The organism is Pseudomonadota bacterium (assembly GCA_026388315.1).
Lineage (GTDB): Bacteria > Desulfobacterota > Syntrophorhabdia > Syntrophorhabdales > Syntrophorhabdaceae > MWEV01.
Genome location: JAPLKA010000092.1, coordinates 1 through 40,674 on the forward strand (window position 1 = coordinate 1; position 40,674 = coordinate 40,674).

A 40,674-nucleotide genomic window follows, 5' to 3' on the forward strand; every position below is an offset into this window, starting at 1 on the left:
CCCTACTATTTTAAAGAAAATCGGTTTTTCATTAATAAATATTTAGTGTAATCATCCCATAGACACGGATTAGTGAGTGTCACTTTGTTTATTTGAGCGCCGTATTTCCTGAATTCCTTCTTTTTTGTATTTTTAAAATAGTCTGAAGCCCAGCGGATCGTCACTGCAAATGTAGAGACCTCTTCCCCTGTTTGGAACATAAGCGTCGCAACATCTCCTACTTCCATAGCATCTCTACCTTTAGGAAGCTCGTACAAAAGACCGGCTTTACTGATATTTAATATTTTAACTTTTTCCTTGAAATCTGAATTCTTGATAAAAAACCGACTATACTTTTCTTTTTGAACGTCACAACGTGTGCCGATCCTATTTTCCTTCATATTCTGGTCTCCTTTTTAGAAGTTATGTTGGTTATTCACCGGCTGCATACTTTTGTATCGCATTTATAAATTTTATCGCACAATGGATGAAAATATTAACAACAAACATTATGCGGTAAGGGTTGATGCCTTGGGGGATGTTGTCTGCCGTTATCTATATAACCATAATCCTGCTTGATATATCTTTTCAGTTTTCACCATCATCTTGAAATATGTGATTTGTTATAATACCAGGTCTTTTTTGTTAATACATTCTCTGAAATAGTCGATAATAATAAAATGAGAATTATAAAAACCCTGTCAGTTTCTCTTATAATCTGTCAGTTTCTCTTTGCATGTTTTGCCCTCTCTTGCAGCAAGAAAGAACCTGATCCGCCGAAGCCTCCTCAGGGGAAGGTTGAACTGCCGCCTCCGAAACCGCCTGAGCCACCCAAACAATATGCACAAGAAGTTAAAGAAGCACCGAAACTGAAGGAAACTGAAAAACCTATTCCAGAAAAACATGGAAAAAAGATACTCAAGAAGAAAATACACACCCAAAAGCCGAAAACACCTGTGGTACCTCCTGCCCACCCGCAGATAGTCAATCTTGACAGGCTCAACCGTGAGTTTAAAACATACCATCTGAACGTATGGGCCTCAGAATGGAGCAGCAAGGAAATCCTTTTGAATGGTTATGTAAAAAACGAAAGAGAGAGGGAGGATGCCCTGTCCCTCGCGCGGCGATACAACCCGAACATCACCGACATGATCGACATCGTTACGGTCTACGATACCAGTATACCTGCAGCCAGCCGCCGACATCAACCCTACCCTTATTCCAATTCCAAATAGCGGAAGCCATAGGGCCGACCATTAGAGGGAAAGGGAATGAAGGGGGTCACCCATTGATATCACTGCAAGAGATGCTTATGTCGCAGGACAAAAGCTGTTCAACGACAAGCTGTTTTCCATACAGGTGGTTGTTGAGACTCCCGTGGATTTAGGATACTTCTCTCATGCCGTCGCTTAGCGGGCGGTTTAATCCAGTTGCTTTTCTATTTCACCGCGGCGTGTCTGTCTGTGCGATGCACGCAGACAGGCGGCAAAGAATCATTTTTTTGTAAACGGATGGATTGCAACGTTGTGATAAATTTCTCTTGACAAAATCCTTATATGATTATAACTTTGGTATGTTTTGTCATCAATCCAGCGGTAAAATGGGGTAATAGGTGCTTAAGTCTTTAAAACTCAGGGCGATTCTCATACTTATATTCCTGGTAATGTCAGTTATTTACTGTTTGCCGAATGTAATTGAACTGAAGGGGACATGGAAAAAATACCTCCCATCCGACAAGATTTATCTCGGACTTGACTTAAAGGGTGGCATGCAGCTTTTGCTTGAGATGGATACGGCGAAATTGTTACAGAACATGGTGGACAGGAAATTTAACGCCTTTAAAGATGCCATGATACGTGACGGGGTGAGGTTTTTAGAACTCGATAAGAAAGAAAATGCACTCTCTGTGACGATCAGGTCAGAACAGAAAGAAAAACTTTACAATATTGCCGGGAAGGATTTCCCTGACCTTAAGGCGGGAAGCACAAAGGCAGAGGGCGAAAACCTCATTGTTGAGTTCCTCCTTTCAGAAAAAGAATTGACGAACATAAAAGACAATGCGGTCCATCAGGCGCTTGAAACGATACGGAACAGGATAGATCAGTTCGGTGTGTCTGAACCCGTCATCGTGCAACAGGGGGATAACCAGATTCTGGTCCAGTTGCCGGGTGTAAAAGACCCTCAAAGGGCTTTAGAATTAATCGGAAAGACTGCCCAGCTTGAGTTTAAACTTGTTGATGAGGAAGGTTCCGTGCGATACACCGGTGGTACAGTCCCTGAAGGCGATGAGGTTCTATCGTTAAAGGCGCGAAACAGGGATACGGGTATCACCACTACCACACCTATCCTATTGAAGAAGCAGACCTTACTGTCAGGAGAATTATTGACCGATGCGAGGGTTAAGATCGGTGGTGAATTTGGGAATGAACCATATGTAGCTATTGAGTTTAATAGCGAAGGCGCCAGAATCTTTGATAAGATGACTGCCGAAAACGTAGGAAAAAGGATTGCCATCATCCTCGATAGTACCGTTTATTCTGCTCCCGTAGTGAGGGAGAGGATATCAGGCGGCAAAGCATCAATAACCGGCGGATTTAAAATGGATGAGGCGAAAGACCTGGCTATTGTGCTCAGGGCAGGTGCACTCCCTGCACCCGTAAAGGTTGTACAGAATATCACAATTGGCCCTACCCTTGGTCAGGATTCAATCAGGAAAGGGATACAGGCGGCACTTCTGGGGGCGATCTTTGTTATTGTCTTTATGGTTTATTATTATAAACACTCCGGTATTGTTGCTGATATTGCCCTTTTCTTAAACCTCATCTACCTCTTGGGTGTTTTTAGTGCCCTGAAGGCAACCATGACCCTTCCGGGTATTGCCGGAATTATTCTGACAATGGGAATAGGTGTTGATACTAATGTTATTATTTTTGAGCGTATCAGGGAAGAACTGAAACTTGGAAAAACCGTGAGAGCAGCAATAGACGCGGGTTATTCAAAGGCGTGGTTGACGATCTTTGATGCCCATGTGACGACGCTTATAACAACATTTGTGCTTTTTATTTTTGGAACCGGTCCGATAAAGGGCTTTGCGGTTACCTTAAGCGTTGGTATTATTATCAACCTCTTTACTGCTGTATTCGGTTCAAAAGTAATCTTTGACTGGATTATAGCAAAATATAAACCAAGGAGCCTGAGTATCTGATGAAGTTCAGGGAAATAGTTCATTCCACAAATTTAGACTTTATGGGTATGCGAAACCGGGCATTTACCTTCTCGGCGCTACTCGTGCTGCTTGGTTTTTTTGCTTTCATAATGGTAGCCTTTGGGAAGGCCAATCTCAGCGTGGATTTTACCGGTGGAACAAATCTTCACGTCAAATTTCTTGACAAGGTTACAATCGGCGATTTGCGAAATGTCCTCATGGATAATGGCATTCACGACGTTCAGATACAGGAAGTGAGTGGAACAAAAGAGTTTTTTATAAAAACAAAAATAGTGGATACAGAAAAAGAAAAGGTGCAGGACAAAATCAAACAGATTCTCGCCGGTCGTATGGAAGGTAAAAAATTCGAGATCCTCGGAAGCAATATGGTGGGTTCCACCGTGGGGCAAACGCTTAAAAAGAACGCAATCATTGCAATTGCCGTCTCTCTTGTCGGCATCATCATTTACATTGCATGGAGATTTACATTTGTTTTTGGCATTGCTGCAGCAATTGCCACATTTCATGACGTTCTTGCCATGCTCGGAATCTTCTGGGCGCTAAACAGGGAAATGAATATACTTTTTATTACAGCACTCCTGACGATAGCAGGGTATTCACTTACCGATACAGTCGTCGTATTCGACAGGATTCGTGAAAATATGACCAAGATGAAATCAAAGGCAGAGCTTGGTAATGTTATAAGCAGGAGTATCAATGAAGTGCTGAGCAGGACCATCATTACATCATTAACTGTAGCGCTGGTGATAGCGGCGTTACTGGTGCTTGGAGGCAAGGTACTTTTCGATTTTTCGTTAGCTCTTTTCATTGGTGTATTTATCGGAACGTATTCATCAATTTTTGTGGCAAGTCCTCTTATATTTTTATGGTGGAAAAAGGTTCGCTGATATTACAACATTTAATATAATATTGGGGACTGTGGGGCTTTCAAATGCAATTAAGGCTCGAGGATGTATTAAAAAATAAAGAGGGAGAATTAAAGCTCCATCAAAAATTTCTTGATCTGAAAAACTTCTGCGAAGAACAGTTCTTCAGTTTAATTGATCTTCCGCTAAAACAACACGTTGAGTCCCTGAAAGAATTAATTGAAAAGATAATCCCTGACCCGAAAGACAGAACCGAAGAGATGTTTTCAGGGGAAATCTTTACCCTTCTCGGAACGATATACCTCCACGACATTGGTCTTGTTAAAGACTATCATTGGGATACCAACGGAGAAATATTCAAGACCCTTGATGGGAATGATAAGAAGATATTATTGAATTACGGGATAGGAGAAAAATTAGATATCCCCGGGATGGCTATAGAGATCATAAATCACCTCACCTTCTCAAATGTGCTGAAAAAAATCCCCATAGAGTGGACAATTACAGAGGACAGCAGAAAGGCGATCATTCGAAACACGAAGGTTATAAGCCATGTTTTCAATTTTTCCCATCTTCTTTTAGATATATTCTACTCAGACTTGAGGTATCCCAAATTACGAAGGTATCCGGACCGGCATTTTGTTTTAAGGCCCGGCGATGTAACGATTGATATCGATAGCAGGGAAGGCGCCATCCATATAAAATACAACGCCAAATTTCCCTACGAATTGCATGTTCTCAATAATGTAAGAAGTTATGTTGAAGGTATGTTCAGCGTTTTTAAAAACAATGTGAACGGTAAATATGGTTTCCATTATAAAGATATTATGTGGGACATAACAAGTGATTTTACCTACGAAAGAGATATCTTTGAGGTACCGAAATTCTCCCCTTATAATGAATATCAAGGTCCACCATTTGAAAGATGGGAGAAGGCTTCTCTCATACTCGATAAGCTGTTCAGTTATGGTTATGCCATCGCTACAGGGGATGCGGCAACAGGGAAGACCACGGTATTGAGATCCTTTATTATGCCCCAGATTCTTTCAATAAGTCCGAATGTTTTTTACTGTGAAATGTGGGAAAAACCCGTGAGTGAAATAAAAGACGTCATATACGACCGACTTATGCTCACCGGCGGTCCTGAGTTCGATATTGTTTCTCTCTGTAAAAAACAGCTCAACAATGGCCCATGTTTTTTTATCATCGATAGCTGTGAGCGGTATATATATGTGGATACACAGGAGCGCGAAAAATTCGAGCGGTTTATTTCTTTTTGCATCGGGCATGACAATGTCTACCTTATCGTTTCCGGTGAAAAAGAGACGTTTTTTGAATGGTATGAGCCTTTCAGCAATATGTATCTCTCTGCCCTTTGCGAGATCAAGCCTTTGGAGAGCTCGAAGGCTGTCGATATATATGGAGAAGAAAAGATTGTACGGGATTTGAACGAACGATACAAACCGATAGAGTTTGAACTTTTTCTGGCCGATCTGAGCGTTGAGAAGGTTCTGGAAGATGTGCTCAAAGGGGTGAAAGAAGAGAGGGATTTCAGAAAAATTATCGCCTCTTTTACTGACAGGAGCGTAAAACACCTCAAAAGGTATACTATAGAAAATATTTTTTTCGAAACACGCATTCCTCATAAAAAAATCATCGGATATTTAAATTTATTAAAGGAAAAGGATATTGTGAGGGAATCCGAATCAATGGGGCAGGTTTACTATTACCTGTCGAACAGGTACCTTAAAGAACCCCTCTGTGCTGTTTTGAAGCTCGATGAATTTGAAGAAGGCAAAAAGATAAGGAATATTCTTCAGAATTCCCTCGTTAATGATGTGGTCCTCAATGTGGAGACATTGCAAATATTAGAAAGATGGAAGGATGACCTTGTTTTTTCAAAGGAAGAGATGGGTTTAATTCTCGCAAGCCTTATCCTTCAATCGAAGGGATATATACACTTTTTTGAAAAGGCAAAGAATGATGAAAAGGGTATAGATATTCAGCCTATCCTGAAACTACTTTATACTGATGATGCGGGAAAAAGAGGTGAGGCCATAAAGCTTCTTATTGAGATACAGGACAAAGACATGATCAATCCCCTCCTTTCACACTTAAAAAAGGAGCACGTGATTGAGATTAAAGACCTCCTGATTAAAGGGATAAGCCTTACCGGCAAGAAGAAGGCGATCCTCGCAATAATGAATGCATTAAAAGAAATAAACGACAGGCAACTGAGATTAAGGGCAATAGATTTTTTTTATGCCCTCTTAGACGGTAATCTGAAAGATATCCTTACTGATATCAGAGAAAAAGAAGAAGACCCCGTCATATTAATGAAGATTGACAGTATACTCTCAAAGATCATGGAAACTGAGTAAGCCCATGCATATATGGTCTTAATACATCAGGGACGACGATCCTGCCATCCTGGGTCTGGTAATTTTCCATAACGGCCATGACAGTCCTGCCGATGGCTAGGCCTGAACCGTTCAGGGTATGGACAAAATCTATCTTCCCCCCCGCCTTCCTGAACCTTATTTTTGCACGTCTTGCCTGAAAATTCTCAAAATTACTGCAGGAAGAGATTTCCCTGTAAACATTCTGGCCTGGCAACCATACCTCGATGTCATAGGTTTTGGAGGCTGAAAACCCGAGGTCGCCCGTACATAACGCTGAAACCCGGTAGTGAATGTTAAGTTTTTTTAAAACATCCTCTGCGTCCAGCAGAAGCCCTTCAAGCTCATGATAGGAATTTTCGGGATGGGCAAATTTTACAAGCTCAACCTTGTTAAACTGGTGCTGCCTTGTAAGCCCCCGCGTATCCTTTCCATGGGCGCCGGCTTCCTTCCTGAAGCAGGGCGTATAGGCGACGAATTTTACAGGGAGCTCATCCTCCTTCAGAATTTCATTGCTATAAATATTCGTAACGGGAACCTCGGCTGTCGGAATGAGAAAGTAATCGAGCCCGTCTATTTTAAATAGCTCTTCTTCAAATTTTGGTAACTGGCCGGTACCTGTCATGGATTCGCGGTTTACCATGAAAGGCGGCAGTACCTCGGTGTACCCGTGCTCCCTTGTGTGGAGGTCAAGCATGAAATTTATAAGCGACCTTTCGAGGAGGGCGCCGTATGATTTATATAAGGTGAATCGTGACCCTGTTATCTTTGCTGCCCTTTTAAAGTCGAGTATATCAAGTTTTTCCCCTATATCCCAGTGCGGTTGAGGCTGGAAATCAAATACAGGTTTTTCTCCCCAGACCCTTACCACCCGGTTATCTTTATCCCCTTGGCCTACAGGCACCGTGCCGTGAGGGATGTTCGGCATGATAAGGACAAGATCGTTCCATTCGCTTTCAGCCATCCTGAGTTCCTGCTCCAGGCCTTCTATCTGTTTTCCAATGTTCCTCAAATGTTCTATCTTATCCTGAGGGGGTGACCCTGCCTTTTTCAGTCGTGCTATCTCGTTGGAGAGTTCATTTCTCTCATTCTTCATGCTTTCCGATTCCTGTATAAGTTTCCTCCTTTTTTCGTCAACCTTCAGAAGTTTTTCCATGTTGAAGGAGAAGCCCCGCCTTTCGAGGCTTTCATATATTATTTCAGTTTTTTCCCTGATAATTTTTGGATCAAGCATTTAGTCCTCCATTACATATTTATTGAATTCGATTGGTTTATAGGTATACACGGTACCATTAATGGTGTAGACAGGTTGTCCTTCCACGAGAAGTTGAACCTTCTTTGCATCCTTGAAGCTCAGGAGGAAGGAATTGATGATTGAATAAACCTTTATTATCTCCTTTGCCGGATCGACCTTTTCTCCAAGAATATCTTTTGACAGATTAAGATATATCGTACCATCCCCGTCAGATGCAAACTCGTAAAGTGAAGTATTTTCGGGGATGCTCTTTTCTTTCTTCAATTCTCTTATGATGATATGCGCTCTTTCCTTCTCGGGCACGCCTTTCTTCACTTCTAATAATTTTTTTTCAAGTTTCTCCGTATTTTTTGAATAACAGATGAAGATATCGCTTTTTTCAAAGGGGATGATATCAATTATAGATTCTCTTTGCCATAACTGTATGTGTTTGTTTAATATGATGATTATAGCAAAGACCGCAATGAGAACAAAGAGAATGATGAGACGCTTATGACTTTTAGGTTTAAGCAGTTTTCTGTCATTTAATCGATTATTCATAGCTAACCATATCAGAGGTCAAGGGTTACCGATTTCTTCGAGAAAATCTTTTGTTGTCATTACCCTGAATATGGGATAAATGGCTGAATTTCTATAGGCATTCAGGATGTTTTCGTGAATCTCTCTCTTGAAAGCAGCGCTCAAATCCTCAAGAATTATTGTATAAAAATCATGACAAATGGCGTCGAAAGCTGTGGCGAGAACACAGAAATGGGTATTGATCCCACCAATCAGGACGGTATCAACATTCATTGTTCTTAAAGTCTGATCCAGGTCTGTCTTGAAAAAGGCGCTGAAACGTCTTTTTTCAAGGATAATATCAATGCCCTGAGGTCCAAGGTCTGAGAGGGGCTGTGTCCCGGTTGTTCCCCTCAATGCATGGGGTTTCATTCTTCCTCTGAATATGAAATCGTTTTTTAAAAAGCTGTCGCAGGCAAATATGACAGGTATAGCGAGGCTTCTGCATGTACTGAGAAAATCTCTCACGTACGGGATGATTTTTTCTTCCTCTTTATTGCCTGTTCTTTCTTTGCTGTAGTTACCTTCAAGCATATCAACAATAATAACCGCCGATTTCAATGTCTGTCTCCTTTAACGCCACGGAACAGTCTCATAAAATTCTCAAGCAAAAGGGATGAAATCTCTTCCACTCTTTTATTCTTTATTTGTGCAATTTTTTCAATGGTGTACTTCACATAATGTGGCTCGTTCCTTTTGCCCCTGTGGGGATGCGGGGTTAAAAACGGGGCATCAGTCTCTGCAAGAATCCTGTCCATGGGAAGATATTGGACGACTTCTACCAGTTTTTGTGCGTTGGTATATGTGATTGTTCCCGGAATCGATATGTAAAAACCCATATCGAGCAGTTTCCTTGCTGCATCAAGGTCGTAGGAATAGCAGTGTATAACCCCTCCTGCATCATTGCCTTTTGTTTCTCTGAGGATTTGCAGGGTTTCGTCTTTGGCATTTCTTGAATGGACAATGATCGGGAGCTTTGCCTGTCCTGCCAGCTTTAACTGTTTTTTAAATGCATCTACCTGTATATCCTTCGGGGAATAGTTCTTAAAAAAATCGAGCCCGATCTCACCGTACGCCACAATCTTGTTATGAGTGAGTGTCTTATTAATTTTCGGTATGAGGGCATCGTTTAAATCTCCGCTGTTGTGGGGGTGGATGCCTATTGCACCATAAACAGAGGGGTTTTCATCTATGAGTTGTATGACTTTTTCAAAGTACTTTTCCTCGGTACCGACTGTGAGTATGTAAGCTAATCCTTCTTTAATGCAGGTATCGATAACCTTCTTCCTGTCTTTTTCAAAAAGCTCCATTTCAAGGTGGCAGTGAGAATCGACAAGCATGTGTGATATATACCATAATTGGCTAATGCTAATCATCAAATAACCAGATATAAAAGCAATCACCAAACACCAATATACAAATTACAAGCCAATATCGCCCTTTTGTTCATTGGAAACTGGTCATTGGTGATTATTTTTATGCTATGATATACAGTCTGTATATGTTGCGCCATGTCGAATAAAGGGTTGATGCGGGATGGGACTTAAAAATATTAAAGACAACAGCGTTAAACTGATTATGGTTGGAGGAAAGGGCGGTGTAGGTAAGACCACCTGCGCCTCAGCCATTGCTGTAAAGATTGCCTCAGATGGTAAAAAGGTTCTCCTGATCTCAAGCGATCCCACACCCTCATTGTCCGATATCTTTGAGGTTGATATCGGGAGTAGGGAGGCCAGGATTGATGATGCATTAGAATTATATGGTCTCGAGATATCGTCGGATGTTGTGTTGATGAGATGGAAGGAGAGGTTCGGGAGAGAGATTTACGAGGTAATATCGTCTTTTGCCAGCGTAGATTATGATTTTATTGACTATATTGGCACAGCCCCGGGTATCGAAGAAGAGTATATGTTGAGCTTCATCATAGAACTCGTGGAGAGCGGCAAATATGATGTGGTGGTCTGGGATACTGCACCTGCAGGGCATACCCTCCGGTTGCTTCAATTGCCGCATTTATTTCTTAAACATCTTGAGGCTGCCACAAAGTTTTATATGAATATGTATAGTTACCTTGAAAAGCTGAAAGATATATCGGGTCTCAAGGGCTCAAAAAGGGCCCTCCTTGAAATTATAGGAAGCTGGGAGGCATTATCAGAGAGGATTGTTGATTTTATCAGGGATGGACAGCTTACAAAATATGTCATCATAACGATTCCTGAGGCGCTTGGCGTTAAGTTAACGGAAAGGGTGATCAGAGAATTAGAAGAGAATCAATTAAAAGTGGAAAACATTGTCATTAACCATGTGGTGAAAGAGGCGGATTGTGCGTTTCACACGTCACGCAAAAAGATGCAGAACCACTATATTGACCTCATAAAAAATACATACAGGGATATAAATGTAGTTATACTCTATCTGTCAGCGGAAGAGGTCAAGGGGATGGAGAGAATAGCGGATGTGGGCAAGGCCTTGTTTGAGTATGCATAGCAGAAAGCTGAGGGCCATTATAAGAGGTTTTAACTCTACGCTCCCCGCTAAAAGGTTGACATGATCAGAATTAAAATCACAGGTGGCAATTTAAAGGGCAGAGCCATTACTGTCCCGGAGAACGATGTGGCCCGTTATACCTCTTCAAAGGTGAGAGAAGCAATATTTGCCATGACAGGGGATGTCACAGGCCTGAGGACGCTTGATCTGTTTGCCGGTTCAGGTTCTTTTACCATCGAGGCGCTCAGCAGGGGTGCCGCCGCCGCCTGCGTAGAAAAAGATAAGCAGATGGTGAATACACTCAAGACGAATCTTTCCACGCTCTCCTTAGAAAAAAATTGTCTTGTATTGAACATGGATGTAAGATATGCAATACCATTTCTTTATAAAAGGGCATTAAACTATGATATAATCTTTATGGACCCTCCCTATGAACAGGACTTTATTCCAGAGACCATGGCGCTTTTTCAGAAATATGTTATTTACCATAAGGATACGGTGTTCATATTAGAATACTCAAAAAGGGAATCACCCCTTGTTTCACTAACAGATGGCTGGAACGAACGAGCAACCAGGAGATATGGGGATACTGTTATTAGTATTTTAGACATGCCTGACAGGGATGAAGCGTATGAAATTATGATTTAAGAATTAAGAATGAAGAATTATGAATAATGAATTAAGGAGTTTATCATGAAGCAAAGGGTAGCGGTTTATCCGGGTTCTTTTGATCCAATTACTTATGGACATATGGATATTTTAATGAGGAGTCTTGAGCTTTTCGATAAGGTTATTATGGCAGTGGCATATAATATCGAAAAAAAAGGTCTTTTTACCGTGGAAGAGCGAAAGGATTTAATCAGGAAGGCTGTAAACGGAAATGAGCATGTCATCGTAGACAGCTTCGCAGGATTACTTGTGGATTATGTTAAGAAGGTCAACTCCCGGTTTGTTGTAAGGGGATTGCGGGCAATGAGTGACTTTGAGTATGAATTCCAGATGGCTTCCATGAACAGGAATCTCAATAAGGATATGGATACAATATTCATGATGACGAGCAAGGATTATTTCTTCATAAGCTCCCGAACGATTAAAGAGGTGGCAAGCTTTGGCGGTTGTGTTGATGGACTCGTGCCGGCAGTTGTCGGGAAGAGTCTGAAGGAGAGATTTTCAATAAAATGAGAAGAAATTCTGAATTTAAATTTTGTGCTTTTAGTTTGCTTTTCGCTATTACCGTTTTTTTGACTGCATCTTATGTCCATGCCGGTGATGTCCATGTAATAAAAGTCCAGAGCGCCATTCAACCTCCGGTTGCAGGTTTCATAGCAGAATCCATTACAAAGGCTGAACAGAATGGCGGGGAGGCTCTCGTAATCCTCCTCGATACACCGGGAGGCCTTGACTCATCCATGAGGGATATTATCAAGAGCATTATGGAAGCGAATATCCCCGTCATCGTCTATGTACACCCTTCGGGTGCGCGGGCGGCATCCGCAGGGAGTATTATTCTTCTCGCATCACATATCGCCGCGATGACCCCGGGAACAAACGTTGGCGCTGCCCATCCTGTCACAATAGGAAAAGACAAAGTTGACAAGGAAATGATGGACAAAGTTGTTAAGGATGCCGAGGCATATGTGAGGAGCATTGCAGCTAAAAGGGGGAGAAATATCGAATGGGCTGCAAAGTCCGTGAAGGAAAGCGCATCCATACCCGCAAAAGATGCCCTTGATAAAAATGTTGTAGACATTGTGGCGGAGAGCATGGATGAACTTCTGCTAAAGGCCGATGGAAGGACTGTTGAAACAAAAAAGGGCAAAGTGATATTGAAATTGAAAGGGAAGAATAGGGTCGAAATAGACATGCCCTTTAAATATAAATTCCTTTCTTACCTCAGTGACCCGAATGTTGCTTATATACTCATGATGATAGGGCTTTACGGGATACTTTTCGAGATATACAGCCCTGGTTCTATATTCCCCGGTGTCGTTGGAGGAATTTCTATCATACTGGCACTTTATGCATTTCAAACTATTCCTATAACCTTTGCAGGCGTTTTTCTCATCCTTCTTGGTATAGTATTTTTTATACTCGAGCTTAAGATAATAAGTCATGGGGTGCTGGGTGTTGCCGGGATCATCTCGATTGTCATAGGTTCTGTAATGCTCATCGATCTTCCCCGCAGTATTTTTGCCATATCATGGGAAAGCATCATTGCTGTGGCGGTACTCTCTGGTATATTTTTCTTCGGTGTGCTATCGTATGCAATTAAAGCCCAACTTTTAACGGTCAAGACCGGTAAGGAGGGTCTTATCGGTGAGACAGGTGTAACCCTGACAGATGTTTTTAAGGACGGTAAAATTGTTGTGCATGGAGAGATATGGAATGCGAGAAGCGACGAGCAGATTAACAAGGGGGACAGGGCAGTTGTAGTGAGTATAGAGGGGCTTATGCTCCTCATAAAAAAGGGAGGATAGTTATGATACCGATTTATCTTTTTGTCATTATCATCATAGTGTTTTTTCTTGCCAGTGCTATCAAGATACTCAATGAGTACGAAAGAGGTGTTATATTCAGGCTTGGAAGGGTGCTTGGCAGCCCGAAAGGGCCGGGGCTTATTATCCTGATCCCTATCGTAGACAGGATGGTAAAGGTGAGCTTGAGGACCGTCGTTCTGGATATACCCCCACAGGATGTCATTACACGGGACAATGTTACGATAAAGGTGAATGCCGTTGTCTATTTCAGGGTTATCGATGCATTAAAGGCAATAATAGACGTGGAGAATTACCTCTATGCAACGAGCCAGCTTTCGCAAACCACGCTCCGCAGTGTATTGGGTCAGGCGGAACTTGATGACCTTTTGGCACATAGGGAGAAAATAAACGAGAGGTTGCAGGAAATCCTGGATACTCATACAGAATCGTGGGGCATTAAAGTCTCCAATGTGGAGGTTAAGAACGTAGACCTGCCACAGGAGATGCAGCGGGCAATCGCTCGACAGGCTGAGGCGGAGCGTGAGAGAAGGGCAAAGATTATCGGCGCCGAGGGTGAATTTCAAGCTTCCACGAAACTCGCCGAAGCCTCTGATATACTCTCAAGGAACCCGATGGCATTACAACTGCGCTACATGCAAACATTGATCGAAATTTCTCAGGAGAAGAACTCGACAATCATATTCCCACTCCCCATTGATCTTATAAAGATGTTTATGGAGAAGGGAAAGTAATGAAAAGATGGTTTGTTGTCCTATTAGTGTTGTTGTTCTGGACAACGCTGGCAGATGCAAGGCCTGCACAAAAAAAGAAGATGCCTGTGGAAAAAAATGTGTCAACGGCAAAGGTGCAGGCCGAGAAGGAAGGCCCTTACAAGGCGTATATCGTTGTTGAAGGCAGCACAGGCAAGGTGATTGAAGGTGAAAATGTCCATGTTAAGCGCCCACCGGCCAGTGTCACGAAACTCATGCTTGCCTCTGTTGTGCTGGATAAGATTGCAAAAGGAGAAATTAACTTAACAGACAAAATAACTGCTTCAAAAGAGGCATCAAAGATCGGCGGAAGCCAGGTATATCTCAAAGAGGGTGAAGCATTTACTTTAGAAGAAATGATGAAGGCAACCCTTGTTGCGTCAGCTAATGATGCGGCATATGCCATTGCGGAACACGTTGGCGGCAGCAAGGAAGAATTCGTCAGATTGATGAACGAAAAGGCTAAAGCCCTTGGTATGGCCGATTCGGAATTTCATTCGCCCCATGGCCTCCCCCCTTCAAAGGGTCAGCAGGAAGACATTTCATCCTGTAACGATCTTGTAATCTTGGCAAGAGAACTTTTAAAATATCCTAAACTTCTCGAATGGACCTCAATCAAGACAGAAGGTTTCAGAGACGACAAGTTCACCATGAATAACCATAACAAGCTTCTCGTGAGGATGCCGGGACTCGTTGACGGAATGAAAACTGGTTATTACAGGGAAACAGGTTTCAATGTTGTGGCCACTGCAAAGAAGGGCGATCTCCGGTTCATCATTGTTGTCATGGGGAGTCCCAATGCCAAAATAAGAGATAATGTGGCAATGGAGAAGTTCAAAAAAGCCTTTTCCCAGTATAAGATCCTGAATGTGGTGAAGAAAGGCGAGGTGATTGACAAAGACATTATACTTGAAGATGGTAAATACAGGAAAATAAAAGGTGTCGCTAATGCAAATTTTCTGTACCCCATGCCAAGCGATAAAAAGGGGACCGTAAAGAAAGAGATTGTTGTGCCTGAGAAAATAAAGGGCGAGGTAAAGGAAGGGCAGAAGCTTGGAGAGCTTGTGATAAAGCTTGAAAATGAACAGATCGGGAAGGTGGATATTGTTTCTCCTGTTTATGTGCCCAAGGCAAACCTGTTTACCAGACTCATAAGGAAGATGGGTTTTAATCTATAAACACAAGGACAGTTATATATGGATAAGCATTTTACAATGTTAAAAGGCAAAGAGATTATAGTCGGGATTACAGGCGGGATTGCAGCCTATAAAACAGCCGAACTGGTGAGGGAACTCACGAAAAAGGGAGCCAGCGCCCATGTGGTTATGACGAAAAATGCAATGGAATTCGTAACTCCCCTCACGTTCCAGACGATTTCCGGTAATCCTGTCATCCATGAGATGTTTGAACTTTTTATGGGTTCAAAAATAGGACACATTGCCCTTTCAGATATTGCAGACCAGATGGTGATAGTCCCAGCTACGGCTAATATTATTGGGAAAATAGCTAACGGCGTGGCTGATGATTTTTTAACTACGATGGTAATGGCTATTACAGTGCCCATCCTTTTTGTCCCTTCTATGAACACCAAGATGTGGGAAAGCAAGATGGTGCAGATGAACATAGAAAAGCTGAAGGAAGCCGGATATGACTTTTTGGAACCGGGCGTAGGTGATCTTGCCTGTGGAACTGTTGGTAAGGGGAGGCTCCCTACCATCGATGATATCCTTGAGAAAATGGAAGATATATTTACTGTAAAAGATCTTGTGAATGAAAGAATCCTCGTAACTGCCGGTCCGACGGCAGAATTTGTCGACCCCGTGAGGTGTATAACAAACAGGTCGTCAGGCAAGATGGGGTATGCCATCGCAAAAATTGCCAGGAGAAGGGGGGCCGAGGTAATACTCATTACAGGACAGACCCACCTTCCCCCGCCGAGGAACGACATAGACGTTGTTGAAGTTACCACTGCATGTGAGATGCGGGATGCCGTTATGGAGCATTACAGGCATTGTACTATTATTATTAAGGCTGCAGCGGTAGCAGATTTTAAGTGTTCCACAGAAAATTGCAACAAGATAAAAAAGAAAGGTGATGATACTGTAATGATCCTGGAACTTACAAAGAATCCCGATATTATCGGAGAACTGGGAATGATAAAAGAACACAGGATCCTCGTTGGTTTTGCAGCTGAAACAGAAAACATCCTCGAAAACGCCTCGGAGAAATTAAAAAAGAAAAATCTGGATTTAATTATTGCAAATGATGTTGGCAAGAGTGGCATCGGTTTTGGTTCTGACAATAATGAAGTAACAATCGTTGAGACTTCCGGTCGGGCTAAACACGTTCCAATCATGGCCAAAGAAGAAATTGCGAATATCATCCTCGATTCTGTTAAAAAGATAATGAAAAAGAGGAAAAGAATCAAAGAGGATTGGTACTGATAATACAGCGGATAGTTATCAGTGAATAGTGAATAGTGAATAGTGAATAGCGTGAAGACGGAAGACAGAAAGCAGGGGTCAAGGGTTCAAGGGCAAAAAAGCAGGGTTCAAGTTCAAGGGGTCAAGGGATCTGCCGGAACTATAACTCAAAACTCAAAACTCAAAACTCAAAACTTATTTATTGCACTCATTGTGCTGCTCATTCTTTCATTCCTGCCCCCATTCCCTGTGTATGCCAAAGAGGACAGGATTGTAGAAGTTGTGGAGATGGCGAGCAAAGCCATAGTCAATATAAAGACTGAAGAACTTACCAGGAATTCAGGTGAAGAGAAAAAGACCTCACTCATCAAGAAATTTATTACCGGAGAGGAAGAGGAAGAAGAGTCTTTTGAGAATATTGGTTCCGGAGTAGTCCTGGATGCGAATGGGATTATCGTAACCAACGAACACCTCATTGCTAAGGCTATCAATATCAGGGTGAAGTTTATTAACGGGAAGGAGTATGATGCATTTGTCCTCGGGAGCGACCCTGAGTTTGATATTGCCCTGCTGAAGGTTGCCGATAAGGATGACTTCCCCTTTTTAAAAGTGACCAAAAACAAGAAGGTGAAGGTTGGTGAAAGGGCCATAGTAATCGGCAATCCATACGGACTTGCGAGTTCTGTAACTGTAGGAGTGGTAAGCGCAACCGGGAGAAATTTGAGAATCGATAACAGGGTTTACGTGAACCTCATACAAACAGATGCTTCAATAAACCCCGGTAACAGCGGGGGTGCACTACTGGATGTTGAAGGTAATCCCATCGGCATAGTTACGGCAATATACGGAGAGGGCAAGGGTATTGGATTTGCCATACCAATAGAAGATGTCATGGGCATGGTATCCGAGTTTTTAAAAACCGGTACAAAAAGACCTGTTTTTGGTTTGTTTGTAGAGAAGAAGAAGGATGAAAAAAGCACCTACCTTTATGTGAGCAAGGTAATTCCGAGAAGCCCTGCTGAAAAATATGGCATCAAAATCGGCGACAGGATTGTGGAGATTAATAAGAAAAAAATAAAGGAAGGGGTAAAGCTCCATAACATTTTCAGAGGTGCTAACGAAAGTGACGTCCTGCAACTTAAGGTATTGAAAGGCCCAAAGGCGTATTTCATAAATATTGATGGAAAAGATGTCGAATCTTTTCGATTCTCACCCGTTGATGAACTGTTATGTAATATGAGAATCTCCGACATAAAAGGCTACCCGAAAATGAAATTCAAGCTGAAGGAAAAGAACGGGGTTGTTGTAACGAAGGTCTACAAAGGGGGCATAGGAGAAAAATGCGGGTTACGTAACGGAGATGTCATTATAAAGATTAATAACTATACTGTAGCCAACAAAGACGATTTTGATTCCTATATGGTAGAAGGATTGAAAAGGAACTATATTCTTTACCAGGTAAAAAGAAATTCAAATATTTTTTATTTGCCTGTAAAACTCGATACCTTGCTGTAGGGACAGCAGCTGCAATCTACAATCACTTTAGGGGGTTTATATGGAAGATCAATTAACATTTTCAACCTTTATTCTGTCATTATCAACATCTGTCCTTGTTAACCTGGGGGAATTACCTGATCCGTTGAAAAACGAAAAAGACATCAATCTTCCCCTTGCCAAACAGACAATAGGCATTATCGAAATGCTCATGGAGAAAACAAAGGGGAATCTTACAGAGGATGAGGACCGGCTGATTGATAGTATGCTCTATGATTTACGGATGAAGTATGTAGAGGCAGCGAAAAAGCAGTGAATAGTATATAGTGAACAGTAAAGGGCAATAAAAAAATTTTCTGTTTGTGGATAGACCAAATTTTTTGGCTATTCACTATCGACTATTCACTGATTAAACACCCTCCCGAAGATCGTATCCACATATCTGAAATAATGTTCGTTGCTCATAGTGCCTTCAATTTCTGCTTCGCTCAGATAACTCCTGATTTCGTCATCTTTTTTGACTTCTGTTTTGAAATCGAGGTTGTTTGCATAGCACTTCATAGCAACCCTCTGGGTGATTTTATATGCCTCCTGTCGTGTGAGACCCTTCTTTATGAGGCTTAGCAGGACAGTCTCCGAGTGGTAGAGACCTTTTGATATATCCATGTTTTTCTGCATTTTGTCAGGGTAAATAATCAGGTTTTTGTACATGTTTTTTATCCGTTCAAGCATGTAGTCAAGAAGGATAGTGGCGTCCGGGGCGATAACCCTCTCCACAGAGGAGTGGCTGATGTCCCTTTCGTGCCAGAGGGGGATATTCTCAAGGGCAGCTACAGCATATCCCCGGAGCAGTCGCGCAAGTCCGCAAAGGTTCTCCGATGCTATGGGGTTTCTCTTGTGCGGCATAGCGGACGACCCGGTCTGACCTTTCTGGAAGAACTCCTCTGCCTCACCAACCTCTGTGCGCTGAAGGTTTCGTATCTCCAGAGACATTTTTTCAATGGACGAGCCTATTATCGCCAGTGTGGTAAAAAATTCAGCGTAATAGTCTCTTGGAATGATCTGTGTCGAGACTGGCACAGGTTTTAACCCCATTTTTTTACACACATATTCTTCAATGGAGGGCTGGGCGTGTGCAAACGTCCCTACCGCTCCGGAAATTGCTCCACAGCTTACCCGTTCTTTGGCTGCCTTGAGGCGCTCCAGGTTTCTTCGCATCTCGTCATAGAAATGTGCCATTTTAAGGCCGAAGGTAATCGGTTCCGCATGGATACCGTGGGTTCTCCCGATCATGGGCGTATCCTTATATGTGTAAGCATTCTCTTTTAAGACACCCATAAACGCAATGGTGTCCTGAATAAGGATATCTGAGGCTTCATTCAGCAAACACGAGAACGATGTATCGAGGATATCCGACGAAGTGATGCCCATGTGTATATACCTTGAGGAGGGTCCCACACATTCTGAAACTGATTCAATAAAAGCCACCACGTCATGTTTCGTACGCTTTTCGATCTCGTTGATCCTGCTTATATCGAAGCTGGCCTTTTCCTGAATAACTGCAAGGTCTTCCTGCGGAATGAGCGAGAGTTCTGCGTAGGCTTCGCATATGGCTACCTCAATCTCAAGCCATTTCTGGAACTTGTTTTGCTCTTCCCATATCTTTGCCATCCTTTGTAATGTGTATCGCTCTATCATGTTTTACCTCGTGTTTTTTAATGTAACTGTGAAATTAAAAGGCTGCCCGGAGGCAGCCTTTTATCTTTCCGGTTTTACCCGTTACACGTTACAGATCACGCGTTACGGTATTAAGCCTTTGTAATCTCAAACGACATCTGGCCATCATCATATTTCAAAGGCCTGATGGAAACATCCATCCCGACTTTTACGTCCTCAGGCTTGATGTCCCCGGCGAGGCGTGCGAACAGTTTCAGGTTATCGCTGAAATCAGCTACACCCATGGTGTAGGGGCAATCCTTCTCGAAACCAAAGGGTGCATAATAAGCAATTGTAAAGGTTTCAAGTGTGCCTTTTTTCGGCATCTCGAACCACTCCATATCTTTTGATAAACAGGCGGCACAGTCGGATCTTGGTGGAAAATATTTGGCGCCACACTGTTTACATACTGTCCCTTCGATTTTTCCTTCTGCCAATAAATCAACAAACTTTGCAGTCTTTGTCACTCCAGTAAAGCTTTTTCTTCCGAATTTATCAAAACCCATTTCTCACCTCCCGAATATAGTAACGCTGCCATAAAGTCCTACACCGCCGACATTGTGCACGAGGCCAATGTCCGGGTCGCCTGGCACCTGCATCGGGCCGGCTTCCCCACGGAGTTGAAGGACGATTGTACGCATCTGTGATCCGCCTGTTGCGCCAATAGGGTGACCCTTGGAGAGAAGACCTCCATCGACGTTGACCGGAATCCGACCTTCCTTATATGTAGCCTTTTCCCGGATAAGCTGCTTGCCGTCGCCCATCGGTGCAAACCCCAGACCTTCGTATGCCATAATCTCTGCAATGGTAAAGCAGTCATGCACCTCGGCTACCTTTACATCCTTCGCTGTTATCCCAGCCATATTGTAAGCCTGTTTTGCTGCGCCGTATCCGACACTCAAACCTTTTGCGAAATCAGGTCTCGCTGCCATATTGACCGCCTCTGAAGCAGCGCCTATACCGGTAATCCATACAGGCTTCTTTGAAAAGGCCTTTGCTTTTTCTGCATTTGCCAGAATTATACAAGAACTGCCGTCCGCATTAGCACAGGCATCACCAACCCTTAGCGGCCATGCAACCGCAGCTGCCATCCTTGCATCAGGATTATTCGGGTCAAAATCCGACGGCTTGACACCCTTCCGGAAGACAGCCCTCTCATTGGTCTGGCCGTAGGTGCCTGATTTCACTCTTACATTCATAAGGTCGTCGTGTGTCAGTCCATTCTTTGCCATGTAGGCCTGAGCGTATAGTGCATAATAGGCCGGCATCATGGTGCCGAAGGGGGCTTCCCACTGAATATCTGCACCCCTGCCCATCCTCTCCTGGGATTCAGCAGATGTAATTTCCGACATCTTCTGAAAACCGAGGACAACCACTACATCGTGGAGCCCTGCCTTAATCATGCTGTAGCCTACTTTCACACCGGAGCTGCTTGATGAGCAGACAGTCTCAATATAAAAAGTCGGCTGGGGGATTAATCCCAGATACTCGGCCAGAACACCTGCCGGTGACCTTTGCTTGTCGTATTCAGGCGCCGAGCAAAAAATAGAGGCATCAACGTCTTTCTTCGCGATGCCTGCATCCTGCATGGCTTCCCTGAATGCCTCAAAGGCCAATTCTCTGATGGAGCCTTCATAGCCTCTCACAAAAGAGCTCTGGCCCACACCAATTACTGCTACTTCTTTTGCCATAAATTCCTCCTTCACTCACGGTTTTTTTGAGTTTTTTGATCTTTGATACATTGCCACAAAATTGCTATGTGTTTTCATGTCTTTCGAAAACACATGGGTGCCATCATTTCTTGAAACGAAATAGAGATAATCCACGGGTGCAGGGTAAAGCGCTGCCATAATGGAACCTTTATCAGGGTTACAAATAGGCCCCCTGGGCAACCCCTTAAACCTATATGTATTGTAAGGGGTGTAGGTAATAAGGTCGGATTTCGTGATCGGGCTTAGAAATGCCCCTGTTCCGTATATAATTGTCGGGTCGCAATCGAGCGACATCTCTTTTTTTAACCTGTTATGAAAAACGGCTGCGATTAATGGTTTTTCGTCCCTGAGTTTTGCCTCTTTTTCAATCATGGATGCCAAGGTTAATGTTTTATACATATCAAATCCTATACCATTCATTCTACTCTTTATATCTTCTTTTTCAAACAATTTAAAGGTTCTTTGCACAATTTTTTCGATAAATTTTTCAATATCTGTTTCTTTACTATAATAATAAGTATCAGGGGCCAGATAACCCTCCAGAGAATCTCCTTTGATGCCAAGCTTTCTGAGGTATGCCTCATTTTTGGCAAGACGTATGAACTCGTCCCTTTCCATAATCCCGGCATGTTCCATCATGTCTGCTATATTATATATATTGTAACCCTCAACAACCTTTAACATATATATATTGCGCTCACCACGTTCCATTTTCTCTATAATGTCTATGGTGGACATACTCTTTCGTAAATCATATTCCCCAGCCTTTAATTTGCCGCCTGTGAGAAGAGTGAAAAGCATAAAAAGACGGGACGAATAGATGATACCATCTTCTTTTAGCGTATTGGCAATTTGATACGTGCTTGTTCCGTTTTTCACTACTACCTTTATGGTCTCGCTGTCTGTGTCTTTCGGTATGCTCGCAAATATAAACGTTTGCATCACAAGGAACAGGATAAACGCGATTACAATGATACGTTTACTTTGTTTTTTGAGCATCCAGGTACCCCTGAAGTATAATCTGCGCCGCCATCATGTCGATAAAAGGCTTCCTCTTCTTATGACTTACCTGCGCCATTTCGAAAATCCTGTGTGCTTCATTTGAACTGAACCTTTCGTCCCACAGTACAACCGGGATATTGATGTGCCTCTTTATTGCATCGGCAAAGTCCATAACCCCTTGCGCCCTCTTGCCGATACCCCCGCTCAAATCTTTCGGCAGGCCTATAACGATCTCTTTTACATCGTTGTTGTCTACAATATGTCTTAATTCATCAAAGTCTTTTTTTATAGAATTACGCTTGTGAAGCTTGAGCGCCAGGGCAATGCTCCGGGTTGGGTCTGACAGGGCAACCCCAATATTCTTATCCCCCACATCAAGGCAAAGTATCCTCATTTCCAAGTATTATAACAGTTTTTCCTTGAGATTCAAGAGTAAATATGACGGCAGACATGTCAGCAAAGCCCCTTTGCATACTATATAAAGGGGCTCACGTCGCCCCCTCCCCGGGCAAAGCCCGCGGAGCCTCCCGCACCCGCAAGCGGGTACCCGGCTCGTAAAACTCGCTAAATGATTGCTTCAACAGGGGTCCTCGCCGGCCTGTGGGAGTTTATAATACTTGTGAATTGTTATCACAATTATTCCCTTCAAATAATACATGATATTTTAGATTCACGGGAGGTGTACTTTTTTAATTTGCTTTAATAATACTATAATAACAGGTATTTGCAATGTATTTGTGAAATAGTGAAATATGTGATTGTATACAATTGCATAATTATTGATTAGATTGTGAAAAATTTCATTAAATAAAATTGTTCGATTTGACAACTTTTTATCAATTTGTTATAAACTGCACAATCTCGTTTTTAATCACGCTTAAGGAGGTATAAGGATGATAACAGCAGGTATAGATAGTGGTGCAAAAAACGTGAAAGCCGTCATCATGAAAGACGGTAAGGTTGTTGGAATGTCAATGGTTCCTGCAGGTTTGGATGCGAAAGCGGCCGCTGACCAGGCGTATGATGAGGCATTAAAGGCAGCCGGATTGAAGAGAAGCGATATCCAGAAAGTGCTTGTCACAGGCGCAGGAAAGAAAAATTGCTATTTTGCTCAGGGCGAAATTACAGAAGTCGGCGCTGCTGCGAAAGGCATCTCATATATTATGCCCAATGTACGGACAGTTATCGCTGTTGGTGCGGAAGAAGGAAAAGCTGTAAAAGTGAACGAAAAAGGTAACGTTGTTGACTTTGCAATCAACGAGAAGTGTGCAGCAGGCGCAGGGACATTCGTTGACGCTATGGCAAGGGCACTTGAGACACAGGTCGAAAAGATGGCAGAACTCTATGACCAGTCCACGAAAGAAATAGGCATGAACGCACAGTGCGCAGTTTTTGCGGAATCAGAGCTCGTTTCTCTTGTTCACTCACAGACTGCAAAACCGGATATCGCACGGGCAGTTTTGAATGCAATCGCAGATAGGATTGTATCTATGATGAGAAGGGTTGGTATTGAGAATGACGTAGCAGCAATCGGCGGTGTTGCGCTCAATAAAGGGTTTATCAAGGCAGTTGAGAAAGAACTCAACATTAAAATCACTGTGCCCGCAGATCCGCAGTTTGTCAGCGCAATTGGCGTTGCAATCGCTGCTGCAGAGTAAAAATTGGAGGTATAATCCTATGGCAGAAGAAAAGAAAGAATTTTGGAGATGGCCGGAATCAAGATGGACAAACCCTGAAATCGACTGGAAGAAGGGTAAATATATAACAGCAGGTATTGACGTAGGTTCCGTCAGCACCCAGGGCGTTATCATGGTAGATGGCGAGCTTTATTGCTACGGCAACATGAGAACAGGTTCAAACAGTCCGCACAGCGCAATCAACGTTTTCAACAAGGCAGTTGAAGACACAGACCTTACATTGAAAGACCTTCACTTCACCGTCGGCACAGGTTATGGCCGTGTAAACGTTCCTTTCGGGAACAGGGCAATAACAGAGATTGCTTGCCACGCGAGGGGCGCAAACTGGATGTATGGTCCTGCAGTAAAGACCATTCTCGATATGGGCGGCCAGGACTGTAAGGCCATTAAGGTTGACGAAAAAGGTAAAGTCAACGCCTTCTTGATGAACGATAAGTGCGCAGCAGGTACAGGCCGTGGCATGGAAGTTTTTGCAGACCTCCTCGGTGTACCGATTCAGGATGTTGGCGATATGTCCTTTAAGGTTGCAGAGGAACCATCCCCTGTCAGTTCAACCTGCGTTGTTTTTGCAAAATCAGAAGCAGCAAGCTTGCTCCGTGCAGGCTGGCCGAAAGAGAAAGTGCTCGCAGCATATTGTTCTGCAATGGCACACAGGGTGTTCTCACTCCTCGAAAAGGTCAATGTTGAGAAAGAATTTGCAATTACCGGCGGTATCGCAAAGAACCAGGGCATTGTAAAGAGAATCACGAAAGAGCTCGGTATCGAAGCATGCGACACCAAATGGTATAACAAGGCGTATGCAGAGAAGGGATTCCCCTTTGATACCCAGATTGCCGGTGCAATCGGTGCAGCACTGATTGGAAAGGCCCTTGTCGAAAAGGGAAGCAAATAAATGAAGGCAAACTATGGGTATAAAGATGGCTCAGGCGATTTCTTTATCACCATAGATACGGATTTATGCAACGGTTGCGGGGCATGCATAACAGCTTGCCCTACAACCGTTTTTGCGGTCGGTGAAGACGAGAATGATCCGCTTAATGAAAATCCTGTTGCTGCTGTATCGAAGGAACAGAGAAAGAAAATTAAATATGTTTGCGGACTATGTAAGCCAATACAGAACAGACCGGCAAAACTTCCGTGTCAAGTAGCATGTGAGCCGGGTGCTATAGTGCATCTCTGGTAATATAAAGCAAGTTCATAGTTGTTAGTTCAGAGAACCCCGCTCATGAAGGGCGGGGTTTTTTTGTTTAAGGATCCTTTAAGTTTTAAAACATGAATATAAAGATTAAATATTATTAATATCAGCCACTTGGCGTGTTCCGACCCCATCGAATTCACATTGAAATATTTTTCTTGACAGGTTACGAGAAGAGTGCTACAATTTTTGCATAGTGGAATCTATTTTCACTATGCAAAAATATGGTCTTGGAGATCGGACAGGATGAAAGACAACGATAATCAGCAAAAGCAGAGTTATCTCATTGCTTCCCTGGAGAAGGGTCTTCTGATTCTTGAAATGCTCTCCCGGCACAAAGAGCCTCTCAGTCTCGGAGAATTGGCATCGCTGGCAGGCATGGGGCCGTCCACGGCAACGCGATATGCGGCAACGCTCATGCACTTAGGGTACGTCAGGAGGGACCCCGGTACAAAGCAGTTCAGGCTTACCCCTAAGGTGCTCTCGCTGGGATTTGCGTTGCTCCGTGACATGGACCTGAGAACCCGTGTAGCCTCTCACCTGCTCGATGCGGCCCAACAGTTGAATGTGGGCGCCCAGTGCGCGATTCTGGACGGGACGGAAATTGTCTACATAGAAAGGATTCGCATGAACACTCTTATAGACCTGGACATTCCCGTCGGCTCGCGGCTGCCCGCCTATTGTACCGCCCTTGGAAAGGCGGTACTTGCGTTTATGGATCAGGCTTCGGTTGAGAAGATCATTAATGAGACCAATATGATTGCATACACGCCATACACGGAAACCAACAAGGCTGGTTTTCTGCGGACATTGGATGATACGCGCCGACGTGGATTTGCGATCAACAGGCAAGAGTTGATTCTGGGGAGGGATGCCGTGGCAGCACCGATATTCCGTAACGGAAAAGTGGAAGGTTCGATCGGTTTCTCCTTTCCTTTTGATGAAAACCACAAGGACACCTTTGAGGCAAAACTGGCCCAGGTCTTGATCGATATTTCTAAGAAGGTGTCTTTGGATTGAATATGAATAATGAGAGGCTGGATGTCCGTTAACGTGCCTGCGCAACGTAAAGGTTGCAGGATAGAGAAAGACGTGGGAGGCGTCACACCTTCAACGTAAATACTGTCAAGGAGGTAACAAACAATGAAAAAGAGTTATCTGCTTTTAATCGGTATCGTTATTCTTCTCGCGGCAGTTGGAACAGTTCCCTGCATAGCTGCCCCGGATTTTCCCACCAAACCCATAACCCTCTACGTGGGGTTTCCCCCTGGAGGTGTTGCGGGGAACTCGGCCCGGGCCATAGCACCGGGAGCGCAGGAGGTTTTAAAACAGTCCGTGGTGGTGGAGCATAAACCGGGGGCAGGCGGAACCGTTGCGGCTGATTTTGTAGTCCACTCCAACCCGGACGGATATACCCTCATAAATGCAGGGACGTCCACTCTTGCCTACTCGATGTTTACCGAGGGGGTAAAGTGGGGGCCGAAGGATTTCAGTGTTATTCTTGGATTTACGGCCTTCAACTATGCTTTGGTGGTTCCTGCCAATGCACCATATAAAACCTTCGACGAATGGGTTAAGTATGTGAAGGAGCATCCCGGCTACAAATACGGCACATATGGTCCTCTCAGCACGATGCATGTGCTCATGGAATGGATTGCCAAAGAGATGAATCTCAAGATCATCCCTGTTCACTTCAAGGGTGATGCGCCTGGTATCGCAGCGGTCCTGGGTGGGCACATCCAGGCTTATGCAGCGGCAGGAACCCATGTTGCTCAGGTCAAGGCGGGCAAACTCCGGACAATCCTTCAGGTGTCAGGAGAATCGAAGGATGCAGACCCGAAATCGGTAACCCGTTTTAAGGAAAGATTCCCGAAGGCGCCGCACGAGGTTTTTGTGCTTCCTATAGGCATCTTCGGCCCCAAAGGCATCCCGGGACCTGTTAAGGCCAAGCTGACGGAGGCCTTCAAAAAGGCAGCTAAAACAGAGACCTGTGCGCGGGCGCTCTCCCAGATGGCCATGACCGTCGAGATTGTGGAACCGGATCAATTGGAGAAAGATCTTGTATCGGCCCAGGAGAATCTGGCTAAAATAGTCCGCGATCTGGGGCTAAAAAGGTAGTAGATGAGGCGGAGGTAGCCATGAGAGCAGAATACTTTAGTACGCTGTTTCTTGTTGTCATCTCACTTCTTGTATGTGTGGGTGCCCGAAGGCTCAATATCGGGAGCTTCGGGAGCCCCGGACCCGGCTTCTTCCCGTTTGTGCTGGGCCTTGCGACAGGGGCGCTCTCCCTTGTAATCCTGTTCAAACAGTTGTTTCAAAAGAGGGAGGCTGCTTCGGGCCAGCAGTGCAATCTCTGGACTGTAGGCGGAAGAAGGGTCATATGCGTTCTTGTGGCCCTGGTCGGTTACGGATTACTTCTCCAGAGGATCGGCTATGTGTTCACAACTTGTCTCGTATTTGGTTTTCTGTTGAGAGCGGTTGAACCGCAGAAGTGGACCACAGTGGTGATCGGATCGATCATCGTGGCGGGGGTAAGCTACATTCTTTTCGCCCTGCTTTTGGGCATCTCATTGCCGCAGAGCCGGTTTGGAATATAGGGGAGGGCATCATGGATGTCTTCTCCCATATCGTTTTCGGTCTTCAGGTTGCCTTTAGTCCCATAAATATGGTGGCCTGTTTTGCAGGCGTTGTGCTGGGGACCTTGGTTGGGGTTTTGCCGGGCCTTGGTCCGGTAGCAACCATGTCCATGCTTCTGCCTATTACGTTGAAGATGTCGCCGGTGGCGGCCATTATCATGCTTTCAGGCATCTATTACGGGGCGCAGTATGGGGGTTCAATCACATCTATTCTGGTCAATATTCCGGGAGAGGCCACAACAGTAGTTACCTGCCTTGATGGATACAAGATGGCTCAGAAAGGACGTGCCGGCCCGGCCTTGGGTATCTCGGCTATAGGCTCTTTCATAGGTGGAACTCTCAGCCTCATCGGCGTTATGTTCCTCGCTGTACCCCTGGCCTCTTTTGCCCTCAAATTCGGTCCCCCAGAGTTTTTTGCCGTCGGCTTTTTGGCTCTTACGGTGGTAACCGGCCTTGCATCAAAATCAACGCTGAACGGGCTCGTGATGGCGATGTTGGGCATGCTTATAGGCACCATCGGCATGGATCTGGGTACAGGCGTTTCGAGATTTACCTTCGGGATTCAGACTCTTGCGGACGGCATCGGATTGGTCCCCGTCATTATGGGTCTTTTCGGCATAGGAGAGATTCTGCTTAACGTCGAGAGGCTTGTCAGTATAGATGTGAAGGACACAAAAGTAGGGAATATCTGGCCTACCGTCAAAGACTGGGTCCAAAGCCGATGGCCGATCCTTCGGGGCACGGTCGTCGGCTTTATCCTGGGTCTCGTTCCCGGGGGTGGGGCCATTATCTCGCCCTTCGTTTCATATGCGTTAGAGAAGAAGTTGTCGAAACACCCGGAGCGGTTCGGGACAGGCACTATTGAGGGTGTGGCCGGGCCCGAAACGGCCAACAATGCGTCTGCTCAGGCTTCGTTTATCCCGCTACTCTCTCTTGGAATTCCTTCGAACGTTGTTACAGCGGTTCTTTTGGGTGCCTTGATGATATATGGTGTGGAGCCGGGTCCGCTTCTCATATCGAATCACCCGGAAATGTTCTGGGGCGTCATCACAAGTATGTATCTGGGGAACGTGATGCTCCTGGTCCTGAACATGCCGCTTATCGGTCTCTGGGTGCAGATTCTGAAGGTGCCTTACAGGTTTCTTTTCCCCTTGATCCTGCTCTTTTGTCTCATCGGGGTTTACAGTGTGAGTGGCAGTGTTGTGGAGATCTGGATCATGGCTTTTTTTGGTCTCGTCGGTTATCTAATGAATAAATTCGGCTATGAACCGGCGCCCTTCGTAATGGGGCTGGTGCTTTCTCCACTTATGGAGGACTCCTTCAGACAGAGTCTCGTGCTTTCCGAAGGCAGTTTTGCAATATTCTTTACGAGACCTTTATCAGGCGTCCTGATGTTCCTCGGGATCGCCATCCTTATGAGTTACTGTGTCCCGTTCCTTAAGGGGCAGATCGGGCGTATGAAGGAAAACGTGGGAGAGTGAATTTAAAACAATGGGAGGAAACATGATTACGTTGATTAGAAATGTACAGGTCTTTGCCCCGGAGGATCGCGGCGCTCAAGATGTTGTTATTCTTGGGGACCGAATCGTAGCAATTGGCGGAGATTTGACGAAGTGGACGGAGGTTTCGGAGTCTCAGGTTATCGAAGGAAAGGGGCGTTACCTTGTTCCCGGATTCATCGATCAACATGTGCATCTTCTCGGCGGCGGCGGCGCTGCGGGCTTCGGGAGCCGGGGGCCTGAGACCGCCTTCAGCGAAGCGGTGCTGGCAGGAACCACCACTGTCGTTGGGTGTGTAGGGGTGGATCAGGAGGGTCGGGACTTAAAAGAACTTTATGCAAAGACAAAAAGCCTCGAAGTACGCGGTCTTACCGCTCGTATGTATACAGGCGGGTTCGACATGCGGATCACACTGACCGGCAGTTTGAAGTCCGACCTTTTTCTCATTGATAACGTCATAGGGTCAAAGGTTGCCGTGTCGGACAGGAGATCGGTCCAGCCTACCCATGACGAACTGAAAAGGGTCTTTGCGGAAACGATAGTGGGGGGTCTCTCCGCCAACAAGGCGGGAGTGGTCCATATACACATGGGGGACCAGAAAACAGGTCTTACGCCGGTTATGCGGGCGTGGCAGGAAGTCGAAATGCCGATCAGAAAGATTGTTCCCACCCACCTGAACAGGAATGCCATTCTCATGGAGCAGGGGCTTGACTGGGCCATGTCAGGCGGTCTCGTCGATTTCACGCCTTCCATTACACCGGGCGATTTCAAAGAGGCGAAGAGGGCGAGCGAGGCTGTAGGAATCTATTTATCAAAAGGGGTTCCCATCGATCAGATCACATTGAGTACCGATGCGAATGGCGTATTTACAATTCACGGCTTCGATAAGATGTTCAGGGTGCCTATGACCCTGCTTCAACAGGAATTCCAGGACCTGGTTCTTGTCAGGAAGCTGAGCATGACGGATGCACTGAGGTGCGTATCCACGAATGTGGCGGACATCCTCAGACTCAGTCAGAAGGGTCGGATCGCGGAAGGGGCTGATGCGGACATGCTTTTGCTCGATCCGGAGACCCTGGACGTGGATGTCGTCATGGCCCGGGGTATTGTGGTCGTGGACGAGAAAAAGTTTATATCGAGGCAGAAGCTGGATGTATGAACCGGCAGGCCAGGTAAAAGCGGCTGCAAATGAAGGCAGCAAATAATTAGTCAGGAGGACATTATGCAAGAGTTTAAGGGTATTTTTACAATTCTTCCGCTTCCATTTACGGAAGACTATAAGATCAACGAAGAGGAGCTCTATCGTGCGGTAGATTGGGCGGTCAAAGCGGGAAGCCAGGGGATAATCGCCACCGGGTCGGCAGCGGAGTTTTCACATCTGACCCGTGATGAGAGAAGGTGGCTCATGGAGAGCACCTTGAAGCAGATCAGGAAGCACGACGGTATAAAGGCAATGGCCATGACTGCTGCTGCTGCCACCTTTGAAACCATCGAGTACACCGCATATGCAAAGGATCTTGGGTACGATGCAGCCCTGATTGTGCCCCCGTACTATTGGAAGGTCAATGAGTCGGAGGTTTTCCGGCATTACAAGATGATCTCCGAAGCGGTAGATATACCGGTTGTCATCTACCACAACGTTACGACCTCGAAATTCAGCATTTCCGTCGATTTCGCGGAGCGTCTCTCTACAATCCCCAATATCGCGGGAATCAAAGAGATGAGCACAGACCTCACATTTCTGCAATCCCTGTATGAGAGGCTTGGTGCAAAACTGAACATTCTCCAGACCTTTCGGGCCTATTTGTACGCCCTGTTGCTCGGGGCCTCGGGAGGGGCGATCACGGCCTTTGCCCTGCCGGCTTGCGTCCGTATCACGGAACTCTTGAAGGAGGGAAACATACCTCAAGCCGTGAAGGTCCAGCAGATTCTCAACGGACTCTTCAAAGGCTCAGGGGAAAGCTCAGGGGTACTGGGCAAACTGAAGGTGGCTACCGGAATAGCGAGCGGCCTTAACTTCGGTCCCCCGCGACCGCCCTACAACGCGCCATCAGCCCAGGATGTTGAAACCCTGCGGGCGACGTATGACAGGCTTAACGAGGCTATGAAATAGTTGAGCGCTGAGGTGAGAAGACAGGGGTGAGAACCCCTGAAAGGTGAACGTATGTCTAAGCAAAAGGAACGAGGGAAAGTGTGTGTTGATTTTTCCGACCTGGATTGGCGGGGGGCACATGCATTATTGACGAGTCTTGTGGTCCCGCGCCCGATTGCACTTGTCTCGACCGTGGGCAAAACCGGAGGGTTTAACGTGGCGCCCTTCAGCTTCTATGGCGCGATGGGCTGCAAGCCCGCCTTGGTTTACATCGGAATTGGGGCGAGGAGAAGAAAGCGGGAGCGGAAGGATACTATTCGAAACATCAAATCTACGAGGGAGTTCGTCATCAGTGCGGTTGATGATAGCCTCACAGACAAGATGAACCAATGCGGTGCAGACTATCCCTACGGCGTTTCCGAGTTCGAGGAAGTGGGGCTGACTCCCGTAAAGGCCGACCTGGTGGCAGCCCCCATGGTTCTGGAATCACCAATCAACATGGAATGCAAGGTACTCAGGATAATGACCTTTGGAAAGTTTCCCGACTCCGTCGACGTGGTGATCGGGGAACTGCTCCGGGTCCACATAGAGCGTGACCTATTAAAAGACGGTGTTGTGGACAGTCGCAAACTGAAGACAATTGCCCGTCTCGGGGAGGGATTTTATTGCACCACAGAGCACGTTTTTGAGCTTAAGGAACCCGACGGAACCCTGGGTTGACCATGAGAAGTGTGACGAAGCATGATAAATGAGAGGAGGAGTAATGGCCTTGTTGGAAGAAGTAAACAAACATTACGGTAAGTTGAAATTATTCATAGACGGTAGATGGGTGGAGCCGGAGACCGGCAAATATTTCGAAACCACCAACCCCGCAACCGGAGAGGTAATAGCGGAAGCCCCCGTGGCATCCCCAGGTGAGGTCGATAAGACCATCGCTTCAGCCCAGGAGGCTTTTAAGAAGTGGAGAAACGTACCTTTCAGGGACAGGGTGAAGCTCGTCTTCAACCTCAGGGACACCTTCGGCAGACACCACGAAGAACTCGCCAGGATCCTCGTCCAGGACCACGGATGTGCCATAGACGAGGGCAGGGGGACCATATCACGGTGCATGGAGAATATTGAAGCCGCAGGGAGCGCCATGTACAGCCTCTTCAAGGGCGAACACGTGGATCAGCTCGCCAACGGCATCGACTGCTACCTGATACGGGAGCCGATGGGCGTATTCATGATCATTACACCGGGAAACATCCCCATGCACGCATGGTCGTCCTTCGTCCCTTACGCCCTGGCCTGCGGGTGCACGGTTATCGTAAAACCGAGCCGCCAGTGTCCCGTATCGGCAGATGCCATGTTCAAGATGCTCGATGAGACGGGTTTTCCTCCTGGTGTCGCTAACCTGCTCCACATGGGACCGGAGAGAGAGCTCAATAAGCGTATCATATCTGATCCGAGGGTCAAAGGTGTGGGCCTCATCGGATCGACCAGGGTAAGTAAGGAACTTTTTGAATTGTGCGGAAAATATGGCAAGAGGTCCTCTCTTAACGGCAACGGCAAGAACTACATCGTGATCATGCCTGACAGCAGTCTGGATAATGCAGTGCAGTATATACTCCGCGGGTGCTTCGGCATGACCGGTCAGCGTTGCCTCGGATCGGACAACGTGGCGGTCATAGGGGACAACGCTCGATACGAAGAACTGAAAGAGAAACTGATCATAGCTTCAAAGGCAATGAAGATGGGCTATGGTCTCGATGAGACCGTTGAGCTTGGCCCCCTGACCACCGACAACGGGAAAAGGCAGGTGCTTGATTTTATTGAGTCCGGCCTTAAGGCTGGTGCGAAACTCCTCCTTGACGGACGGGAGGCAAAGGTTCCCGGATATGAGAAGGGCTATTTCGTTGGTCCCACAGTCTTCGAAGGGGTAACCCCTGACATGTATATTGCCCGGGAAGAGGCCTTTGGTCCCATGTGCAACCTTATAAGGGCTACGGACCTTGATCAGGCGATAGGATGGATCAACGGGACGAACTACGGCCACTCTGCCTGCATTGTGACAGAGAGCGGAAAAGCTGCCCGTAAGTTCATCAGGGAGTGTGAAGTGGGCAACATAGGGGTAAATGCCGGTATCCCGCAGCCCTATGCCTTCTTCGGCCTTGGCTCAAAAAAGGATTCCTTCTTCGGCAACTCGAAATCGAGGATGGATTCGGTGAAGCTGTTCCTCGATGAGAAGACAGTGACGGTGAGGTGGGTGTGAGCGCCCATTTCGCATCCCTTCGGTCTTGGCAGCCCGTTTCATAAATACGACGACGCGCGGGTAGTTGTCCCGAAAATCCCTCCCGAGGACCCTTGGAAGGGGTGGTGTCTTCATTACATTCTCAAGTTATTTTGTGTGGGCTCCCTGTAGTCGCTGTTCTTGCCATATTTTCTTACTTTTATAGCGTGGGAGTCGTTAACCATGACACCGGCTACGTTAGCTTCCCGAAACAACCGCAGACAGCCTTTTAAATTTCATGGCAGCTTTCAAACGGTAATGAATGACCAGAAATAGGGAATTTTTCTTAACCTCATAAGGACATTATGCGATAACGATAATGAAGCACACATATGCTGTATCGACCCTGCATCTAATTGGCGGAGACAACAATGCTGCACATAGATATCTATATTGACACCCCAACATATCTATTATAACATTCTTAACGTTCTGATATCTCGGCACTATTTATCACTATAAGGAGACCAGATGAAAGATCTATCCAGGACAAATCAGGAATTAATCGAAGAGATATCCTTATTAAAACAGAGAATCCAGGAACTCGAACAATCGGAACCAGAACGCAAGCGCGCCGAGGAGGCTTTGCGGGAGAGCGAAGACAAGTTTCGAAGCCTTGTTGAGCGATCTAATGTGAGTGTTTACCTTATACAGGATGGAGTGTTCAGGTATTCCAATGCATGCTTTGCCGAAATGCTGGGATATACCGTCGAAGAGATGATCGACAAGATAACCCCGGAGGATATAGTCTTCCCCGAGGACTATCGAAGTTTCTCGGCGGAGAATATACGGAAGAGACTGGCCGGGGAGGTTGAATCCATCCGTTACGAGGTAAGGCTCGTAACAAAGAATGGTGAAATCAGATACGTTGAGGCCCATGGTTCCCGTACCGCCTATCAAGGGCGACCTGCTGTGATTGGGACCATAGTGGACATCACAGATCGCAAACATGCCGAGGAGACGCTCTATGAAAGCGAGCAACAGTACAAGACGGTATTTAAAAACACCGGTGCAGCCACCGTTATTATCGAGGCAGACACCATAATCAGCCTTTGTAACGCTGAGTTTGAACGTCTTTCCGGATATACCAGAAATGAAATCGAGGGTAAGAAAAGCTGGACCGAATTCGTGGTCAGGGAAGACCTGGAGCGTATGGTTACCCAGCACCGCATGCGAAGGGAGAACCATGACCAGGCCCTGCAGAGGTATGAATTCCGGTTTGTTCCACGGACCGGAGAGATACGCAACATCTATCTTGTTATCGACACCATTTATGGCACAGAGAAGAGTGTGGCCTCCTTAATAGATATCACCGACCGCAAGCAGGCCGAGGAGGAACTGCGGGAGAGCGAGGATAAATACCGTACATTGATTGAAACAACCGACACAGGCTTTGTTATTATTGATAAGGATGGCTTAGTGCTTGATGCAAATCTCGAATATGTGCGTCTTACCGGACACCATGATTTGAGCGAAATAGTCGGCAGAAGCGTCATAGAATGGACTGCCGATTATGAAAAAGGAAAAAATGCAGCGGCAATCAAAACCGCCTTTGAGAAAGGATACATAAGAAACCTGGAAGTTGACTACGTGGATTCAAAAGGCAACATTACCCCCATTGAGATCAATGCAACATCCATGGAAATAGAGGGAAAAATACAAACTATAACGATATGTCGCGACATCACCGACCGTAAGCGGGTAGATGAAGCTCTCCGGGAAAGCGAATCAAAGTTTCGCGCTCTTGCCGAAAACAGCCCCGCGGTGATTTTTGTTATTCAAGGAGAAAAGTACATTTACACAAACCCTGCTTTCACTGCAATAACAGGATATACCCCAGAGGATCTCTCTTCAATGAATTTCTGGGATTTGATCTCCCCTGACATGCGTGAATTGGTAATGACAAGGGGTATTGCACGTCAAAAAATGGAAGATATTCCTCCACGATATGATTTGAAGTTTATCACGAAATCCGGCGAGGAAAGGTACGGTAACTTCAGTGCGGCGTTCATTGAATTTCAACATAGGCCGGCAATATTAGGATCCGTGTTGGATATAACGGAGCGTAAAAGAATGGAGGAAGCATTAAAAGATAGTGAGGAAAAGTACCGGAATATCTTTGAAAATGCTGTAGAAGGAATATACCAGTCAACCCCCGGGGGTCGATTTATCAGTGTCAATCCGGCAATGGCAAGAATGTGTGGTTATACATCACCAGAAGACATGATCACAAAAATTACCGACATAGCACAACAACACTATGTCAATCCACAAGAACGGGAAATATTCAAGGAAATCATGACAAGACATGGAACCTCAGATAATTTTGAGCACCAAATATATTGCAAGGATGGTATTCTTATTTGGGTCTCAACGAATTCGAGGGTTGTTCGGGACACAGAGGGCGCTATACTCTATTATGAAGGTACCTATGAGAACATTACCGAGAGAAGGCTGGCAGACAAGCAACTACGAAGCGAAAGAGAGACCTTTTTCTCAATTCTCCATAATGCGCCGTACGGGATATTTGTGAACGATCCCAATGGAGGGCTTCTCCTCGTTAACTCTGAGGCAAGCAATATTACGGGTTACGCGAAAGAAGACATACCAACGGGGAAAGTTTTGTTCAACAAAATGTATCCTGATCCTGAGTATAGAAAAAACATCATACGGACATGGATAAAAGACGTTTCAACCAAGAGCATTGACAGGACGTTCAGCGTTCATTGCAAGGATGGAGCCGTAAAGGATTTAGAGTTCAGGACCTTTCGACTGCCTGATGGCAAAGCGGTCACCATGTTTTCTGATATCACCGACCGAAAAAGGGCTGAAGAAGAAAAAAGAAATCTCCAGTCCCAGCTTATCCAGTCTCAGAAGATGGAGGCTGTTGGAACGCTGGCAGGCGGTATCGCCCATGACTTCAATAATATCCTCACTGCCCTGATGGGGTATGCCACCCTCATGCAGATGAAGATGGATAAGGAAAACCCCTTGCGGCCATATGTGGATCAGATACTCTCCGCTTCCCAGAAGGCAGCCGATCTGACCCAGAGCCTTTTGGCTTTCAGCAGGCAGCAACCCGTCACGCTTGTCCCTCTGGATATAAACAATACAATTAAAGTGACAAAGAAATTACTTAAGAGGGTCCTCACCGAGGATATTGAGCTACGCACATCCCTTACGCATGACGATACGATCGTCATGGCCGATAAGTCGCAGATGGATCAGATCCTCTTCAACCTTGTCGCCAACGCAAGAGATGCCATGCCGAAAGGAGGGAAGCTTACCATAGAGACCTCTATTGCCACTGTAGATAATACGTTTATAGTGATGCATGGGTTCGGAGAACCGGGAAGGTATGTACTGATAAACGTCTCCGATACGGGCATGGGTATGGATGAGGCAACAAAGGAGAAGATATTTGACCCCTTCTTTACCACCAAAGAAGTAGGGAAAGGGACAGGGCTCGGCCTTGCTACTGTCTATGGTATCGTAAAGCAGCACAACGGATATATCACCGTAGACAGCACACCCAACCAGGGTAGCACCTTTCGCATCTATCTCCCTGCAGTAAAGATGATGGTTGATGAGACACAAGACATGACAACCCCCGTCACAAAGGGGAAAGAGATAATCCTTATCGCCGAAGACAATGAAGAGGTAAGGCGCTTTATGCGGGAAGCACTCCAACAATATGGCTATACAATAATTGAAGCCTCAGATGGTGAAGATGCGGTAGATAAATTCAAACAGCACCGGGACATAGACCTCATCGTCGTTGACTCCGTGATGCCGAAAAAGAACGGACGGGAGGTCTACGAGGAGATACGCGGGATAAACCCTCATATCAAGGTGCTCTTTATGAGCGGGTATACGAAGGACGTCGTCCTCAATAAAGGGATTGAGGATAAGGAGTTCGACTTTATTGCCAAACCATTGTCACTCAACAGGCTTCTCCAGAAGGTCCGTGAGGTGCTGGACAGGTAGGTATCATATACATAAATCCATCGGAACCCTGTATCGGTACAATATTCACCAGCAATACCCCTATGAATGTCTCTATCCTTATTAACTGAAGCCGAGCATTGTCATTATTTCCAACATACGGCATTTCATTGGCTATCTCCACAAAGGCAGAATAAATTCCATAGCCAACGGCACGAAAAATTCCATAGCAGGAATGCAATAAATGAGATGGTGCCCGTAATCGTCTGCGATAAAGCGCTGTTTGGGCAACGAGCCGTCGATGGCTTACCCCTGCCTTACCGCCATCTTATCGCTTGCAATTTTCAAATCCAGTGTTGTATCATTCGAATAATGGCAGCGTTCATTATTATCTCATTTGCACTTACCCAAAGCCTATGTTTCAGATGCCAGAAAATAGGGATAAAAAGTGAGTAAGAAACCCGAAAAAGAAAAATCCCCGATACAAGAGGTCGCGAAACCGCACAAGCTTGCGGTGGAGGCGCTGCAGAAAAGCGAGGAGAAATACCGGACCCTCTTCGAGGAGTCCTTCGACGGACTTTTCATCACCTCCCCCGGAGGGAAAATCCTCGATATGAACAAGAAGGGTGTCACAATGTTCGGTTATGACACAAAAGAGGAGATACTGAGTCTCGACTTAGAAAAGGATGTTTATGCAAATCCGTCGGACAGAAAGCGGATACTTTCATTGTTAAACGCACAGGGCACCGCCGAATATGAGGTTGTGGTCAAGAAGAAGAACGGCGAAACGATGGTAACACATTGCTCACTAACCGCTGTGAAGGACGAAAGGGGAGGGGTTACTTCATACCGGGGCATAATCCGCGACATCACCGAACGTAAACAGGCAGAGGAGGAAAGGAAAGCACACATTCGTTTTCTGGAAAGCTTGGCGCGGATTGATCAGGCGATCAAGCATGAGACGGATGTTGAGCAAATGCTGTGGAATATAATCAAGACGGTGTTTTCGATTTTCGACTGTGACCGTGCCTGGCTCCTCTATCCGTGCGACCCGGATGCGCCGTCGTTTCGCGTATCCGTGGAAATCAGCAGGCCTGAGTATCCAGGCGCCAAGGTCTTGAATGTGGACGTGCCGATGTCCCCCGGCGAAGCCCGGAATATGCGGGAAGCTCTGGAGTCTGATGACCCGGTGACTTACACCGCCGGGACGGAAAGGCCAATATCGACTGCCAAGCAATTTGGCGTTCAGTCCCAGATGTTTGTTCCTCTTTATCCCAAGTTGGGTAAGCCCTGGGTGTTCGGTATGCACCAGTGTTCGTATCCTCGCATCTGGACAAAGGAAGAACAAAATCTTTTTAAGGAGATTGGCCGCCGGATTTCCGACGGACTCAGTAGTGTCCTCTATCTTCATGAACTGCAAGACAGCGAGGAACGGTACAGGAACGTGTTTGAACATCACACCGCTGTTAAGTTTCTCATCGATCCGGATACCGGCAGCATCATCGAAGCGAATGAAGCGGCCGTAAATTATTACGGATGGTCGCACGAACGGCTCAAGCAGATGAAGATTCAGGAGATCAACACGCTTCCGCCCGAAGACATCAAAAAGGAGATGGAAGAGGCCCGCACCAGGAAACGGACCCATTTTGAATTCCGCCATCGACGGGCTGATGGGTCGATTCGGGATGTGGAGGTGTTCAGCAGCATTATCGAAACAAAAGGAAAAGGTCTCCTCCACTCCATCATTCATGACATCACCGAGCGCAAGCGGGCGGAGGAAGCGCTGCATGAGGCAAATGCGTACAACCGGAGTCTGATTGAAACCAGCCTTGATCCGCTGGTGACCATTGGGCCGGATGGCAGGATCATGGACGTGAGTGCAGCGACGGAAGCGGTGACAGGGTATACCCGTACGGAACTGATCGGCAAAGACTTTTCCGATTATTTCACCGAGCCGGAGAAAGCACGTGCGGGATATGGAAAAGTATTCCGAGAAGGTTCCTTGCGGGACTATCCATTGGAGATTCGACATCGGGACGGGCATGTGACCTCGGTGCTGTACAACGCCTCCGTGTATCGGAATGACGCTGGGGACGTCGTGGGAGTCTTTGCGGCGGCGCGCGACATCACCGACAGCAAGCGGGTAGAGGAAGCCCTGAAGTTAAGCGAAGCCAAATACCGCTCCATCTTCGAAAACGCTGTAGAAGGCATCTTCCAGACTGCCCCGGAAGGACAATTCATAACCGTCAATCCTGCACTGGCACGTATGCATGGGTTTGCATCCCCGGAAGAGATGATAGCGGGTATTGCCGATATCGGTAAGCAAATATATGTAAATCGTGAAGACAGAGAACAGTATCGCACGATCCTCGAAGAAAAAGGGGAAGTAAATAACTTTGAGGCACTGGTATACCGGAAAGACGGAAACACCGTGTGGACATCAGCCGATGCTCATGCGGTTAAGGATGCTGACGGGAATATTACCCGATTCGAGGGTACAGTGGAGGACATCACCCCCCGTAAACTTGCCGAGGAAGAGCTGAAACAGACCCTGGAGAAACTCAGAAAATCCTTAGTCGGCACTATCCAGGTAATATCTTTAACGGTTGAGACACGAGACCCTTATACCGCAGGTCATCAGAGGAAGGTATCAAACCTTGCACGGGTAATCGCTCAGGAAATGGACCTTCCCAATGATACAGTTGATACTATCCGCATGGCAGGCATTATCCATGATATAGGTAAGATATCAGTCCCTGCCGAGATATTGAGCAAACCTACAAAGCTCACCGACATAGAAATGAGCCTCATCAAGGCCCACTCTCAGACAGGATACGACATACTGAAAGATGTAGGATTGCCCTATCCCATAGCAGAGATAGTCCTCCAACACCATGAACGGTTAGACGGTTCAGGTTACCCCCAGGGTCTCAAAAATGGCGAGATACTCCTTGAAGCACAAATCATTGCTGTA

The 40,674-nt window shown here is 45.7% G+C and carries 36 protein-coding genes; 26 read left to right on the forward strand and 10 right to left on the reverse strand.

The genetic code is table 11. The features are described 5' to 3' along the window. Positions 1–5: 5 nt before the first annotated feature. Complete coding sequence (locus NTX75_13340) at positions 6–380, reverse strand: hypothetical protein (GenBank protein MCX5817198.1); 375 nt, start codon at positions 378–380, stop codon at positions 6–8. Between the two features lie 279 nt (positions 381–659). Between NTX75_13340 and NTX75_13345 the strand changes: the two genes are divergently transcribed. The 4 genes from NTX75_13345 to NTX75_13360 all read left to right on the forward strand — a co-directional run bounded on the left by NTX75_13345 (position 660) and on the right by NTX75_13360 (position 6,452). Beyond that, positions 660–1,214: a hypothetical protein gene (locus NTX75_13345; GenBank protein MCX5817199.1), complete on the forward strand. Its 555-nt coding sequence runs from the start codon at positions 660–662 to the stop codon at positions 1,212–1,214. 377 nt (positions 1,215–1,591) lie between these two features. Continuing rightward, positions 1,592–3,184, forward strand: a complete 1,593-nt coding sequence (gene secD, locus NTX75_13350) for a protein translocase subunit SecD (protein MCX5817200.1) — start codon at positions 1,592–1,594, stop codon at positions 3,182–3,184. Further along, on the forward strand, positions 3,184–4,092 hold the full coding sequence (gene secF, locus NTX75_13355) for a protein translocase subunit SecF (protein MCX5817201.1): 909 nt from the start codon (positions 3,184–3,186) through the stop codon (positions 4,090–4,092). Before secD ends, secF begins: the two co-directional genes overlap by 1 nt. A gap of 44 nt (positions 4,093–4,136) precedes the next feature. After that, positions 4,137–6,452 (forward strand): hypothetical protein, encoded by a 2,316-nt coding sequence (locus tag NTX75_13360; GenBank protein MCX5817202.1) that lies wholly within the window; start codon positions 4,137–4,139, stop codon positions 6,450–6,452. On the opposite strand, the gene serS is transcribed toward NTX75_13360, so the two are convergent. The 4 genes from serS to NTX75_13380 are packed head-to-tail and all read right to left on the reverse strand — an operon-like array spanning position 6,436 to position 9,659. After that, positions 6,436–7,704 carry a serine--tRNA ligase gene (gene serS, locus NTX75_13365; protein MCX5817203.1) on the reverse strand — a complete coding sequence of 423 codons (1,269 nt, stop codon included), beginning with the start codon at positions 7,702–7,704 and terminating at the stop codon, positions 6,436–6,438. The two genes, NTX75_13360 and serS, sit on opposite strands and share 17 nt — an antisense overlap. Continuing rightward, positions 7,705–8,265, reverse strand: coding sequence for a GerMN domain-containing protein (locus tag NTX75_13370; protein MCX5817204.1), 561 nt, complete (start codon positions 8,263–8,265; stop codon positions 7,705–7,707). 18 nt (positions 8,266–8,283) lie between these two features. After that, positions 8,284–8,844 (reverse strand): cysteine hydrolase, encoded by a 561-nt coding sequence (locus NTX75_13375; protein MCX5817205.1) that lies wholly within the window; start codon positions 8,842–8,844, stop codon positions 8,284–8,286. After that, positions 8,841–9,659, reverse strand: a complete 819-nt coding sequence (locus tag NTX75_13380) for a TatD family hydrolase (protein ID MCX5817206.1) — start codon at positions 9,657–9,659, stop codon at positions 8,841–8,843. The genes NTX75_13375 and NTX75_13380 overlap by 4 nt, the downstream gene beginning before the upstream one ends. Positions 9,660–9,819: 160 nt before the next feature. Here NTX75_13380 and NTX75_13385 point away from each other — a divergent pair, with 160 nt between their 5' ends. Genes NTX75_13385 through NTX75_13425 form a run of 9 tightly spaced genes read left to right on the forward strand, consistent with a single transcriptional unit; the run spans position 9,820 to position 18,250 of the window. Next, positions 9,820–10,770, forward strand: a complete 951-nt coding sequence (locus NTX75_13385; protein MCX5817207.1) for an ArsA family ATPase — start codon at positions 9,820–9,822, stop codon at positions 10,768–10,770. A gap of 60 nt (positions 10,771–10,830) precedes the next feature. Next, the gene (rsmD, locus tag NTX75_13390; GenBank protein MCX5817208.1) at positions 10,831–11,418 is read left to right on the forward strand and encodes a 16S rRNA (guanine(966)-N(2))-methyltransferase RsmD; all 588 of its coding nucleotides are present in this window, start codon (positions 10,831–10,833) and stop codon (positions 11,416–11,418) included. Between the two features lie 45 nt (positions 11,419–11,463). Continuing rightward, on the forward strand, positions 11,464–11,952 hold the full coding sequence (coaD, locus tag NTX75_13395; GenBank protein ID MCX5817209.1) for a pantetheine-phosphate adenylyltransferase: 489 nt from the start codon (positions 11,464–11,466) through the stop codon (positions 11,950–11,952). Next, positions 11,949–13,247 carry a nodulation protein NfeD gene (locus NTX75_13400; protein MCX5817210.1) on the forward strand — a complete coding sequence of 433 codons (1,299 nt, stop codon included), beginning with the start codon at positions 11,949–11,951 and terminating at the stop codon, positions 13,245–13,247. Before coaD ends, NTX75_13400 begins: the two co-directional genes overlap by 4 nt. A gap of 2 nt (positions 13,248–13,249) precedes the next feature. Next, entirely contained in the window at positions 13,250–13,999 is a 750-nt protein-coding gene (locus NTX75_13405; protein ID MCX5817211.1) for a slipin family protein, read from the forward strand. After that, positions 13,999–15,195, forward strand: coding sequence for a D-alanyl-D-alanine carboxypeptidase (locus NTX75_13410; GenBank protein ID MCX5817212.1), 1,197 nt, complete (start codon positions 13,999–14,001; stop codon positions 15,193–15,195). The genes NTX75_13405 and NTX75_13410 overlap by 1 nt, the downstream gene beginning before the upstream one ends. An 18-nt stretch (positions 15,196–15,213) precedes the next feature. Further along, positions 15,214–16,461 (forward strand): bifunctional phosphopantothenoylcysteine decarboxylase/phosphopantothenate--cysteine ligase CoaBC, encoded by a 1,248-nt coding sequence (coaBC, locus tag NTX75_13415; protein ID MCX5817213.1) that lies wholly within the window; start codon positions 15,214–15,216, stop codon positions 16,459–16,461. Positions 16,462–16,503: 42 nt separating this feature from the next. Continuing rightward, positions 16,504–17,955 (forward strand): trypsin-like peptidase domain-containing protein, encoded by a 1,452-nt coding sequence (locus tag NTX75_13420; protein ID MCX5817214.1) that lies wholly within the window; start codon positions 16,504–16,506, stop codon positions 17,953–17,955. A gap of 40 nt (positions 17,956–17,995) precedes the next feature. Further along, positions 17,996–18,250 (forward strand): DUF1844 domain-containing protein, encoded by a 255-nt coding sequence (locus tag NTX75_13425; protein ID MCX5817215.1) that lies wholly within the window; start codon positions 17,996–17,998, stop codon positions 18,248–18,250. An 86-nt stretch (positions 18,251–18,336) separates the two neighbouring features. Here the strand turns inward: NTX75_13425 and purB are convergent, their stop codons facing one another. The 5 genes from purB to ruvX all read right to left on the reverse strand — a co-directional run bounded on the left by purB (position 18,337) and on the right by ruvX (position 22,758). Continuing rightward, positions 18,337–19,632 carry an adenylosuccinate lyase gene (gene purB, locus NTX75_13430; GenBank protein ID MCX5817216.1) on the reverse strand — a complete coding sequence of 432 codons (1,296 nt, stop codon included), beginning with the start codon at positions 19,630–19,632 and terminating at the stop codon, positions 18,337–18,339. 110 nt (positions 19,633–19,742) lie between these two features. Continuing rightward, positions 19,743–20,156: a Zn-ribbon domain-containing OB-fold protein gene (locus tag NTX75_13435; GenBank protein MCX5817217.1), complete on the reverse strand. Its 414-nt coding sequence runs from the start codon at positions 20,154–20,156 to the stop codon at positions 19,743–19,745. Positions 20,157–20,159: 3 nt separating this feature from the next. Then, positions 20,160–21,341 (reverse strand): acetyl-CoA acetyltransferase, encoded by a 1,182-nt coding sequence (locus tag NTX75_13440; GenBank protein ID MCX5817218.1) that lies wholly within the window; start codon positions 21,339–21,341, stop codon positions 20,160–20,162. Positions 21,342–21,356: 15 nt separating this feature from the next. Continuing rightward, entirely contained in the window at positions 21,357–22,361 is a 1,005-nt protein-coding gene (gene mltG, locus NTX75_13445) for an endolytic transglycosylase MltG (protein MCX5817219.1), read from the reverse strand. Continuing rightward, positions 22,342–22,758: a Holliday junction resolvase RuvX gene (ruvX, locus tag NTX75_13450; protein ID MCX5817220.1), complete on the reverse strand. Its 417-nt coding sequence runs from the start codon at positions 22,756–22,758 to the stop codon at positions 22,342–22,344. Before ruvX ends, mltG begins: the two co-directional genes overlap by 20 nt. Positions 22,759–23,257: 499 nt before the next feature. Between ruvX and NTX75_13455 the strand changes: the two genes are divergently transcribed. The 13 genes from NTX75_13455 to NTX75_13515 form a co-directional block, all read left to right on the forward strand. Beyond that, positions 23,258–24,022, forward strand: a complete 765-nt coding sequence (locus tag NTX75_13455; GenBank protein MCX5817221.1) for an acyl-CoA dehydratase activase — start codon at positions 23,258–23,260, stop codon at positions 24,020–24,022. A 19-nt stretch (positions 24,023–24,041) separates the two neighbouring features. Beyond that, positions 24,042–24,953 carry a benzoyl-CoA reductase, bzd-type, subunit Q gene (gene bzdQ / locus NTX75_13460; GenBank protein MCX5817222.1) on the forward strand — a complete coding sequence of 304 codons (912 nt, stop codon included), beginning with the start codon at positions 24,042–24,044 and terminating at the stop codon, positions 24,951–24,953. After that, positions 24,954–25,244 carry a 4Fe-4S binding protein gene (locus NTX75_13465; protein ID MCX5817223.1) on the forward strand — a complete coding sequence of 97 codons (291 nt, stop codon included), beginning with the start codon at positions 24,954–24,956 and terminating at the stop codon, positions 25,242–25,244. A gap of 258 nt (positions 25,245–25,502) precedes the next feature. Beyond that, positions 25,503–26,276, forward strand: coding sequence for an IclR family transcriptional regulator (locus tag NTX75_13470; GenBank protein MCX5817224.1), 774 nt, complete (start codon positions 25,503–25,505; stop codon positions 26,274–26,276). Between the two features lie 123 nt (positions 26,277–26,399). Beyond that, positions 26,400–27,374, forward strand: coding sequence for a tripartite tricarboxylate transporter substrate binding protein (locus NTX75_13475; GenBank protein MCX5817225.1), 975 nt, complete (start codon positions 26,400–26,402; stop codon positions 27,372–27,374). Positions 27,375–27,394: 20 nt separating this feature from the next. Next, entirely contained in the window at positions 27,395–27,853 is a 459-nt protein-coding gene (locus tag NTX75_13480) for a tripartite tricarboxylate transporter TctB family protein (protein MCX5817226.1), read from the forward strand. An 11-nt stretch (positions 27,854–27,864) separates the two neighbouring features. After that, positions 27,865–29,373, forward strand: a complete 1,509-nt coding sequence (locus tag NTX75_13485; GenBank protein ID MCX5817227.1) for a tripartite tricarboxylate transporter permease — start codon at positions 27,865–27,867, stop codon at positions 29,371–29,373. Between the two features lie 22 nt (positions 29,374–29,395). Beyond that, complete coding sequence (iadA, locus tag NTX75_13490; protein ID MCX5817228.1) at positions 29,396–30,550, forward strand: beta-aspartyl-peptidase; 1,155 nt, start codon at positions 29,396–29,398, stop codon at positions 30,548–30,550. A gap of 63 nt (positions 30,551–30,613) precedes the next feature. Next, positions 30,614–31,504 carry a dihydrodipicolinate synthase family protein gene (locus NTX75_13495; protein MCX5817229.1) on the forward strand — a complete coding sequence of 297 codons (891 nt, stop codon included), beginning with the start codon at positions 30,614–30,616 and terminating at the stop codon, positions 31,502–31,504. 51 nt (positions 31,505–31,555) lie between these two features. Next, entirely contained in the window at positions 31,556–32,203 is a 648-nt protein-coding gene (locus NTX75_13500) for a flavin reductase family protein (protein MCX5817230.1), read from the forward strand. Between the two features lie 43 nt (positions 32,204–32,246). Next, positions 32,247–33,737 (forward strand): aldehyde dehydrogenase family protein, encoded by a 1,491-nt coding sequence (locus NTX75_13505; GenBank protein MCX5817231.1) that lies wholly within the window; start codon positions 32,247–32,249, stop codon positions 33,735–33,737. A 489-nt stretch (positions 33,738–34,226) separates the two neighbouring features. Further along, entirely contained in the window at positions 34,227–37,742 is a 3,516-nt protein-coding gene (locus NTX75_13510; GenBank protein ID MCX5817232.1) for a PAS domain S-box protein, read from the forward strand. 406 nt (positions 37,743–38,148) lie between these two features. Continuing rightward, on the forward strand, positions 38,149–40,674 hold a 2,526-nt coding region (locus NTX75_13515), incomplete at its 3' end, for a PAS domain S-box protein (GenBank protein MCX5817233.1).

What these genes read in the sequence shown, in the direction of transcription:
- mltG (MCX5817219.1), bottom strand. Translation starts at nt 22,361, where the DNA reads ATGCTCAAAAAACAAAGTAAACGTATCATTGTAATCGCGTTTATCCTG.
- NTX75_13455 (MCX5817221.1), top strand. Translation starts at nt 23,258, where the DNA reads ATGATAACAGCAGGTATAGATAGTGGTGCAAAAAACGTGAAAGCCGTC.
- NTX75_13405 (MCX5817211.1), top strand. Translation starts at nt 13,250, where the DNA reads ATGATACCGATTTATCTTTTTGTCATTATCATCATAGTGTTTTTTCTT.
- NTX75_13370 (MCX5817204.1), bottom strand. Translation starts at nt 8,265, where the DNA reads ATGAATAATCGATTAAATGACAGAAAACTGCTTAAACCTAAAAGTCAT.
- NTX75_13505 (MCX5817231.1), top strand. Translation starts at nt 32,247, where the DNA reads ATGGCCTTGTTGGAAGAAGTAAACAAACATTACGGTAAGTTGAAATTA.
- ruvX (MCX5817220.1), bottom strand. Translation starts at nt 22,758, where the DNA reads ATGAGGATACTTTGCCTTGATGTGGGGGATAAGAATATTGGGGTTGCC.
- coaBC (MCX5817213.1), top strand. Translation starts at nt 15,214, where the DNA reads ATGGATAAGCATTTTACAATGTTAAAAGGCAAAGAGATTATAGTCGGG.
- bzdQ (MCX5817222.1), top strand. Translation starts at nt 24,042, where the DNA reads ATGGCAGAAGAAAAGAAAGAATTTTGGAGATGGCCGGAATCAAGATGG.
- secF (MCX5817201.1), top strand. Translation starts at nt 3,184, where the DNA reads ATGAAGTTCAGGGAAATAGTTCATTCCACAAATTTAGACTTTATGGGT.
- NTX75_13510 (MCX5817232.1), top strand. Translation starts at nt 34,227, where the DNA reads ATGAAAGATCTATCCAGGACAAATCAGGAATTAATCGAAGAGATATCC.
- NTX75_13400 (MCX5817210.1), top strand. Translation starts at nt 11,949, where the DNA reads ATGAGAAGAAATTCTGAATTTAAATTTTGTGCTTTTAGTTTGCTTTTC.
- NTX75_13385 (MCX5817207.1), top strand. Translation starts at nt 9,820, where the DNA reads ATGGGACTTAAAAATATTAAAGACAACAGCGTTAAACTGATTATGGTT.
- NTX75_13360 (MCX5817202.1), top strand. Translation starts at nt 4,137, where the DNA reads ATGCAATTAAGGCTCGAGGATGTATTAAAAAATAAAGAGGGAGAATTA.
- NTX75_13500 (MCX5817230.1), top strand. Translation starts at nt 31,556, where the DNA reads ATGTCTAAGCAAAAGGAACGAGGGAAAGTGTGTGTTGATTTTTCCGAC.
- NTX75_13475 (MCX5817225.1), top strand. Translation starts at nt 26,400, where the DNA reads ATGAAAAAGAGTTATCTGCTTTTAATCGGTATCGTTATTCTTCTCGCG.
- serS (MCX5817203.1), bottom strand. Translation starts at nt 7,704, where the DNA reads ATGCTTGATCCAAAAATTATCAGGGAAAAAACTGAAATAATATATGAA.
- NTX75_13410 (MCX5817212.1), top strand. Translation starts at nt 13,999, where the DNA reads ATGAAAAGATGGTTTGTTGTCCTATTAGTGTTGTTGTTCTGGACAACG.
- NTX75_13340 (MCX5817198.1), bottom strand. Translation starts at nt 380, where the DNA reads ATGAAGGAAAATAGGATCGGCACACGTTGTGACGTTCAAAAAGAAAAG.
- rsmD (MCX5817208.1), top strand. Translation starts at nt 10,831, where the DNA reads ATGATCAGAATTAAAATCACAGGTGGCAATTTAAAGGGCAGAGCCATT.
- NTX75_13440 (MCX5817218.1), bottom strand. Translation starts at nt 21,341, where the DNA reads ATGGCAAAAGAAGTAGCAGTAATTGGTGTGGGCCAGAGCTCTTTTGTG.
- NTX75_13380 (MCX5817206.1), bottom strand. Translation starts at nt 9,659, where the DNA reads ATGATTAGCATTAGCCAATTATGGTATATATCACACATGCTTGTCGAT.
- coaD (MCX5817209.1), top strand. Translation starts at nt 11,464, where the DNA reads ATGAAGCAAAGGGTAGCGGTTTATCCGGGTTCTTTTGATCCAATTACT.
- NTX75_13345 (MCX5817199.1), top strand. Translation starts at nt 660, where the DNA reads ATGAGAATTATAAAAACCCTGTCAGTTTCTCTTATAATCTGTCAGTTT.
- NTX75_13435 (MCX5817217.1), bottom strand. Translation starts at nt 20,156, where the DNA reads ATGGGTTTTGATAAATTCGGAAGAAAAAGCTTTACTGGAGTGACAAAG.
- NTX75_13465 (MCX5817223.1), top strand. Translation starts at nt 24,954, where the DNA reads ATGAAGGCAAACTATGGGTATAAAGATGGCTCAGGCGATTTCTTTATC.
- iadA (MCX5817228.1), top strand. Translation starts at nt 29,396, where the DNA reads ATGATTACGTTGATTAGAAATGTACAGGTCTTTGCCCCGGAGGATCGC.
- NTX75_13485 (MCX5817227.1), top strand. Translation starts at nt 27,865, where the DNA reads ATGGATGTCTTCTCCCATATCGTTTTCGGTCTTCAGGTTGCCTTTAGT.
- purB (MCX5817216.1), bottom strand. Translation starts at nt 19,632, where the DNA reads ATGATAGAGCGATACACATTACAAAGGATGGCAAAGATATGGGAAGAG.
- NTX75_13470 (MCX5817224.1), top strand. Translation starts at nt 25,503, where the DNA reads ATGAAAGACAACGATAATCAGCAAAAGCAGAGTTATCTCATTGCTTCC.
- NTX75_13495 (MCX5817229.1), top strand. Translation starts at nt 30,614, where the DNA reads ATGCAAGAGTTTAAGGGTATTTTTACAATTCTTCCGCTTCCATTTACG.
- NTX75_13480 (MCX5817226.1), top strand. Translation starts at nt 27,395, where the DNA reads ATGAGAGCAGAATACTTTAGTACGCTGTTTCTTGTTGTCATCTCACTT.
- NTX75_13425 (MCX5817215.1), top strand. Translation starts at nt 17,996, where the DNA reads ATGGAAGATCAATTAACATTTTCAACCTTTATTCTGTCATTATCAACA.